This is a genomic window from Mycobacteriales bacterium (assembly GCA_035533475.1).
GTDB lineage: Bacteria > Actinomycetota > Actinomycetes > DATLTS01 > DATLTS01 > DATLTS01.
Genome location: DATLTS010000059.1, coordinates 1 through 57,671, shown reverse-complemented (window position 1 = coordinate 57,671; position 57,671 = coordinate 1). Strand labels below are relative to the sequence as shown.

General features: G+C 69.4%; 45 protein-coding genes (1 of these 45 running past the window's edge). 8 read left to right on the top strand and 37 right to left on the bottom strand.

Annotated features, from left to right (window positions below):
* Positions 1–1,133, top strand: the 3' end of a protein-coding gene (locus VNG13_14795) for a penicillin acylase family protein (GenBank protein ID HVA61784.1). It extends 1,786 nt beyond the left edge of the window; 1,133 of the gene's 2,919 nt are visible here — the last part of the coding sequence; its start codon lies off the left edge, out of view; its stop codon occupies positions 1,131–1,133.
* On the opposite strand, the gene cimA is transcribed toward VNG13_14795, so the two are convergent.
* The 3 genes from cimA to ilvE form a co-directional block, all read right to left on the bottom strand.
* Positions 1,130–2,707, bottom strand: a complete 1,578-nt coding sequence (gene cimA / locus VNG13_14790; GenBank protein HVA61783.1) for a citramalate synthase — start codon at positions 2,705–2,707, stop codon at positions 1,130–1,132. The two genes, VNG13_14795 and cimA, sit on opposite strands and share 4 nt — an antisense overlap.
* 131 nt (positions 2,708–2,838) lie before the next feature.
* Entirely contained in the window at positions 2,839–3,231 is a 393-nt protein-coding gene (locus tag VNG13_14785) for a CBS domain-containing protein (protein ID HVA61782.1), read from the bottom strand.
* A 75-nt stretch (positions 3,232–3,306) separates the two neighbouring features.
* A complete protein-coding gene (ilvE, locus tag VNG13_14780; GenBank protein ID HVA61781.1) occupies positions 3,307–4,233 on the bottom strand; it encodes a branched-chain-amino-acid transaminase in 927 nt (308 codons plus the stop codon).
* A gap of 57 nt (positions 4,234–4,290) precedes the next feature.
* Here ilvE and VNG13_14775 point away from each other — a divergent pair, with 57 nt between their 5' ends.
* A complete protein-coding gene (locus tag VNG13_14775) occupies positions 4,291–4,788 on the top strand; it encodes a hypothetical protein (protein HVA61780.1) in 498 nt (165 codons plus the stop codon).
* 3 nt (positions 4,789–4,791) lie between these two features.
* Here the strand turns inward: VNG13_14775 and VNG13_14770 are convergent, their stop codons facing one another.
* The 3 genes from VNG13_14770 to serA all read right to left on the bottom strand — a co-directional run bounded on the left by VNG13_14770 (position 4,792) and on the right by serA (position 9,099).
* Positions 4,792–5,835, bottom strand: a complete 1,044-nt coding sequence (locus VNG13_14770) for a 3-isopropylmalate dehydrogenase (GenBank protein ID HVA61779.1) — start codon at positions 5,833–5,835, stop codon at positions 4,792–4,794.
* Positions 5,832–7,379: a 2-isopropylmalate synthase gene (locus VNG13_14765; GenBank protein ID HVA61778.1), complete on the bottom strand. Its 1,548-nt coding sequence runs from the start codon at positions 7,377–7,379 to the stop codon at positions 5,832–5,834. The genes VNG13_14770 and VNG13_14765 overlap by 4 nt, the downstream gene beginning before the upstream one ends.
* 124 nt (positions 7,380–7,503) lie before the next feature.
* Entirely contained in the window at positions 7,504–9,099 is a 1,596-nt protein-coding gene (gene serA / locus VNG13_14760) for a phosphoglycerate dehydrogenase (GenBank protein ID HVA61777.1), read from the bottom strand.
* 207 nt (positions 9,100–9,306) lie between these two features.
* Between serA and VNG13_14755 the strand changes: the two genes are divergently transcribed.
* On the top strand, positions 9,307–10,233 hold the full coding sequence (locus VNG13_14755; GenBank protein HVA61776.1) for a type IV toxin-antitoxin system AbiEi family antitoxin domain-containing protein: 927 nt from the start codon (positions 9,307–9,309) through the stop codon (positions 10,231–10,233).
* Between the two features lie 107 nt (positions 10,234–10,340).
* Here the strand turns inward: VNG13_14755 and ilvC are convergent, their stop codons facing one another.
* The 5 genes from ilvC to VNG13_14730 all read right to left on the bottom strand — a co-directional run bounded on the left by ilvC (position 10,341) and on the right by VNG13_14730 (position 16,914).
* Complete coding sequence (gene ilvC, locus VNG13_14750; GenBank protein HVA61775.1) at positions 10,341–11,333, bottom strand: ketol-acid reductoisomerase; 993 nt, start codon at positions 11,331–11,333, stop codon at positions 10,341–10,343.
* A 36-nt stretch (positions 11,334–11,369) separates the two neighbouring features.
* Positions 11,370–11,900 carry an acetolactate synthase small subunit gene (gene ilvN, locus VNG13_14745; protein HVA61774.1) on the bottom strand — a complete coding sequence of 177 codons (531 nt, stop codon included), beginning with the start codon at positions 11,898–11,900 and terminating at the stop codon, positions 11,370–11,372.
* On the bottom strand, positions 11,897–13,642 hold the full coding sequence (locus VNG13_14740; GenBank protein ID HVA61773.1) for an acetolactate synthase large subunit: 1,746 nt from the start codon (positions 13,640–13,642) through the stop codon (positions 11,897–11,899). The genes ilvN and VNG13_14740 overlap by 4 nt, the downstream gene beginning before the upstream one ends.
* A gap of 195 nt (positions 13,643–13,837) precedes the next feature.
* Complete coding sequence (locus tag VNG13_14735) at positions 13,838–14,713, bottom strand: 2-hydroxyacid dehydrogenase (GenBank protein HVA61772.1); 876 nt, start codon at positions 14,711–14,713, stop codon at positions 13,838–13,840.
* A 44-nt stretch (positions 14,714–14,757) separates the two neighbouring features.
* Positions 14,758–16,914: a galactose oxidase-like domain-containing protein gene (locus VNG13_14730; protein ID HVA61771.1), complete on the bottom strand. Its 2,157-nt coding sequence runs from the start codon at positions 16,912–16,914 to the stop codon at positions 14,758–14,760.
* 194 nt (positions 16,915–17,108) lie between these two features.
* Here VNG13_14730 and VNG13_14725 point away from each other — a divergent pair, with 194 nt between their 5' ends.
* On the top strand, positions 17,109–18,323 hold the full coding sequence (locus VNG13_14725) for a helix-turn-helix domain-containing protein (protein HVA61770.1): 1,215 nt from the start codon (positions 17,109–17,111) through the stop codon (positions 18,321–18,323).
* A 10-nt stretch (positions 18,324–18,333) separates the two neighbouring features.
* On the opposite strand, the gene VNG13_14720 is transcribed toward VNG13_14725, so the two are convergent.
* The 15 genes from VNG13_14720 to VNG13_14650 form a co-directional block, all read right to left on the bottom strand.
* Positions 18,334–19,413, bottom strand: a complete 1,080-nt coding sequence (locus VNG13_14720) for a hypothetical protein (protein ID HVA61769.1) — start codon at positions 19,411–19,413, stop codon at positions 18,334–18,336.
* Positions 19,410–20,915, bottom strand: coding sequence for an Asp-tRNA(Asn)/Glu-tRNA(Gln) amidotransferase subunit GatB (gene gatB, locus VNG13_14715; protein ID HVA61768.1), 1,506 nt, complete (start codon positions 20,913–20,915; stop codon positions 19,410–19,412). Before gatB ends, VNG13_14720 begins: the two co-directional genes overlap by 4 nt.
* Entirely contained in the window at positions 20,912–22,405 is a 1,494-nt protein-coding gene (gatA, locus tag VNG13_14710) for an Asp-tRNA(Asn)/Glu-tRNA(Gln) amidotransferase subunit GatA (GenBank protein ID HVA61767.1), read from the bottom strand. The genes gatB and gatA overlap by 4 nt, the downstream gene beginning before the upstream one ends.
* Positions 22,402–22,698, bottom strand: a complete 297-nt coding sequence (gene gatC / locus VNG13_14705) for an Asp-tRNA(Asn)/Glu-tRNA(Gln) amidotransferase subunit GatC (protein HVA61766.1) — start codon at positions 22,696–22,698, stop codon at positions 22,402–22,404. Before gatC ends, gatA begins: the two co-directional genes overlap by 4 nt.
* 37 nt (positions 22,699–22,735) lie before the next feature.
* Complete coding sequence (locus VNG13_14700) at positions 22,736–24,802, bottom strand: EAL domain-containing protein (protein HVA61765.1); 2,067 nt, start codon at positions 24,800–24,802, stop codon at positions 22,736–22,738.
* Positions 24,803–24,871: 69 nt separating this feature from the next.
* Complete coding sequence (ligA, locus tag VNG13_14695) at positions 24,872–26,935, bottom strand: NAD-dependent DNA ligase LigA (protein ID HVA61764.1); 2,064 nt, start codon at positions 26,933–26,935, stop codon at positions 24,872–24,874.
* Positions 26,932–27,945 (bottom strand): methionine synthase, encoded by a 1,014-nt coding sequence (locus tag VNG13_14690; GenBank protein HVA61763.1) that lies wholly within the window; start codon positions 27,943–27,945, stop codon positions 26,932–26,934. The genes ligA and VNG13_14690 overlap by 4 nt, the downstream gene beginning before the upstream one ends.
* A complete protein-coding gene (locus VNG13_14685) occupies positions 27,942–28,235 on the bottom strand; it encodes a hypothetical protein (protein HVA61762.1) in 294 nt (97 codons plus the stop codon). Before VNG13_14685 ends, VNG13_14690 begins: the two co-directional genes overlap by 4 nt.
* Positions 28,236–28,244: 9 nt before the next feature.
* The gene (locus VNG13_14680) at positions 28,245–29,252 is read right to left on the bottom strand and encodes an NAD-dependent epimerase/dehydratase family protein (protein ID HVA61761.1); all 1,008 of its coding nucleotides are present in this window, start codon (positions 29,250–29,252) and stop codon (positions 28,245–28,247) included.
* 1 nt (position 29,253) lies between these two features.
* A complete protein-coding gene (gene mnmA / locus VNG13_14675) occupies positions 29,254–30,315 on the bottom strand; it encodes a tRNA 2-thiouridine(34) synthase MnmA (GenBank protein ID HVA61760.1) in 1,062 nt (353 codons plus the stop codon).
* A 2-nt stretch (positions 30,316–30,317) separates the two neighbouring features.
* A complete protein-coding gene (locus VNG13_14670) occupies positions 30,318–31,508 on the bottom strand; it encodes a cysteine desulfurase family protein (protein HVA61759.1) in 1,191 nt (396 codons plus the stop codon).
* Positions 31,509–31,816: 308 nt separating this feature from the next.
* A complete protein-coding gene (locus VNG13_14665) occupies positions 31,817–33,232 on the bottom strand; it encodes a hypothetical protein (protein HVA61758.1) in 1,416 nt (471 codons plus the stop codon).
* Positions 33,233–33,258: 26 nt separating this feature from the next.
* The gene (locus VNG13_14660; GenBank protein HVA61757.1) at positions 33,259–34,212 is read right to left on the bottom strand and encodes an electron transfer flavoprotein subunit alpha/FixB family protein; all 954 of its coding nucleotides are present in this window, start codon (positions 34,210–34,212) and stop codon (positions 33,259–33,261) included.
* A 30-nt stretch (positions 34,213–34,242) separates the two neighbouring features.
* Complete coding sequence (locus tag VNG13_14655; GenBank protein ID HVA61756.1) at positions 34,243–35,022, bottom strand: electron transfer flavoprotein subunit beta/FixA family protein; 780 nt, start codon at positions 35,020–35,022, stop codon at positions 34,243–34,245.
* Positions 35,023–35,181: 159 nt separating this feature from the next.
* Positions 35,182–35,961, bottom strand: coding sequence for an enoyl-CoA hydratase-related protein (locus VNG13_14650; GenBank protein ID HVA61755.1), 780 nt, complete (start codon positions 35,959–35,961; stop codon positions 35,182–35,184).
* 64 nt (positions 35,962–36,025) lie between these two features.
* Here VNG13_14650 and VNG13_14645 point away from each other — a divergent pair, with 64 nt between their 5' ends.
* Together VNG13_14645 and glgX are read left to right on the top strand one after the other, a co-directional pair.
* Positions 36,026–36,946 (top strand): alpha/beta fold hydrolase, encoded by a 921-nt coding sequence (locus tag VNG13_14645; GenBank protein ID HVA61754.1) that lies wholly within the window; start codon positions 36,026–36,028, stop codon positions 36,944–36,946.
* Entirely contained in the window at positions 36,943–39,066 is a 2,124-nt protein-coding gene (gene glgX, locus VNG13_14640; protein ID HVA61753.1) for a glycogen debranching protein GlgX, read from the top strand. The genes VNG13_14645 and glgX overlap by 4 nt, the downstream gene beginning before the upstream one ends.
* Here glgX and glgP read toward each other — a convergent pair.
* The 4 genes from glgP to VNG13_14620 all read right to left on the bottom strand — a co-directional run bounded on the left by glgP (position 39,051) and on the right by VNG13_14620 (position 44,579).
* Positions 39,051–41,636 (bottom strand): alpha-glucan family phosphorylase, encoded by a 2,586-nt coding sequence (gene glgP, locus VNG13_14635; protein ID HVA61752.1) that lies wholly within the window; start codon positions 41,634–41,636, stop codon positions 39,051–39,053. The genes glgX and glgP overlap by 16 nt on opposite strands.
* Before the next feature lie 71 nt (positions 41,637–41,707).
* Positions 41,708–43,468 carry a hypothetical protein gene (locus VNG13_14630; protein ID HVA61751.1) on the bottom strand — a complete coding sequence of 587 codons (1,761 nt, stop codon included), beginning with the start codon at positions 43,466–43,468 and terminating at the stop codon, positions 41,708–41,710.
* Between the two features lie 203 nt (positions 43,469–43,671).
* On the bottom strand, positions 43,672–44,028 hold the full coding sequence (locus tag VNG13_14625) for a hypothetical protein (GenBank protein HVA61750.1): 357 nt from the start codon (positions 44,026–44,028) through the stop codon (positions 43,672–43,674).
* Positions 44,029–44,105: 77 nt separating this feature from the next.
* Positions 44,106–44,579 carry a helix-turn-helix domain-containing protein gene (locus VNG13_14620; protein ID HVA61749.1) on the bottom strand — a complete coding sequence of 158 codons (474 nt, stop codon included), beginning with the start codon at positions 44,577–44,579 and terminating at the stop codon, positions 44,106–44,108.
* 123 nt (positions 44,580–44,702) lie between these two features.
* On the opposite strand from VNG13_14620, the gene VNG13_14615 reads away from it, so the two are divergent.
* A complete protein-coding gene (locus VNG13_14615; GenBank protein ID HVA61748.1) occupies positions 44,703–46,460 on the top strand; it encodes a trypsin-like peptidase domain-containing protein in 1,758 nt (585 codons plus the stop codon).
* 33 nt (positions 46,461–46,493) lie between these two features.
* Here the strand turns inward: VNG13_14615 and VNG13_14610 are convergent, their stop codons facing one another.
* The 7 genes from VNG13_14610 to VNG13_14580 form a co-directional block, all read right to left on the bottom strand.
* Positions 46,494–46,736, bottom strand: coding sequence for a hypothetical protein (locus VNG13_14610; GenBank protein HVA61747.1), 243 nt, complete (start codon positions 46,734–46,736; stop codon positions 46,494–46,496).
* Between the two features lie 161 nt (positions 46,737–46,897).
* The gene (locus VNG13_14605) at positions 46,898–50,590 is read right to left on the bottom strand and encodes a fibronectin type III domain-containing protein (GenBank protein HVA61746.1); all 3,693 of its coding nucleotides are present in this window, start codon (positions 50,588–50,590) and stop codon (positions 46,898–46,900) included.
* Positions 50,591–51,081: 491 nt separating this feature from the next.
* Complete coding sequence (locus VNG13_14600) at positions 51,082–53,148, bottom strand: bacterial transcriptional activator domain-containing protein (GenBank protein HVA61745.1); 2,067 nt, start codon at positions 53,146–53,148, stop codon at positions 51,082–51,084.
* A gap of 134 nt (positions 53,149–53,282) precedes the next feature.
* Positions 53,283–54,308, bottom strand: a complete 1,026-nt coding sequence (locus VNG13_14595) for a glycine cleavage T C-terminal barrel domain-containing protein (GenBank protein ID HVA61744.1) — start codon at positions 54,306–54,308, stop codon at positions 53,283–53,285.
* Between the two features lie 4 nt (positions 54,309–54,312).
* Positions 54,313–54,741, bottom strand: a complete 429-nt coding sequence (locus VNG13_14590) for a transcriptional repressor (protein ID HVA61743.1) — start codon at positions 54,739–54,741, stop codon at positions 54,313–54,315.
* 37 nt (positions 54,742–54,778) lie between these two features.
* The gene (locus VNG13_14585) at positions 54,779–55,753 is read right to left on the bottom strand and encodes an SDR family NAD(P)-dependent oxidoreductase (protein HVA61742.1); all 975 of its coding nucleotides are present in this window, start codon (positions 55,751–55,753) and stop codon (positions 54,779–54,781) included.
* Positions 55,741–56,430: a sugar phosphate nucleotidyltransferase gene (locus VNG13_14580; GenBank protein ID HVA61741.1), complete on the bottom strand. Its 690-nt coding sequence runs from the start codon at positions 56,428–56,430 to the stop codon at positions 55,741–55,743. The genes VNG13_14585 and VNG13_14580 overlap by 13 nt, the downstream gene beginning before the upstream one ends.
* A 259-nt stretch (positions 56,431–56,689) precedes the next feature.
* On the opposite strand from VNG13_14580, the gene VNG13_14575 reads away from it, so the two are divergent.
* A complete protein-coding gene (locus VNG13_14575; protein HVA61740.1) occupies positions 56,690–57,232 on the top strand; it encodes a hypothetical protein in 543 nt (180 codons plus the stop codon).
* Positions 57,233–57,671 lie beyond the last annotated feature (439 nt).

Genomic DNA, 57,671 nt, shown 5'->3' with positions numbered 1-57,671 from the left:
GGCCAGCCGGAGTGGATCCGAGCCTCCCGACGTGGGGCACCGGCGGCGCGGATTGGAAAGGTTTCCTGTCCGACGCCGGCCACCCGCACGAGATCGATCCCCCGCAGGGTTTCTTCACCAGCTGGAACAACAAGCCGGCGCCGGAATTCTCCGCCGCTGACGACCAGTTCGGCTATGGGCCGATCTACCGAGTCATGTCCCTGACCACTGCCATCAAGCAGCAGTTCGCGCTCCACAACAACAAGATCACCCGAGCCAACCTCGTACAGGCGATGGAGGATGCCGCAACGGTCGACCTGTCCGGACGCCGGGTGCTACCCGAACTTCTCGGCTACCTCGCCTCGCCGGGAGCCGGAACCCAAACCCAGGAGCTGTCGGAACTGTCCGCGTGGCTCGCGGCGGGAGCGCACCGGCGGAGAGCCGCCCACGGCGACGCGCAGTATGTCGACGCGTCGGCCGTCGCGCTCATGGACGAGCTGTACCCCACGCTGATCGAGGCGATCTTCGACCCGATCCTCAAGGCCGGGGGCGTCGAGGACGTCAACGGGCTGCCCTACCGATACAGCGTGCTGCCCTTGGACTTTGCAAACACACCGGGCGGGTCCAACGTCGGTAGCGCCTACGACGGGGGCTGGGAAGGCTACCTCGTCAAGGTGCTCCGCCAACTTCGAGGCGAGCCAGTCGCCCAGCCGTTCGGCCCCGAAATCATGACCAGGATCTGCGGCGGGGGTGCGGCAAGCTGCCGGGCCGCTATCGATGGCGCCCTGTCGGCAACGTACTCCGCGATGGTCAGCGCGAACGGCTCGCCGACGGTCGCCTCCTGGACCAGGTCCACCGCAAGTGAGCAGGCCGGGGTCAGCCAGCCGGTCTACGACTCGATCCACTACACCGCGGTGGGCATCGTGGGCCAGCCCGCCCAGGATTGGCAGAACCGGCCCACCTTTCAGCAGGTGATCGAGTTCCCAGGCAGCGGGCCGTCGGGTGCCGCGAGGGCGCGGATCGGAGCGGTGAGTTCGTCTTCGGCATCGCTGCCGGCCACCGGGGAAGGTCTCGGGCTGCCGCTCGCGGCCGCCGGTGCGTTGGCCCTGGCCGGGCTCGCGGCCACCACCCGTCGACGGCAGCGGGCCGGCTAGGCCCGCGCGGCGAGGGACAAGCCGTAGTTGTACGCGTCCTCCAGAGCCTGCCAGGAGGCGGCGATCACGTTCTCGTCGACACCGACCGTCCCCCACTCCCGAACACCGTTCCCGGTCTCGACGAGGACCCGGGTCACGGCGCCCGTGTCGTGACGGCCCTCGACGATACGGACCTTGAAGTCGACCAGGTGGAACTCCGCCAACACCGGGTACAGCTGCCCCAGGGCCAGCCGCAGGGCGTTATCCAGGGCGTTCACCGGGCCGTTGCCCTCGCCGGTGGCGACGATCCGTTCCCCGTTCGCCCGAAGCTTGACGGTGGCCTCGCTCGCCACCGCTCCATCGGCGCGGCGCTCGACGATGACCCGCCATGACTCGAGATCGAAGTAGCTCGGCCGCTGGCCGGTCAGCTCCTCGTGGAGCATGAGCTCGAATGAGGCCTCGGCTGCTTCGAACGTGAACCCCACCGATTCGAGATCCTTGACCCGCTCGATGATCCGGATCACCGTGTCCCGATCCAGGTCGAGTCCGAGCTCCCGGCCTTTGAGCTCGACCGTGGCCCGACCGGCGAGTTCGGAGACGAGAAGGCGCAACTCGTTGCCGACACTCGATGGATCGACGTGCTGATAGAGGTCCGGCGCCACCTTCACCGCGGAGACGTGCAGGCCGGCCTTGTGAGCAAATGCGCTGGCCCCTACGTAGGGTTGGTGCGGATCCGGCGCGATGTTCGCAACCTCGGCGATCGCATGACTGACCCGCCCAAGTTCGGCGAGCCGACCCGAGGGCAGCACCCGGCGTCCGGTTTTCAGTTCCAGTCCGGCGACCACGGCGAACAGGTCCGCGTTGCCGCACCGCTCTCCGTATCCGTTGGCGGTGCCCTGCACGTGAGTGGCTCCGGCCTCGACGGCAGCCAACGAATTCGCCACCGCACAGGCGGCGTCGTTGTGAGCATGGATCCCCACCCGGAGACCGTCGTCCGCGACCTTCTGGACGACCTCGGCGAGCCGCTGCGGGAGATTCCCGCCGTTGGTGTCGCAGAGCACGACCACGTCGGCGCCCGCCTCGGCCGCGACCCGGCACACCTGCAGCGCGTAGCCGGGATTGTCGGTATACCCGTCGAAGAAGTGCTCGGCGTCGACGAACACCCGTCGACCCTCCGCCCTGAGGTGACTCACTGTGTCCCGCACCATCTCCAGGTTCTCTTCAAGCGTGGTCCGCAGGGCCTTCTCGACATGTCGGTCATGCGCCTTGGCCACAAGGGTCACGACCTGGGTCCCCGAGTCCCGCAACGCGGCCACCTGCGGGTCGTCGGCGGCCCGAACACCGGGGCGCCGGGTGGCTCCGAACGCGGCGAGAACGGCGGTTGACAGGTCGAGCTCCTTGGGGGCCCGGCGGAAGAATTCCGCGTCCTTCGGATTGGAGCCGGGCCAGCCCCCCTCGATGAACCCGACCCCGAGTTCGTCGAGGTACCGGGCGATGGCCAGCTTGTCGTGGACCGAAAGCGATAACCCCTCCCGTTGGGCGCCGTCGCGCAGGGTCGTGTCATAGACGTGGAACTCGTCAGGCTGGACCGGCATGGTCAGTTCCCTCCAACAAAAAAACCCCGCGTGCCAGAGACACGGGGGTCGCGCGCAGGCCGATGCTCAGCCAGCGCGCCTACCGATAATCGAGATCGAGCTCACACCACGACGTTAGCACGAGGCGGCCATCACGCGGGCGTAGTTTGCGCCCCGGTCACCAGCAGACGCACCACGTCACGGACAGAAAGCATGCCGACGATATCGGGGCCCTCGCAGACGACGAGGTGACGGAATCCGCCACTGAGCATGCTCTGTGCCGCGCGGTCGAGCGGCCAGTCCGGAGACGCGACGACGATGTCGCTCGTCAGATGGTCCCCGACCCGCTCGATGTCCGGATCCTGCCCCTGCGCGAGCGCATCGAGGATGTCCCGCTCGGTGAGGATCCCCGGCTCTCCCTTGTCGGGATCGGTGACGACCGCGGCGCCGACCCGGCGGGCGGACATCAGCCGGGCGGCTTCGCGCAGCGTATGCGTCGGACCCACGGTCAACACCACCGTGCTCATCCCGTCCCGCACCTGCATGTGCCACCTCCAGGCCATGATCTCCGGACCTCGAGACTAGGCAGCGGATCCGGTCTTGGAAAGAGGACTGCCCCGCTACTCTCGGACGTACTCGTTCCAGGTCTTGTACCGGTCAAGCTCGGCGCGGGTTGCTTGACCGAACAAATCGAGCAGATGCCTGGTCACCGTGCCCGGCTTCCCATCCCCCACGGGACGGTCGTCGACCTCGATGAGCGGCACCATCTCGGCGGCCGTTCCGGTGAAAAATGCCTCGTCGGCAAGGTAGAGATCGCTACGGACCAGCGTGGCCTCCACGACCTCCAGACCCTCGTCTCGGGCTATCGTCATGACCGAATCGCGAGTGATCCCCGCGAGGGCCCCGTCGACCAGCGGTGGGGTGACGAGCCGGCGGCCATAAACGCAGAAAATGTTCTCGCCGGAGCCCTCGGCGATCGCCCCGGTGGGCGTGAGCATGATGCACTCGTCATAACCGGCCTTGATCGCGGCCACCTTCGCGAGGCTCGAATTGATGTACTGCCCGGTGGCCTTGCCGGCAGGGGGAATGGTGTTGGCCCCGATCCGCTCCCAGCTAGACACGACGGCCCGGCAACCCCGCTCCGCCGCCTCTGCGCCGAGGTAGGCACCCCAGGGCCAGCACGCGATGGCGACCGCCGGCTTGCTCGGCAGCGGGTTGAGCCCCATCTCGCCGTAGCCCAGGTAGATCAGCGGACGGATATAGCAGGCATCGATCGCATTGCGCCGGACCAGGTCCTTCGTGACCGCGGTCAACTGCTCGGGCGTGAAGTCCACGTCCATCATGTAGATCCGCGCCGAACGGAACAACCGCTCGATGTGCTCGGTCAGCCGGAACACCGCCGGCCCCCGCGGCGTGGCATACGCGCGAATCCCTTCGAAGACCCCCCAGCCGTAATGCAGCGTGGGATTCAGCACGTGAATCTTCGCCTCGTCCCACGGGACGAATTCCCCGTCCATCCAGATCCACTCGGTGGGAGTGATGGGCATCGCCGGCTCCTCGGGGGGTCGCAGGGTATTCAGTATCGCAAACGGGCATGATCGGCGGTGAGCGGACTTCGGCGCCGGACCTGGGAGGTCATGGGGATGGATCACGGAATGACGGCGGGTCATCGGCTCGGACGCCGGCTCGGAGTAGTGGGCTTGGTCCTGGTGCTCGCCGGCTGCGGAGGTAGCGGAAAATCGGGCCCGAGTGCGCAGCAGCAGGTCACAACGGCCTGGGAGACGTTCTTCTCGGCCGCCAGCACCGTCGCGCAGAAAGTCGCTCTGCTCCAAGACGGGACCGCGTTTACCGCATTCATCACCGCCCAGGAGCGAAACCCGTCGTTGAGCCATGTCACGTCGAAGGTCACCGCGGTTACGATCACCGGAAGCTCGGCCAACGTGACCTACACGGTTCAGCTCAGCGCCAAAGCGTCGTTCGGGCCGCTCACCGGCACGGCCGTAGAAGTCGGCAGCACCTGGCTGGTCAGCAAGGCCACCTTCTGCGGCCTGGTCCAGCTAGAGGTCAGCCGGGCTCAGGTTCCGATCGCCTGCTCGGCTTGACGGTCATCCGGCCAGAGCGAGCTCGACCAGCGCATCGCCGATTTCCACCGTGCTGCGGGGCGCGAATTCGCCGCGCCGGGCCAGGTCTGTGGCTACCGCGGCCTCCACCGTGTTCGCCGCCTCGGTGTGCCCTAGATGGCCGAGCAGCAGTGCCACGCTCAGTACGGCCGCGGTGGGGTCCGCGACCCCGAGGCCGGCGATGTCCGGCGCGCTGCCATGCACCGGCTCGAACATGCTCGGCGCGCTCCGCTCGAGGTTGAGGTTGCCGCTCGCCGCCAGCCCCATCCCACCGGCGATCGCGGCCCCCAGATCGGTAAGGATGTCGCCGAACAGGTTGTCCGTGACCAGTACGTCGAACCGCTCCGGTTGCGTGACCAGGTACAGGCAGGCCGCGTCGACATGGCAGTAGTCAACCTCGACACCGGGAAATTCGGGCATCAGGTCCTCGACGGTGCGAGTCCACAACGCGCCGGCATGAGTCAGGACGTTCGTCTTGTGCACGAGGGTCAGTCGCCGCCGGGGCCGCTCGGCGGCTCGGCGGAACGCATCCCGGACCACGCGCTCGACGCCGAAGCGCGTATTGACGCTCTCCTCGGCAGCCACCTCCTGTGGCGTGCCCGGGCGAAGCACCCCGCCCACCCCGGCGTACGGGCCTTCCGTTCCCTCCCTGACCACCACAAGATCGACCTGCTCGGTCCGGATCCCGGCCAGCGGGGTGCGCACCCCTGGGTAGAGCTTGACCGGACGAAGGTTTACCGCGTGATCCAGCGCGAACCGCAGCCGGAGCAAGAGGCCACGCTCGAGCACCCCGCTGGGCACCGACGGATCGCCGACCGCGCCGAGCAGGATCGCGTCGTGCCCACGTAGCTCGGCCAGCACCGAGTCGGGCAGCGTCTCGCCAGTGGCATGCCACCGGCGAGCGCCCAGCTCGTAGCTCGTCGTCGCGAGGGGCAGAGCCAGGGCGGCGGCCACGGCGGAGAGCACCTTGACGCCCTCCGCCACGACTTCCGGCCCGATCCCGTCGCCGGGAACCAGTGCGATCTTCATGGTTTGTCCGTGCGATGGCGGACGGCGGTCCCGGACACCACCTTGTTGATCGCATGCAGGAAGGCGCGGGCGCTGGCTTCGACGACATCGGTGGACACGCCGCGTGCGCTCACTTGCTGGCCGGCGACCTCCACCTGAACCGCGACGTCCCCCACCGCATCGGTACCGGGCGTCACGGCCGCGACCTGGAACGCGAGCAGACGCGCGTCGACACCGACCGCCTTGGAGACCGCGTTGCAGGCGGCATCGATCATGCCGTCGCCGGTGGCATCCGCCTCGGACGTCTCCTCCGACCGGGTCAGGCGCACGGTGGCCCGCGGGGCGGTGTCCGTGCCGCCGGCCACGGCCAACCACTCGAAGGTCCAGACCCCGCCTGCGACCTCCTCCGCGGACTCCTCGGTGGCGAGGGCCACGAGATCCGCGTCGGTCAACGAGACCTTGCGGTCCGCGAGCTCCTTGAATCGGCCGAACGCCCGATCGAGCCCGACCGAGTCGAGTCGGATGCCGAGCGACGCCAGGGCGTCCACAAACGCGTGCCGGCCGGAATGCTTGCCGAGCACGATGCGGTTGCCGGCCAGCCCGATGTCCTCCGGATTCATGATCTCGTAGGTGGTCCGCTCCATGAGGACCCCGTGCTGATGGATGCCGCTCTCATGGCTGAAGGCGTTGCCGCCGACGACCGCTTTGTTCGGCTGCACCGGATAGCCGGAGAGCATGGATACCAAGCGCGAGGTCCGGGCGATCTCCCGGCTGTCGACACCGGTGGTCAGCGCCAGACTGGGCTGATGCGTCCGAAGCGCCATCACGACCTCCTCGAGCGCCGCGTTGCCGGCCCGTTCCCCGATCCCGTTCACGCAGACCTCGACCTGCCGGGCGCCGGCCCGCAGCGCGGCCAAGGAATTCGCGGTGGCCAGACCCAGGTCGTTGTGGCAGTGCACGCTCCAGGTCACCCGATCCGCCCCGGGGACCTGCCCGCGGAGCTGGTCGAGGATCTCGACGAACTCCTGGGGCAGGACGAATCCGACGGTGTCCGGGACGTTGATCGTCGTGGCACCGTTGGCGATCACGGTCGTGAAGATCTCGACAAGGAAGTCGAGCTCGGTCCGGGTTGCATCCTCGGCCGAGAACTCCACGTCCGGGCAGAGCGCGGCGGCCTGAGCGACGGCCCGGGCGGCCTCGGCCAGAACCTGGTCGCGCGTCATCCGCAGCTTCTTGTCGCGGTGCACCGGTGAGGTGGAGATGAAGGTGTGGATCCGTGGGCGCTCGGCACCACGGATCGCCTGCCAGGCGCGGTCGACATCCTCGGGCCTGGTCCGGCAAAGCGCCGCGACCCCGCTCCCCTTGACCGTCTCCGAGATGGCCTGAACGCCGTCGAAGTCGCCTTCGCTGGCTGCCGGGAACCCGGCCTCGATGACGTCCACGCCGAGTCGGGCCAACTGCTCGGCTATTTCAACCTTCTCGCTGACGCTGTACGCGATCCCTGGTGACTGCTCGCCGTCCCGGAGGGTGGTGTCGAAGACGACGACGCGTTCGGTGGTGTCCATGTGAGCTTTGCTCCTCTGTCGAGACGGGGGCCAGCGCCTCACCCGCGACAGGGAGCCGGCCGATCAGGCCCTGTCGCGGCGACGAAGGAGCAGCAATCCGTCCATGACCCGAGCAGCATAACCGTCAGCGTTCGCCGAGGTCGACCGCGTATGTCGCTGTCGACCCGATCGAGACGCCGATCTCAGCGAGCGTCGCCTGTGGGACGGCGGAGTCCACGGTTAGGGCCATCAGCGCGTCGCCGCCCGCCGAACGGCGACTCACCTGCATGCTCGCGATGTTCACACCGGCCGACCCGAGCACGTTGCCGACCGTTCCCACCACGCCCGGACGGTCGGAGTACACGAAGAACGCCAGGTGCGCCACCGGCACGAGGTCCAGGTCGAATCCGTTGACCTCGGTGAGCTTCTCGATGTGCCGCGGCCCCGACAGGGTCCCCGAGACGGAAACCTCGCCGCGGTCAGGCATCGTCCCTCGGATGGTCAGCAGGTTGCGGTAATCGGGACTCTCCGCAGCCGTCAGGAGACCCACGGCAAGCCCGCGTTCGTCGGCGAGAAGCGGTGCGTTGACGTAGGTGACGGCCTCCTCGACGACATCGGCGAAGATCCCTTTTAGCGCCGCGAGTTGGAGGACGCTGACGTCGAATGAGGCAATCTCGCCGCGAACTTCGACCGTGACACTGCTGGCGACCCCGCCCGCCACCGCGGTAAAGACCCTGCCCAAGGTCTCCATCAGGCCAAGGCCGGGTCGCACCTCCTCGGGCACGATCCCCCCGGCCTGGACGTTGACCGCGTCCGGGACGAACTCACCCTCGAGGGCGAGCTTCACCGACCTCGCCACGGCGAGGCCGGCCTTGTCCTGAGCCTCGGTGGTCGATGCGCCCAGGTGTGGAGTGACGACAACGCTCTCCGAGGCGAACAGCGGCGAGTCCGTGCACGGCTCGGTGGCGAAGACGTCGAACCCGGCCCCCGCCACTCGGCCGTCCTTGATCGCCACCGCGAGGGCATGCTCGTCGATCAGGCCCCCCCGGGCCGCATTCACGATGATGACGCCGGGGCGGCACAGTGCGAGCTCGCGCTCCCCGATCAGACCTAGCGTCTCCGGTGTCTTCGGCAGGTGGATCGAAATGAAGTCGCTCTCGCGGAGAAGCTCGTCGAGCTCCACGAGCCGCACGCCGATCTGAGCCGCGCGGGCGGCCGGAACGTAAGGGTCGTAGGCGATCAGCCGAGTGCCGAAGGCGGAAATGCGCTGGGCGAAGAGGACTCCGATGCGGCCGAGGCCGACGACCCCTACCGTCTTGTCGGTGACTTCGGTCCCGGTGAAGCGGGACCGTTTCCACTCACCCGACTTCAGGCTCGCATTGGCGACGGGGATATGCCGGGCCGCGGCCAGCAGTAGAGCTACGGCGTGTTCGGCAGCCGAGACGATGTTCGACGTCGGCGCGTTGACGACCAGGACACCGCGGGCGGTGGCCGTCGTGACGTCGACGTTGTCGAGCCCGATACCGGCCCGGGCGACCACCTTGAGCCGTTGCGCAGCGGCCAGGGCTTCGGCGTCGATCTGGGTCGCGCTACGGACGATTACCGCGTCGACGTCGGCGATGGCCGGCAGCAGCGCGGCGCGCTCACTGCCGTCGACATGGCGCAGCTCGAAATCCGCTTCGAGCACGGCGAGGGCTGCCGGTGCGAGTTCTTCGGCGATCAGGACGATGGGCTGGCTCAACAGACACCTTCAAGGACGATGCGGAACGCTCGGCAGCGCCACAGGTCCGCTGCGACCGGCTCCGTCGCCGGTGGCCTCGACTCCGGTGGCTTCGAGCTCGAGAGCTGAGTCTACCGGGCACCTGCACGGCCCCCGATCTCCCTGGCCCTGTCCACAATCCGGCGACGGCCACTCGTCGGCGACGGCGCAACGCGGCACGCTCGGCAGATGAATTCCCCGTTGCTCACCGTGGCGCGCCAGCAAGGCGGGCTGGTGACGTACCGGCAGGCGCGCGGACTGGGTTGGTCCCGTTCCTCACTGGACCGGTTCCTGGCTGGGATGGGCTGGACCCGGGTCATCGACGGGGTCTACCTGGAACCGGGCCGGACCGTGGACTTCCCGCTCGAGATTCGGGCGCGACAGCTCGCGAATCCCGACCTGGTCGCGGCTCGCTCGGCCGCCGCCGTGGTCCTTGGCGTTGCCGGGTTACGGCCCCGACTGGAGTTCATCTCAGGTGACGCCGGGCACCGCTCGGCCCGCGGGATGGTTCATCGGGAAGCCCTGCGGCCGGACGAAGTCACCGTCGTCGACGGCATCCGGGCGACGACACCGCTGCGGACCGTGCTCGACGTGCTCCGCCACTGCTTGTCCGGTGACGGCGCGGTTGCCGTACTCGACTCGGCGCTGCGCTCCGGCAGTGTCCAACTGGACGCGATCGCCGCTGGGCTCATCGACGCACGCGCACGCCGTGGCGTGGTTACCGCCTGGCGACGTTTCGCGGCGGCCGACCCGAAGGCCGAGTCGGTGCTCGAGACGCTGGCCAGGCTGCGGATGAGAGAAGCTGGAATGCGGCCACTCTCCCAAGTCCTGGTCCCCACCGCGAACGGCCGCCAGGTTCGACTGGACTTCCTCGTGGACGGCGTGGGCGTCGAACTGGAGGGTGCACGCTACCACGGTGGGATCGTCGAGCATCAGCAGGACGTCCGCCGTTTCAACCTGATCGCCGGCGCCGGCCAGGGCATCCCGATCCTGCGCTTCACCTGGGACGACGTCGTCCGCCATCCGGTCGCCATGGTGGCGACGATCAGGGCGACCATCGCCGGGTTGCCGTCCGCGAGACAGCCCATCGCCAACCCGAGTGGGCGGTTGTGTTGATCGCCCATGCGTCGAGTGGGCGGTTGTGTTGATCGCCCATGCGTCGAGTGGGCGGTCTGCACCGCGCAAGCCGCCCACTCGCGGCGAGCCACCGGGATGGGCGGCGGCTACTGCTCGATCCAGGACATCAGCGGGCGCAGCCGGCCGCCGACCTGCTCGACTGGATGGGCCGCGCCCTCGGCGCGGTACTTCGTGAACTGCGGCCGTCCCGCGTCGTCCTCCGCCACCCACTCGCGCGCGAACGCGCCGTCCTGGATCTCGCCGAGGATGTGCTTCATCTCCGCCTTCGTCGCGTCCGTGACGATCCGCGGTCCGCGGGTGTAGTCCCCGTACTCCGCCGTGTCCGAGACCGACCAGCGCATCTTGGCGAGCCCACCCTCGTACATGAGGTCCACGATGAGCTTGAGTTCGTGCAGGCACTCGAAGTACGCCACCTCAGGCTGATACCCAGCTTCAACGAGGGTCTCGAAGCCGGCCTGGACGAGTGCGGAAGCGCCGCCACAGAGCACCGCCTGCTCGCCGAACAGGTCTGTCTCGGTCTCCTCGGCGAAGGTGGTCCGCAGCGCACCGGCCCGGGTGCCTCCGATCGCCTTGGCGTAGGACAACGTGAGCGCAAGCGCGGACCCGCTGGCGTCTTGGTCGACCGCAACGAGCACCGGCACGCCCCGGCCTTCGACGAACTGGCGGCGGACCAGGTGGCCCGGCCCCTTCGGCGCGACCATGCAGACGTCGACGCCCGCGGGGGGCGTGATGTAGCCGAATCGGATGTTGAAGCCGTGCCCGAAGAACAGAGCGGAGCCCGGCCGCAGGGCCGGCTCGATCGCAGCCTTGTAGAGATGGCGCTGCACGGTGTCCGGCGCAAGCACCATGATCAGATCGGCCTCGGCGCAGGCCTGCTCGGGGGTGAGCACGCGCAGCCCCTCCGCCTCCGCCGCGGCCCGGCTGCCCGAACCTTCGGGCAGGCCGATCCGGACGTCCGCCCCGGAGTCACGCAGCGACAGGGCGTGGGCGTGCCCCTGGCTGCCGTAGCCCAGGACGGCGATCTTCCGGGCATTGACCAGGTCGAGCGAGGCGTCCGCGTCGTAGTAGATCTCGGTCATCGTGTGCAGGTCCTTTCCTGGGATCGGGGTTGGCGCTCAGGCGGTGCGTTCGGCGCTTCGCAGGTTCCGGTCGGTGATCGAGCGCGACCCGCGGCTCAAGGCCACCATCCCGGACTGCACGAGCTCACAGATGCCGAAGGGCTCGAGAACGCGAATCAAGGCGTCGAGCTTGTCGCTCGTGCCGGTCGCTTCGACCGCGACCGCGTCGGCGGACACGTCGACCACCTTGGCCCGGAACAGCTGCACGGTCTCGAGCACGTGGGATCGGGTCTCCAGGTCGGCCCGCACCTTGACGAGGAGCAGCTCGCGCTGCACTGCGGCGTCCGGCGCCAGCTCAACGATCTTGATCACGTTCACCAGTTTGTTCAGCTGCTTGGTCACCTGCTCGAGCGGCAGGTCATCGACGCGCACGACGATGGTCATCCGTGACACGTCAGAATGCTCGGTCGGCCCGACCGCAAGGGAGTCGATGTTGAATCCCCGGCGGGAGAAGAGCCCCGCGACCCGGGCCAGGACACCCGGGCGGTTCTCGACGAGGACGGAAAGGGTGTGTCGCGCTTCGGTCATAGGTCGTCCTTCTCCCAGTCCGGAGCAAGATCGCGGGCGACCTTGATCTCGTCGTTTCCGGTTCCCGCGGCGACCATCGGCCAGACCATGGCGTCGGGCTGCACGACGAAGTCGATGACGACCGGGGCGTCGTCGATGGCCATTGCCTTCTCGATCGTCGCGTCCACGGAGTCCGGGGTTTCGCAGCGCAGACCGACACATCCCATCGCCTCGGCCAGCCGCACGAAGTCGGGCAGGCGGCGCCGCCCGAGGTCGGTGTTGGAGTAGCGCCCGTCGTAGAAGAGGGTCTGCCACTGGCGGACCATGCCGAGGCTGCCGTTGTTGATGACCGCAACCTTGATCGGGATCCCTTCCACCGCGCAGGTAACCAGCTCCTGATTGGTCATCTGGAAACACCCGTCACCGTCGATGGCCCAGACCAGGGCGTCCGGTCGACCCGCCTTGGCGCCCATGGCCGCCGGGACCGCGTACCCCATCGTCCCCAGGCCGCCGGAGTTGAGCCAGGTGTAGGGATTCTCGTAACGGACGAACTGGCTCGCCCACATCTGGTGCTGCCCGACACCCGCGACGTAGAGCGCCTCCGGCCCCGCGATCTCACCGATCCGCTCGATGACGTACTGCGGGGCCAGCGAGCCGTCCGTAGGTGACTCGTACCCCAGCGGGTAGGTGCCGCGCCAACTCTCCAACGTCCGCCACCAGCCCGTGAGATCGGCCTGGCGACCCTCGGAGTGTTCAGTCCGGATCGCCACCACCAGCTCGGCGATGACCTCGCGCGCGTCGCCGACGATCGGAACGTCGGCGACTCGGTTCTTCGAGATCTCCGCAGGGTCGATGTCGGCGTGGATGACCGTCGCGTGCGGGGCGAAGGTCGACAACTTGCCGGTGACCCGGTCGTCGAAGCGAGCGCCGAGGGCCACGATCACATCGGCCCGCTGAAGCGCGCCTACCGCCCCGACCGCTCCGTGCATACCGGGCATGCCCAGGTGCTGCGGATGGGAGTCGGGGAAGGCGCCTCTGGCCATCAACGTGGTGACGACGGGAGCCCCGGTCAGCTCGGCGAGTAGGCGTAGTTCGGCTGCCGCCCGCGCCTTCAGCACTCCCCCGCCCACGTAGAGCACCGGCCGCAGGGCGCCGGAGATGATCCGGGCCGCTTCTCGAACCTGGCGGGCATGCGGCCTCGTGGTGGGCCGGTAGCCGGGCAGCTCCATTGTGGGCGGCCAGACGAAGCTGGTCGCTGCCTGGAGGATGTCCTTGGGCAGGTCGACGAGGACCGGGCCGGGGCGGCCCGTGGACGCGATGTGGAAGGCCTCGGCGATGACCCTCGGGATGTCGTCCGCCGACTGCACCAGATAGTTGTGCTTGGTGATCGGCATGGTGATGCCGCAGATGTCGGCTTCCTGAAAAGCGTCGGTGCCGATCGCGGACGAGGGAACCTGACCGGTGATCGCGACGATCGGCACGGAGTCCATGTACGCGTCGGCGATCGGGGTGACGAGGTTCGTGGCCCCGGGTCCGCTGGTGGCCATGCAAACCCCGACCCGGCCGGTCGCCTGGGCATAGCCCTCGGCCGCGTGCCCGGCGCCCTGCTCGTGGCGGACCAGGATGTGCCGGACCGTCGTCGAGTCGAAGAGCGGGTCATATGCGGGCAGGATGGCGCCCCCCGGGATGCCGAAGACGATGTCGGCTCCAACCGCTTCGAGAGCTCGGACGAGCGACTGCGCCCCGGTGATCTGCTCGGACATCGTGACGGCCCTTCAGGTGGCAACAAAAAACCCCTCGTGCGCCGATGGCACGGGGGGTAGCGCGTCAGCTGAGACAGGTCAGCTGGCGCGCCGGATAACTACGATGAATCGTGAGTGCACGAAGCAAGAGTGCCGCAGCCGGAGCAGCACGTCAACCCGTAGACCGAATGTCTCGAATAGCGAGACGCGCTGGATTCAGTACCCGCCGGCGTGCACCACGTTCTCCAGCGGCTGCCCGGACAGGTACCGGTCCAGCTGCCGGCGGGCGAGCGCATACGCCCGGGGTCGAGCCAGCGGCGTAGAGCCCGCGACGTGCGGGGTGAGCAGAAGGCCGGGCGCCGTCCACAACGGATGGCCGGCCGGGAGCGGCTCCGGGTCGGTGACGTCGATGGCGGCACGCAACCGCCCCGCACGCAGCTCAGCCAGGAGCGCATCCGTGTCGACCACCGGGCCGCGGGCGGCGTTGACCAGAAGGGCGCCGTCGCGCATGCGACGGAGGAAGCTCGCGTCCACCAGCCCGCGGGTTTGCGCGGTCAGGGGGACCAGCAGCACGACGACGTCCGCGCCGGGCAACCGATCGGCCAGCTCGTCGAGTCCGCCGACCCCCGGTCTGGAGTGGCGTGCGATGCGGTCGATCGTGACCTCGAAACCGCCCAGCCGGGCCTCGACGCCGGCTCCGATCGACCCGTATCCGACGATCAGCACGGTCGAGCCGGCGAGGGTCGGGGTTCCACGGCGCTCCCACCGGCCGGCATGTTGGGCGAGGACGAAGCGCGGAAGCTCACGAAGTTGAGCGAGGATGACGGCGACCACCCACTCCGCGGTGCTCGCGGTGTGCGCGCCGCGGGCGGTGCACACGGTGACCCCCGCCGGGACGTACGGCAGCACCGCTTCCGCCCCGGCAGTCAGCAACTGGACCAGGCGCAGCCGGGGCAACTCGCGCAGGTCGGCGAGCCGGTCGCCCGCGGCGAGGAACGGCAGGACGACGACCTCTACCTCCGACGCCGAGGCCGGCAGCGCGCCGGTGCCCGGCCAGACATCGGCCGCGACGCCCGCGGGTAGACCGCCCATCGCCGCCACCGAGCCGGGCTCGGGAAGCCAAACCCTGAGCGCGGCTACCTCTGCGCCCGGCGACGACGGAAGCCGAAACCGCCGAGGGCCGCCGCGCCGCTGACGAGGGCTGCCGCCCCGAGCCAGGTAAGCCCGCGCCGGTCGGTCAGCGGGCCGCGACTCGTCGCGTTCCGCGCGGCGAGACCAGACGTCGCCGGGACACTGTGGACCGTCGCCGGCAGCGCCGCCTCGGCCAGGGTTCTGGCCGGCACCCGCCGGGCGGGTGCGCTCGTCCGGTGGGCCGCAGCCAGCTCATGTGCCCGGACCGCGTAAGCCGGGACCGGCATACCGGCGAAGACCTGGGTGGAAACCGACGGCACCTGCCCCTTCGCCGACCGGGCGTTCACGAACAGCATGTAGGGGCCGGGCGGCACGACATCCGGGCCCGGGATCGCGACCCGGAGAGCCTCGGCCGAGCGTCCCACGATCCGCAGGTCGACCGTGCGCTGGTCGCCGTCGACGAGATGGGTGAGCGAAGGGTTGCGGACCAGTGCCACCGTGCTGATCCGGGCTGCGTCCGGGGTCGAGATGGTGGCCACCTGGTCATAGCTCAGCCGCTCCGGCGCCTGCTCGATCGTGGGCCTCGGCACGCGGTAGGAGAAGTACGGCGGGTAGTAGATCTGGAAGGTCGGGTCGCTCTCGGCTTTCGACAGCCCGATCGCGGTTCCCTGGTCGGTCTGGAACGCGTACCCGGTGGCGATCGGCGCGTGACCGCCGACCAGCACGCTCCCGTCCGGCAGCAGCACGGCCGTATTGTGGTAGGTCCGGCCATGCGTCTCGGTCGCGGCAACCTGCCAGGTCCGCGTGTTCGGGTTGTACAGCTCCGCCTGGGTCACCGGCGTCCCGGAGCCCGGCGCGACGACTTCGTCGCGGTTGGCGCCATTGACCGCGAAGACCTCACCGTCGGGCAGCACGACTCCGGTGCTGTACCAGCGCGCGTTGTTGAGGGCGCCGGTCGCGGTGCTCGTGAAAGCGTCGCCGTGCGCGGTGTCGATCGTGTCCAGCGTCGAGGTGTTGGTTGCCAGATAGGTGCCGGGGGTGACCCCGATCACCCCACCCGCGGCGAGGAAGGAGGCCGTCGGGTACTTCCCCGCGGCATTCGGCGCCAGCGGGAGCATGACGTCGAACCCGGAGCCTCGGAACCCCAGTGGCAGGCCGCCGATCGTGGGAACGCCGACGTCGGTCCACGTCTTCGCGCTCGGGTCGTAGACGCTCGCCATATTCCATAGCGCCTCGTCGTAGGACTGTCCGTCCGGGTTGAACGTCTGACCGGCCGCGTCATAGAACACCTTGCCGTCCGGGAGCAGGTGCAGCCGCGGGAACAGCGGCAGCGACTTGTCCGCGGTCGTCCCGTTGTAGGACCAGGTACCAGTCGCGGTGTCGTAGGTCTCGGTCTGCTTGACGTTTGTTCCGGAGTTCGTCGGGCTGTTCGGGTAGATGGGCTTGATCAGCTTGGTAACCCCGCTCGCGACGAAGACATTGCCGCTCGGCAGCGTGACCAGCGACGGGTACCACCGGCCGTAGCCCATGTTCCCGGAAAACGTCCAGTTGTTCGTCGCCGGGTCGTACAGGCGGGTGACCCGCAGACCCTCGAGCTCGCTGACACCGTAGGGCACCCCCGAGACCCCGGGCTCCAGGTAGTAGGCGGTACCGCCGGCGGACATCAGGTCGCCGTTGGCGAGCTGGACCAGAGACGAGCAGAACAGGTCGCTGTCGTTGTTCGTCGCGTCGTTGTTGTGCGGCACGACCGGCAGGTAGTCCCCGGCACCGCTGTTCGGATTGGTGCCTCCGTCGACGGGCTTGGGCAAAGCCCAGTGCGGCCCGCCTGGACCGAGCGTGAGCAACCGACTCTGGTCGTTTTGGGCCACGTTGCCGAACTCCGCGACGACGTTGTACTGGACCCGGTTCATGCCCTCCAGGCCGTCCCAGTAGAGCTCCGAACCGTTCGGCAGCACCGCGACCGCCATCGCGGCCGGTTTGCAGTTCGGCGCGCCGTCCCGAGCGGTGCAGTCGATGTCACCGGCGAGGCTCGACGGCTCCTCGAACAACGGACCGAAGGAACCGGTAGACGCTGCCTCGGGGGCGGCCGCCACAGCCGGCACCGCCGCCCCGGACAGCCCTGCCACCGCGAGCACCAGCGCGAAGAGACCGGATTTGCGCATGACCGCCTCCCAAGTCCGTCATCGGCAATGAGCCCCACTCAAGGGCCCAGCCCCCGACGTAGCTTCTGGGTAACAGATTCGACATCGAAGGCTGCCCGGCTATGTGCTGAGAGCACAGTTCTCCCGGTCGGAATCTGTGCGTTCCCACCGTGACGTACCGACAGCAGTTGTGCCTGGGGTCTAGTCTGGGCGGCATGGACGCTCGCGGCTGGCCCAGCTCGGGGGTGGGGACGCTGGGCCTGGAGTTGCTTGGCGATCTTTCCCGGCTGACCGACCGCCTGGTTCAGGAAATCCAGCGGGATGACGGTCGGTACGAGGCGGAGCGGGTTGCCGACACCGACCTGTGGGGCTCCTGCCACGACAATCTGGCCCGGGTGCTTCAGACGCTGACCGGCACCGTTCCCGCCGGGGCGGACCCGTGGGATGCCCCACGGGCGACCGGTCGGCGGCGGGCCCAGCAAGGGATGCCGCTCGAATCCGTCCTGCATGCCTACCGGCTCGGCGGCCGGATCATCTGGGAGAGCCTGGTCGAGGCGGGACGACGCAACCCGAAGGTCGACGTGCTGACCCTGCTCGACGGGGCGACCGGCGTTTGGGAGGTGGTCGACCGGTTCTCCTCGGCCGTGAGCGACGCGTACCGGGCCACCGAAACCGAGCTCGCCCAGCGGCTCGGACATCGCCAGCAGGCCCTGCTCGACGCCCTCGTCGAAGGACACGGCCGCGACGTGGCGGTCAGCGCGGAGGCGGCCCGGGCCCTCGAGCTGCCCGAGAGCGGCGGGTACCTCGTCGTCACCGCGGCCTACGACCCGGCGACGGCCGACCTGCCCCGCTCACCGCGGGACGCGCTTGCCGTCCGCGGTCTCCGCTCGGCCTGGCGGATCCGGGCCGACCGGGAGGTCGGGATAGTGGCCGTCGGCCCGGCCGGGGCGGCGGCCACGGTCGATCTGCTCCGCCGGCTCGTGCCGGGTCGGGCCGGGATTTCCTCCGAGGTCGCCGGCCTGGCCGAGATCGGGCAGGGCTACCGGCTCGCCGAGACCGCGCTGCGAACGTTGGCACCCGGCGAGCGCGGGGTGGCCTGGCTGGACGACCGGCTGCCCGAGGCGCTCGTCGTCGGCTCGCCCGAGCTCTCCGGCCGGCTGGCCCGACAGACCTTCGGCGACCTGCTCGACCTGCCACGACCCGAGCGCGAGGTGCTGCTCGGCACCTTGGATGCCTGGTTCGCCGCCGGCGGGTCGCCGACTCGAGCGGCCGAGCGGCTGTACTGCCATCGCAACACAGTGCTGAATCGGCTCCGCCGGGTCGAGTCGCTCATCGGCCGCCCGCTCGCCACCACCCGCTCCAACGTCGGCTACGCCCTGGCCCTGATGGCACTGCGCCTGCTCGACCCACCGCAACCGGCGGCCGGCTGAGCCTGCGCCTTCAGCGGGTGGTTCGACGGCGCCGGATCGCCGTGACGGCGGCCGTGACCGCGGCCGCGGCCCCGACCGCAGGCCAGAGCAGCGGAACGCCGCCGCCCGCGGAGCCGGACCCGGGCGCCGCGGCGACCGCCGGCCGCCACTGGATCGCCCCGATCAGCGCGGTCCGAGCTCCGTCGACGATGAGCGGGATACGCCAGGTCCGGACCGTGGCTGCCCGATTGGGGTCCGGCGGGGCCTCCGCGGGGTAGCTCAGCCGGGGGTCGAGCCAATCGACCGTACGGGCGACAGACAGCCGTCGCCATTGCTGGCCGGGTGTGGTCCTGGGCGGCGAGTTCCCCCGTGCCTGCTGGTCGATCGCCCAGCTCCGGCTTGCGGTGTTGACCTCGACACCGGTCGGACCGAGGCGCAGGAACGGGGCGCCGTCGATACCGATGACGATTACCGGCGTTCCGGCCGGGTCGCCGAGAAAGACCCCGGGCAGTCGGCCCTGGAGGATGCTCGCGGTCAACCCGGCGGGTACGTGGCTGGCGGTGACAAGGAAGCCACCGAGGTCCGGGTAGAACTCGAAGTGCCCGGACAGCGTGACGGGCTGGCTTCCGTAGCGCAGCGGTACCGTCCAGGACTGGAAGCCGAGCGGGGCGGTAGCCGATGCGGCCCTGGATGGCAACGCCAGCCCGCTCGTACCCACCCGGGCGTCGTACCAGCCCCAGGCATCATCTGCGCTCACCCGGGCCCAATGCGGTGCGGCGCCCGCGTGCACACCGGCCGGCAGGGAGCCACCTCCGCCCGGGACGTTCGACTCGTACCAGTCCGGGTCGGCGACGTTCGCGAGTACGCCCGCCCGGCTGATCCGCAGGAATGGCACCCCGTCGGTCGCAATGACCTCGAGGACGGTGCTGGTCGGGTTCGCCGCGACCAGCTGGTCGTCGAGGCTCACCTGCGCCTGGACGACGACACCGGCTGGCAACGCCGGGCTCACCCGGTCGAGGACGGCGACGATCTGCGGGTTGGGACCGTCGGCGAACGACGCGGGCCAAGGGCCGAACCCGAGCAGGGCGACGGCGGCGAGAAGCCGGATCATGACCCGTCGGCGTCGAGCCGCTCGAGAACCAACCGGCGGACCCGGGCCGCGTCGGCCTGCCCCCGGGTGGCTTTCATGACCACGCCCACGAGGGCCTGGGCGGCCGCCACCTTGCCGGCCCGGATCTTCTCCGCGATCTCCGGGTTCTCCGAGATCGCCTGGTCGACGATCCCGCCGAGCTCACCCTCGTCGGTCACGACGGCGAGCCCGCGGGCCGCGATGACCTCGTCGGGGGAGCCCTCACCGGCGAGCACGCCGTCCACGACCTGGCGGGCCAACGGGTTGGTCAACCGGCCGCTAGTCACCGCCGCGATGACAGCGGCCAGCTGAGCGGGATCGATCCCGAGCTCGGCCGGCTCGACCCCCTGGGTGTTGGCCCGCTCGGCGAGATAGGCGAGCCACCACTTGCGTGACTCGTCGGCGGACGCCCCGGCACCGATCGTCGCATCGACCAACTCGAGCACGCCCGCGTTCACCATCTGTTCGACGTCGATGGCGCTGAAGCCGTGCTCGGCGGCGAGCCGGGCCCGCCTCGCTGCCGGAAGTTCCGGAAGCGCCGCCGCGATGTCGGCCAGCCACTCCCGCGTCGGTGCGATCGGGACGAGGTCCGGTTCCGGGAAATAGCGGTAGTCCTCGGCCTGCTCCTTACTCCGGCCCGGCGTCGTGGTACCGGTGTCCTCGTGGAAGTGCCGGGTCTCCTGCCTGACCCGTCCCGCCGAATCCAGCACGGCGGCCTGGCGCTCGATCTCGTACCGGACCGCGCGTTCCACCGAGCGCAGCGAGTTGACGTTCTTGGACTCGGTGCGCGTCCCGAGCGCGGCATTCGGATCTTCCCGAAGCGACACGTTGACATCGCAGCGCAGCGAGCCTTGCTCCATCCGCACGTCGGACACCCCGAGTGCGCGGACGAGGTCGCGGATCGCGGTTACGTAGGCCCGGGCGACCACCGGCGCATCGGCACCGGTGCCCGCGATCGGACGGGTGACGATCTCGACCAGCGGGATCCCGGCCCGGTTGTAGTCCACGAGCGAATGCGTAGCACCTTGAATCCGTCCCGTGCTCCCCCCGACGTGGAGGGACTTTCCGGTGTCCTCCTCGAGGTGGACCCGTTCGATCTCCACCCGGTGCGTGCGACCTTCGGTCTCCACCTCGAGCCACCCGCCGGTGCACAGCGGTTCGTCGTACTGCGAGATCTGGAAGTTCTTCGGCATGTCCGGGTAGAAGTAGTTTTTCCTGGCCAACCGGCACCAGGAGGCGATCTCGCAGTGCAGCGCCAGGCCGATGAGAACGGTGGCCCGGATCGCCTCGCGGTTGGCCACCGGCAGCGACCCGGGGAGCCCGAGACAGGTGGGGCAGACCTGGGTGTTCGGTTCAGCGCCGAAAGCGGTTGGGCAGCCGCAGAACATCTTCGAGGTGGTCCCCAATTCGACATGCGTCTCGAGCCCGAGTACCGGGTCGTAGCGACGCACGGCGTCGGCGTAATCCACCAGTGCGATGGTCACAGGACCGGCGCCTCCTCGACCAGGAGGTGTCCCCAGCGCTCGGTCAGCGCACCCTCGAGGGCAGCTCCGACCCGGTAGACCCGGTCGTCGGCCAGCGCGGGCGCCATCACCTGCAACCCCACGGGCAGCCCGTCGTCGGCCGAACGGCCGACCGGAACGGAGATCGCCGCGTTGCCGGCGAGATTCGACGGGATCGTCGCCAGGTCGGCCAGGTACATAGCCATCGGGTCGTCGACGCGCTCGCCGAGCGGGAACGCCGTCGTGGGGGTGGTCGGTGACACCAGCACGTCCACCTGTTCGAAAGCCGCCGCGAAGTCTCGGCCGATCAGCGTCCGGACCTTCTGCGCCTGCCCGTAATAGGCGTCGTAGTAGCCGCTGGACAGCGCATACGTGCCGAGGATGATCCGACGCTTGACCTCGGGACCGAAACCAGCGGCCCGGGTCGCGGCCATCACCTGCTCGGCACTGGCGACGCCGTCGTCTCCCACCCGCAGCCCGTAGCGCATCGCGTCGAAGCGGGCCAGGTTGCTAGAGCATTCGCTCGGCGCGATCAGGTAGTAAGCGGGCAGCGCGAAGGCGAAGTGCGGGCACGAGACCTCGTGGATCTCGGCACCCAGCTTGTCGAGCAGGGCCACCGCGTCGCCGAAAGCAGCCTGGACACCGGGCTGGTAGCCCTCGCCGGACAGCTCGCGGACGATACCCACCCGGAGGCCCTTGATGTCGCCGGAACGCGCGGCCACGACGACCGGGGAGACCGGTGCGTCGATCGAGGTCGAGTCCATCGGGTCGTGGCCCGCGATCGCCTCGTGCAACATGGCCGCATCGAGCACGGTTCGCGCCAGCGGGCCGACCTGGTCGAGGGAGGAGGAGAACGCGATCAGCCCGTAGCGGCTCACGGCCCCGTAAGTGGGCTTGCCGCCCACGATGCCGCAGACGGCGGCTGGCTGCCGGATCGAGCCCCCGGTGTCGGTCCCGAGCGCCAGCGGAGCGAGAAACCCCGACACCGCGGCCGCCGACCCGCCGGATGAGCCACCGGGCACCCGGGATAGATCCCATGGGTTGTGAGTTGGGCCGAAAGCCGAGTTCTCCGTCGACGAGCCCATCGCGAACTCGTCCATGTTCGTCTTGCCGACGATCACGACCCCGGCGGCGCGCAGCCGGCGCACGACCGTCGCATCGTAGGGCGGCCGCCAACCCTCGAGGATCTTGGAGCCCGCCGTGGTCGGCACACCGCGCTGTACGAGGACGTCCTTGAGCGCGAGTGGCACCCCCGCCAGTGGGCCGAGGAGCTCGCCCCTACCGCGCGCATCGTCGACGGCGCGGGCGGCGGCGAGGGCTCCTTCCACATCGAGGTACAGGAACGCGTTCAGTTTCGGGCCCACCACCGAGATTCGGTCGAGGTGGGCCTGGGTCACTTCCACCGAGGACACCTCGCCGGACGCCATCCGGGCCGCGAGCTCGGTCGCCGTCGACCGGGTGAGCTCGGTCACTCCCCGTCCAGGATTCTCGGGACACGGAACCGGCCACCCTCGGCCGCGGGAGCGGCCGCAAGGAGCTCGGCACGGTCGAGCGACCCGGTCACGACGTCCGGCCGGAAGACATTCGTCAGCGGCACCGCGTGCGAGGTCGGCGGGATATCGGCGGCTGCCACCTCGGCAACCCGGGCGACGGAAGTCAGAATGACCTCCAGCTGGCTCGACACGGCATCCAGCTCCGCACTGCTCAGGTCGATCCGCGCGAGACGGGCGAGGTGTTCGACCTCGGCCCGGGTGATGGCCGCCATACCACCGATCCTACGGGCCAGCGCCAGTCGAAAACCGCTAGCGGAACGCGGCCCCGGCGTCGTCCGGCAGGCTGATGACGCTCGGAGACTCTCCGCGCAGCCAGCCGGTTGCGTCATCCGCAGGTAGCGCCTTGGAGAAGAACCAGCCCTGCGCGGCCGGACAGCCGAACTCGGCGAGCCGCCGCCAGGCCGCCGCGGTTTCAACCCCCTCGGCGACGACACGCACGCCGAGCGCCGCGCCGAGATCGATCATCGATCGGACGATGACCGCGTCGTCCTCGTCCCCGGTCATCCGGCCGACGAACGAACGATCGATCTTGATCTCGCTGACCGGCAGCCGGCGCAAGTGGACGAGGGAGGAGTAGCCGGTCCCGAAATCGTCGAGCGAGATGCTGACGCCGAGCTCGTGCAGGGCGTCGAGCGTCACCGCGGCCCGGCCGGGATCGGCCATCAACATGCTCTCGGTGACCTCGAGCTGCACCGTCGTCGGGGCAAGACCGCGTCCGGCCAGCTGGCCGCGCAGGTAATCGACGAACAGCCCGTCATAGAGGTCCCGCGCGCAGACGTTGACGGCCACGGGCACGGCGAGTCCCATCTCCTCCCAACGCGCCGCCTGGTCGAGTGCCGATTCGACCGCGAAGTGCGTGATCCGGCGCATCAGTCCGCTGCTCTCGGCCAGCGGGAGGAAGTCGTCCGGCTGGAGCAGCCCGCGTTCCGGGTGGCACCAGCGAAGCAACGCCTCGACGCCCGTCACGGCCCCGGTAACCATGTCGACCTTGGGCTGGTAGTGCATCGCAAGCTCGCCACTGGACAGCGCCCGGCGCAGATCCCCGGACAGGCCGAGCCGGCTCGGCGAGTGCCGGTCCCGATCCGCCGAGTAGATCTCGATCCCGGTACCCGATTCCTTCGCCAGATACATGGCGACGTCCGCCCGCTGCATGAGGGTCGCGACGTCCGGGGCGTGCGCCGGGTAGAGCGCGATGCCGAGAGAACCCTCGATGTCGAAGGACATCCCCTGGTGTCCGAACGGCTCGACGAGTGCCCGGTGCACCCGGTCCGCGATGGCCTGCGCCGCAGGCAGCCCGCGGACAACCGGGAGCAGAACCGCGAATTCGTCCCCACCCAGGCGGGCAACCGTGTCACCGGGGCGCAGCGCCGCCGACAGCCGGGTGGCGACCAGCTGGAGGAGGGCGTCCCCCGTGGCGTGACCCAGGGTGTCGTTGACCTCCTTGAACCGATCGAGGTCGAGCAGGAACAGGGCCACCGGTTCGCCGGTCCGCTCGGACCGCTCGATCGCGTCCCCGGCACGGCGCAGCAGCAACTTGCGATTCGGCAGACCGGTCAGCGCATCGTGGTGGGCCTGGTGCTCTTTCTGCAAGGACACCGAGGCGGTCGCGTACACCGCGGCGATGGGCAGGATCAGGAGGGGAACCAGTGCGGGGTCGCGTTCCATGACAACGACGACGATCGGCGACAGGGCGAGCAGGGCGCCCTCGGTGAGAGCGCGGTAGCCCAGATGGTGTGCGTAGATCTCCCGCAGCGGTAGGCGCTGATGCTGGGCGACCGCCTTGGTAACGAGCAGGTCGTTGCAGAGGAAATACATCAGCGCCGCGACGGTGATGATCGGCAAGTCACGGCCGGCGAGCAGTAGCGGGTGTCCGATGGAGGCGCCGACGCCGCCTATAGCCAGCACAGCCGCGGCGGCGCTCCAGGACAGCGCGTACTGCGCGACGTTGAACGTCGTGCGCCAGGGAGCCCGGCGTCGGACCGTGTCCGCCACGACAGTCGCGACCGTCTGCATGAGCAGAGCGACCGGCAGGCCCCAGTGCAGGAGCAACGCGAACACAAAGGCGGTCGAGATCGTGACGCCGTTCTCGTCGGGGCTACCTGCGGTGACCAGCGGGCGGAGCTCCGCCAGGGCGAGCAGCACGGCCACCGTGAAGAAGGCCGCACCCAGACCCGGAATGGCCGACCAGGGCAGCCGGGCGAGCGACCAGCCGGTGACCGCGAGCCCGAGCAGGCCGACGCTTCCCAGGTACCACCAGAAGCCGGCACCCGCCGAGCGCGGGGCGGCCACGGCCTCGGCCCCCGCGGCTCGTGACACGCATCCCCCTTGGTGACCGGAAAAGGCAGGCGACTGGTCAGCCGATCATGCCGGGGGCGGGGCCGATCGTCAGTGAGCCACGCCGGCCGCAGCCTGCGGACCCCGCTCGAGCAGAACCTCGAAACCCTGCTCGTCGAGGATGGGGACGCCCAAGGCCACCGCCTTGTCGTACTTCGACCCCGGCGAATCGCCAGCGACGACAAACGACGTCTTGCGGCTCACCGAGCCAGCGACCTTGCCGCCACGGGACTGCACCGACTCGGTCGCCTGGTCCCGGGAGAAGTTGGGTAGGGAACCGGTGACGACGACGGTGATCCCCTCGAGTGGGCGGGGCCCTGCCGCCGTCGACCGCTCCGTGAAATCGACCCCAGCCAGGCGCCATCGCTCGACGATCTCCCGATGCCAGTCGACCGTGAACCAGTCGAGAACCGACCGGGCGATCGTCGGCCCGACGCCATCGACCACCGCTAGCTCCGCCTCCGAGGCCGCAGCGATCGAGTCCAGCGAGCCGAACTCGCGAGCCAACGGCCGGGCGGCCTCCGGGCCGACGTGGCGGATCGAGAGCGCCACCAGGTACCGCCAAAGGGGCCGGGACTTCGCGCGCTGGAGGGCGTCGAGGAACTTGGCGGCATTCGTCGACAGGCTGCCGTCTTTGCGGGTGAAGAACGGGCAGCGTGCCAGCATCTCGGCGGTGAGCCCGAAAAGATCGCCCTCGTCGCGCACCAACCCGCAGTCGAGCAAAGCCGACGCGGCCTCGTAGCCGAGTACGTCGATGTCGAGGGTGCCCCGGTGCCCGATGTGAAAGAGCCGCTCCCGAAGCTGCGCCGGACAAGTCCGGGCATTCGGGCACCTGACGTCGACCTCGCCCTCGGGACGGGCCAGCGTGGTGCCACACGCCGGGCAGGCCGTGGGCATGACGAATTCCCGCTCGCCGCCGTCGCGACGGGCCACGACCGGGCCGACGATCTCTGGGATGACATCGCCAGCCTTGCGCAGCACGATGAAGTCACCGATGAGCACACCCTTGCGTCGGACCTCATCCTGGTTGTGCAGCGTCGCCCGGGCCACCGTCGATCCGGCGACCCGCACCGGGTCGAGCACACCGAACGGCGTGACCCGCCCCGTTCGGCCGACGTTGACCTCGATGTCGAGAAGTCGGGTGACGACCTCCTCGGGCGGGTACTTGACGGCAATCGCCCAGCGCGGGGCCTTCGATGTGGAACCGAGCCGACGCTGTAGCGCGAGGTCATCCACCTTGACTACGACCCCGTCGATCTGATGTTCCACATCGTGGCGGTGGGCGCCGTAGAAGCCGGCGTAGTCCTTGACCTGCGCCAGCGTTTCGACGACTCGATACCGGTCGCTGACCGGTAGGCCGAATTCCGACAGCGCAGCGTAAGCCTCGGACTGGGACGCCGGCGCGAAGCCGCGTCGGGCGCCCAGGCCGTGCAGCAGCATCCGCAGTGGGCGGCTCGCGGTGACCCGAGGGTCCTTCTGTCGCAGCGAGCCGGCTGCGGCGTTGCGCGGATTGGAAAAGGGGGCCTTCCCCGACTCGACCAGGGTGGCGTTCAGAGCGTCGAATTCGGAGACCGGGAAGAACACCTCCCCCCGGACCTCGAGCAGCTCGGGCACCCGGTCGCCCCGAAGCCGGGCCGGGACGTCGCCGAGGGTACGGATGTTGGAGGTGATGTCCTCGCCGGTGCGCCCGTCGCCCCTGGTCGCGCCGCGGACGAGGCGACCCGACTCGTAGACCAGGTCGACCGCGAGCCCGTCGATCTTCAGCTCGCACAGGTATCCCTGCGGGGTCGCCCCAGCCTCGCGTTCGAGCCGACTGTTCCACGCGTCCACGTCTGCGTCGGTGAAGGCATTGTCGAGGCTGAGCATCCGTTCCAGGTGCTCCACCGGGGTGAACAGCGTCGAATAGGAACCGGCCACCTTCTGGCTCGGTGAGTTCGGCGTGCGCAGCTGCGGGTAGCGCTCCTCGATCCCGGACAGCTCGCGCATCAGCGCGTCGTACTCCGCGTCGCTGACCGTCGGCGCATCGGAAACGTAGTAGCGGAAGGCATGCTCTTCGAGCTCCCGGGACAGCTCGGAGTGTCGATCGACCTCCGCCGCCGGGATCTCGACGGTCACCGGGCCGACTCCGGTGCCTCCGCGAGCAGTTGAGCGCTCCGCCGGCACAGGTCGAGGGCCGTGCGGACCCAGCCGGGCGAGGCGCCGGCGAGACCACAGGTCGGGGAGACCGCTACTCGCTCGGCCAGCGTCTCGGGCGCGAAACCTAGCCGGCGCCAGAGCCGGCGCAAGGGGTCGGCCAGCTCGCGGACGGCGGGTGCGACACCGGGGCCGAGCGCCGGGACCGTCCCGGCGATCAGCCAACCGCCCCCGTCGACGAACTCGCCGAGCGCGTCCTCGTCGGTGAAGCGGGTGAGGTCAAGGCTGACGGCGGTCGCGCCCGCGGAGCGGAACAAACGCAAGGGTGCGTCATCGGCGCAACAATGCACCGCCGGCACCGCCGGCACGACCGAGCAGGCGGCCAGCACCCGGGCCAGGCCGGCTTCAGCATCAGGCTCGGCCACCACGCGCACGCGACCCCAGCCGCTCGGCGTGGGGATCCGGCCGGCGAGCACTCCCGGAAGTCCCGGTTCGTCGACCTGACAGATCAGCCGTGCCGCCGGGAGTCGGCGGGAGACCGCGGTCAACAGGCGAACGGTTCCCTCCGCGAGGGCGTCGGTGAGGTCGCGGACCGCACCGGCATCGCTGAGCACGCGGTGTCCGCGCGGCAACTCGAGCGCGGCCGCCAGCGTCCAGGGGCCGGCGACCTGAACCTTGAACGGACCGTTCCAGTCGGCCCCCGCCACGGCCAGCACGTCAAGGTCCGCTTCGAGCAGGTCGCGGGCCCGGGCCTCGTCCCGACCCGGCCGGTCGACCAACCGCCAACCACTCGGCTGGACATCTGCATGCAACTCGGCGAGATGGGCGACCCCGCGGCCGACCAGATCCGCCCCGAGTCCGCGCGCGGGCAGCTCGGGAAGATACGGAACGGACAGCTCGCCAAGAACCAGGCGAACCGCCGCGTCCATGTCCTCGCCCGGCATCGACCCAACCCCGGTCGCGGCACCCGGCGCCCAGGGCGCAGCGGTCACGCCCGCCGACCACCCCGGCGGGGAGCGGCGCTGGCCTTCCGGGCCGGGGTCCTCGCGCGGGTAGCCGCCGCCTTCCGGGCCGGGGTCGTCGCGCGGGTAGCCGCAGGCGCCCGCTCCGGGCGGCTCGGCAGGCGCGGCTGTGCCTGCGTCCGGCCGCCCCGGCCACGCAGCCACCCGAGGTCGGCCTCCAGCGCCGCGATCAGCTCGGCCCGGTCGGCGGTCGCCGTCCGAACCGCCAGGCTGTAACGCGAAATGACGTCGAGATCGGTCAGCTGTACCCGGTCGCCCATAGACCGAGCCTAGCCGTGGTCGCCGCGCGAAGGAGCGGTCCATGCCCGGAGAAACGCCGCCTCCGTCTCGGCGGTCATCCGCTCCTCGATGTCACGCAGGCGCGGCGGCGCGCCGCTCCGCAGCCAGGCCCACGTGTCGGCCACCGTCTCCTCGACCGGTCGGCATCGAAGGCCGGCCGCCTGCGCACGGTTCGGATCCGCGTCCTGCAGCGCGGCCGCTCCACCTGCGAACGGAAGCCAGATGGGCACGCCGATCCACGGCTCGATGCCCGCATCCAGAATGGCCTGCTCGTCCACCCAGACCAGCTCAGCCACCCCCCCGGTCACCTGCCGGCAAATCTCCAGCAGAGCGCCGAGCGTCGTGTGCCCGGGGCGGCTGACCGTGATGTATACCCCGGAGAGCCCGCGGTCCGGAGCGTCGAGCAGCCACCCCACCAGGTCGCGCGCGTCGATGTACTGAAGCGGGCGCGTGGGAGGAGCTGGCGCCAGGACAGGTCCCCCGCGCAGCATCCGATTGAGCCACCACGGCAAGCGGCCGATGTCCTCGTACGGGCCGAGGATGAGGCCCGGCCGAGCGATCAGCGCCCGGGCCCCGAATACGTCGCGAACCGCGAGTTCCGCCCCGCGCTTGCAAGAGGCGTAGTCGCCTTCTTCGGCATCCGGTCGAGCGTCGACGGTCGGGGCATCCTCCGTGGCCCCCGGCAGCGGGGGCCAGCGGTGCGCGGACAGGCTGGATACGTAGGCGTAGCGGCCCACCGAATCGGCGAGCCGGCGAGCGGCGTCGAGGACAACCCGCGGCGGCCCGGCCCAGGTATCGAGGACGAAGTCCCACTCCCGGCCGCCCAGCGCGTCCAGACCACCCGGAAGGGTCCGGTCGCCCAGGATCGCCTCGACCCCGGGCGGGCTGTTCCCGGTCAGGCCGCGGTGAACGATGGTGACCTCGTGACCGCGGGAAACGGCCAGCTCCAGGGCCGTTCGCCCGACGAATCGGGTGCCCCCTAGGACCAGCACCCGCACGTCAGGCCGTGCCGCTTATAGTCGCCGCTCCCAGTACCGCATCGTCGTCGTAGATCACGATGGCCTGTCCCCGGGCAACGCCGAAGGCCGGCGCCTCCAGTGCCACCTCCAGGTGACTGCCGGCCAGCTGAGCTCGGCAACGCAGCGGTTCGCCGTGCGCGCGCATCTGAGCAAGGTATCCACGATCGGGCACCGGTCCGCCGCGGGGAAACACCGGACGGCTGCCGGCGATAGCCCGGACGGCCAGCGCCTCCCGTGGCCCGACCGTGACCCGCCGATCGACCGGCGACACGTCCAGCACGTACCGCGGGCGGCCGTCGGGCGCGGGCCGGGCGAGGCGCAGGCCCCGGCGCTGCCCGACCGTGTACCCGTAGGCACCCGAGTGGGAGCCGACAACCGCGCCGGACGCCGCGTCGACGATGTCGCCCGGCGCATTGCCGAGCCGGGTCTGCAGGTACCCGGCGGTGTCACCGTCCGCGATGAAGCACACGTCGTAGCTGTCCGGCTTCTCCGCGACGGCTAATCCCCGCCGGGCCGCTTCCGCGCGGACATCGGTCTTGCGGGATCCCCCCAGCGGGAACATGGCACCGGAAAGCTGATCGCCGGTCAGGCTGCCGAGCACATAAGACTGGTCCTTGTCGGGATCAGCAGAACGATGCAGGACCCCATCGACCATGCGGGCGTAGTGCCCGGTGCAGAGCGCCTCGAAGCCGAGGGCACGGCTCCGGGCCAGGACGGCCGAGAACTTGATTCGCTCGTTACAGCGCAGACAAGGGTTGGGGGTATCACCTGCAGCGTATGTCGCGACGAAGTCCTCGACCACGTCGGCTTGGAACCGCTCGGCGAGATCCCAGACATAGAACGGAATACCCAGAAGGTCCGCTGCGCGGCGGGCGTCATGGACGTCCTCAAGGGTGCAGCACCCACGAGAACCGGTCCGGGCTGCCGCCGGTGCGAACGACAGTGCGAGATGCACCCCGGTGACCTCGTGACCCGCATCGACGGCGCGGGCAGCCGCGACGGCCGAGTCGACACCGCCCGACATCGCCGCGAGGACCTGCACCCTCAGCTCCGGCGGGCGGTAGCCAGGGCGGCCCGGCGGGCCCGCTCCACAACCGGGCCGATCGCCTCGATGAGGGCATCGACGCACGCGGAAGTCGAGGTGTGGCCGAGGCTAAACCGGAGCGATCCCCGAGCCCGCTCCTCGGACTGCCCCATCGCAAGGAGCACGTGACTGGGCCGGGCCACTCCCGCCGAACACGCCGACCCCGTCGAGCACTCGATGCCACGGGCGTCGAGCAGCAGGAGCAGGGCATCCCCCTCGCATCCGGGGAAGGAAAAGTGAGCGTTCCCGGGCAACCTACGCGCCGAATCCAGGCTGGCTTCCCCGTTGAGGACGGCATCGGGCAGCGTCTCGAGGGTGCGCCTGACGAGATCGTCGCGGAGGTCGGCGATCCGGCGGGACCGCTCGGCCAGGTGCGTGGTCGCGATCTCGGCGGCAATCGCAAGCCCCGCCACCGCCGGCACGTCGACCGTGCCGGAGCGCACGTCCCGCTCCTGCCCACCGCCGTGGAGCAGCGGCGCGCAGGCGACGTCCCGGCCGAGGAGCAGCGCGCCGGCACCCACCGGGCCGCCGAACTTGTGTCCGGTCACCGTCATCGCGTCGACCCCACTCGCTGCGAAGTCGACGGGGACCTGACCGATCGCCTGAACCGCATCACTGTGCACCGGAATGCCGTACTCATGGGCGAGGCCGGCAATCTCCGTGACCGGCTGGAGAGTTCCCACCTCGTTGTTCGCCCACATCACGCTGACCAGGGCAACGTCGTCCGGATTGTCCGCGAGCGCGGCGGCGACCGCGTCAAGGCGGAGGCGGCCGTTGGGGTCGACGGGGAGCCAATCGACGACTGCCTGCTCGTGCTCGACCAGCCACTGCACGGAGTCGAGCACCGCGTGATGCTCCACCGCTCCGGCCAGTATCCGCCGGCGACGAGGGTCCGCCGCCCGGCGCGCCCAGTAGATGCCCTTGACCGCCAGGTTGTCGCTCTCCGTGCCGCCGGCGGTGAATACGACCTCGCTGGGCCGCGCGCTGAGTGCAGCGGCGAGCTGCTCCCGCGACTCCTCGACCACCCGACGGGCCCGGCGACCGGCCGCGTGCAGCGAAGAGGGGTTGCCGGTCCGGCCGAACTCGGCAGCCATCGCGGCAACCGCCTCGGGCAGCATCGGCGTTGTCGCCGCATGATCGAGATACACCATCGATCCCAGCCTAATCCGGCGCGCGCCACGTGGGTTCCCGGGCGGGCGCCGAGCAGCCGCCCGCGTGGGCTCCCGAGCAGCCGCCCGCGTGGACTCCCGGGCAGCCGCCCGCGTGGCTCCCGGGCACGCGCCGAGTGGGCTCCCGGGCAGGCGCCGAGTGGGCTCCCGGGCACGCGCCGAGTGGGCTCCCCGGCACGCGCCGAGTGGGCGGTCCTGCTCCTCCGCCACGCTCCGAGTGGGCGATCCGCCCCGGCACAACCGCCCACTCGCGGCTCCCGGCCAGCCCCGGTAAGCCCGGTCAGCCCCGGTCAGCCCCGGAGCACGATCCGCCGGGTCAGCGGGCTTCCCTCCGGTGGGATGAACTGGCCGGGCAAGGATCCAACGATCTGGCTGGGCAGCTGACCCGAGGCGGCGCGGATATCGGCGGCGGCGCCGACCGCCGCCTCCGCCGGGTCACCGGGCGCGGCCAGGTGCACAAGCAGCTGCGCGGTCCCGTCCCGACCACGGCGACTCAACTCGAGCCGCCAGTCGGACAGGTCCGTGCGTCCGGCCAGCGCACCGGCTACGGCTCGCAGGTCGACCGCACGATCCGATCCGGTGACTCGGACGACCATCGCACCGCGGCGCAGGTCCAGGCTGGGCACTCGGGGCACGGTGCGACCGCACGCCGGACACGGCGCGGTCTCGATCGGACCGCCGACCACGTCCCCGGTTCGCCAGCGCAACAGCGCGCTGCCACGGAAGCCCAGCTGCGTGAGGACGATCTCCCCGGCTCCGCCGCCGGGGTACCCGTCGGCCGTGTCCGGGTCGACGAGCTCCACCAGGTCGAGGTCCGGATACGTGTGCAGGCCGGTCGACCCGCCCGCGCCGCGTCGGCACTCGCCCCAGAGCACCCGGGATCCGCTGGGCGCATGGACGGCGAGCGTGACCCCGTCGGCGGCTCCGCGCCCGGCCGCGAGCGCCACCTCCGCCGCCCGGCGTTCCGCGGCGGTCGGCACCCCAACGAGTAACAGCGTGTGCAGCGCGCTCAGATCGGAACCGGCCCCGACCAGTCCCTCGACCAGGTCCGCGGCGGTATCGGCGGGAACGGCGAGCGCCGTCGCCGGCAGGTAGCGCAAGGCGGTCGAAATCTCGGCAACGTCCGCCGACAGGAGCATCGCCGGGCTACCGGCACCCAGAGCAGCGAGGCGGAGCGCGACTCGCTCGCTGCCCCTGTTGTTCGGCAGCGCAGCGAGCAAGACGTCGCTGGAGCGTAGGCCGAGGACCTGCCAGAGCCGGGCTCCGGCCCGGGTCACGAGATCGAGGTCCCCCCGCGTCGACGCCAACGGGTAGCGAAAACCCAGCCCGGCATAGACGAACGACGTCGGTCGGCTGTCCGCCTCGACCACCTGGCGGTAAGCGTCGGCGGACGCCAGTCGGCGCAACATCGCCCGGCGCAGGGTCAGCCCGTTCGCATGCACGGGCCAGCCGCGTTCGCTGACCTGGAGCACGAGGGCCGCCATCCCGGCCGGGTCGCCGTCCGGGCACACATCCCGCTCACCGACCGCCGGAATCCCGGACAGCCCCGGCACGCCCCGAATCGAGCCCGCACCGATCCCTAGAACGCGGAGCCGGTCCCGCCAGAACGGCGAGAACGGCACGAGCGCATCCGCAAGCTGAGCCCGCAGCGCGGCGTCCTGCGCCTTCGCGAGATCGGTCGAGCTCTTCCGGTCCCAGGTGGTCACGGTCAGCAACCCTAACGGCCGCCCGGTCAGGCCCTGCGCTTCTCGATCTCCGCGACCACCTGTGGAACGACCTGGAACAGGTCGCCGACAACACCGAAGTCGACCAGTTCGAAGATCGGGGCCTCCGGGTCCTTGTTGATGGCCACGATGGTCTTCGACGTCTGCATCCCAGCCCGGTGCTGGATCGCACCGGAGATGCCAACCGCAACGTAGAGCTGGGGCGAAACCGTCTTCCCGGTCTGCCCGACCTGGTTCTGGTGCGGGTACCAGCCTGCGTCGGTCGCCGCCCGGGAGGCACCGACGGCCGCTCCCAGCGCGTCGGCCAGCGACTCGACGACCGCGAAGTTCTCCGCGCCCCCCAGGCCACGACCACCGGAGACGACGATCGCCGCCTCGGTCAGCTCGGGGCGGCCCCCCTTCTTCTCCATGACCCGTTCGAGCACCCGGGCGCCCTTCGCGGCGTCGCCGACGGTCACCGTGACCTGCTCCTCAGTCGCCGTTGCGGGCGCGGCCTCCGGTGCGGTCGAGTTCGGCCGGACCGTGATGATCGCGGTTCCGACGGTCACCGAGGCCTGAACCCGAACCGCGCCACCGAAAATCGACTGCTCGGCCACGAGGTTCGCACCCACGTCAACCGCATCGGTGATCACACCTGAGTCGGTCCGCACCGCGAGCCGGCCGGCAATCTCTTTGCCCTCTGCGCTCGACGGGATGAGGACGGCGGATGGCGACGCGGAACCGATGATCTGTGCCAGGACGTCGACCTTCGGAGCGACCAGGTAGCTGTCGTACTCCTCGCCGGAGGCAACGTAGATTTTCGTCGCACCGTATTCGGCCAGCTTGTCTTTGGCGTTCTCGTATCCGGTGCCGATGAATACCGCGGCCGGCTCACCGAGCCGGCGGGCCAGGGTGAGCAACTCGTAGCTGACCTTCTTGGGTGTCCCGTCGACGTGCTCGACGAGGACGAGGACCTCGGCCATCGGGTCGTTCCTTCCTCGGGCGGGGACGGGTCAGATGAATTTCTGGGCGGCGAGGAACTCGGCGAGCTTCGCTCCGCCGTCGCCTTCGTCTTTGACGACCTGACCAGCCTGCTTCGGCGGCCTGGCGGCAAACGAGTCGACCTTGCTGCGTGCCGCGCCGAGGCCAACCTTGTCCGTATCGATTCCGGCATCGGCACAGGACAGCGTCGTCATCGGCTTCTTCTTCGCCGCCATGATTCCTTTGAAAGACGGGTAGCGAGGTTCGTTGATCTTCTCCACGACGCTGACGACCGCCGGGGTCGAGCCCTCCACGACGTCGTAACCGCTGTCGGTCTGCCGCTCGATCTTGATCGTGGAACCGTCGACGGTGACGCTGCGGGCGAACGTGAGCTGACTGGCCCCGAGCCGCTCGGCGAGCATCGCGGGCAAGACGCTCATCCGAGCATCGGTGGACTCCGAGCCGAGCAGGACCAGATCCCACGACACCGTGCCCAGAGCCTGGGCCATCGCATAGGAGGTGGCGAGCGCATCCGATCCGTGCAACGCGTCGTCAACGAGGTGGATAGCGGCGTCGGCACCCATCGACAGAGCCTTGCGAATCGTCTCGGCGGCTTTCTCGGGACCCATCGTCAAGACGGTCACCTCGCCGCCGTGCGCCTCCTTGATCCGCAGCGCCTCCTCGACCGCGTACTCGTCGAGCTCGTTCATGACACCGTCGACGGACGCGCGATCGACCGTCGAATCGGACGGATCGAGCTTCTTCTCCGCCCAGGTATCGGGGACCTGCTTGACGCAGACGACGATGTTCATGGTCGGGGGCCGACCTCCCGTGCGAGCCGCGGCGCGCGGGTCGCGCCGGCGGGCATTGCGGGCACAGCGTACGAAGGGCTCCAGGAGCCCGAGCAGCCGGCCACTTCGCTGGAGGTTACCGTAGGCGAGCCTGGTGCAAACTCGAGCAAGTAGCAGTTTTCAGCGCCCGGCGAACCGCGCCTTCCCCGGGCCTTCCTCGATGAAGCTCCGCATCCCGGCAGCCCTGTCCTCGGTTGCAAAAAGTGCTGCAAACGCCGCCCGTTCGATCGTGAGACCCGTGTCCAGGTCGACCTCCAGCCCGGCGTCGATGACCTCCTTCGCCGCCCGCAGCGCGAAGGCCGGACCGGCCGCAAACTGCGCGGCCCATGCGCGGGCCGACGGGTAGACCTGTTCAGCGGGGACGATCGTATTCACCAGTCCAATCGCCAAAGCTTCTTCCGCTTTAACGAACCTCCCAGTGAAAATCAGCTCTTTCGCCCGAGACGTTCCAACCAGCCGGGGTAGACGTTGCGTACCGCCGGCGCCCGGGATGATTCCGAGCAGGATCTCCGGCTGGCCGAGCCGGGCGGTTTCTGAGCAGATCCGGTAATCAGCCGCCAGGGCGATCTCGCATCCGCCACCCAACGCGTACCCGGTGATCGCAGCGACGACCGGCTTTGGGATTTTTGCTACGGCCGTCACCGCCCCCATGAGGCCGCCGGCCCGTTCCACCATGTCGGTGTAGGACATGTCCGCCATGTGCTTGATGTCCGCACCGGCCGCAAATACCTTCGGGCCGCCGTACAGCACGACCGCCCGAACGTCACCGCGGTCGGAGGCCTCCTCCGCGGCCGCGCGCAGCTCCCGATGCACCGTGTCGTCGATCGCGTTCATCGGCGGCCGATCGAGGCGGATCGTGCCGACCGAGTCCTCGACCTCGAGCCTGACGAACTCGGGCATCCGCTCTCCTCACGCCGGCCTGCGATCCGGGGAGTTTACCGGGCCGGCGGTCTACGCTCCGCTCGTGACCCAGCGGACCCCGACGCCCACCTGGCGATCCGTACCGGTGCGCGTCGACGGCCGGCGAATGCGCGTCGAACTCATGGAGGCCGGCCTCGGCGACCCGCTGGTATTCCTTCACGGGTGGGGGCTCACCCCGCGGGCCTATGCCGCGTCGATCGTCCGGCTGTGCCCAGCCGGGATCCGAATCATCGCGCCGAGCCTGCCCGGTTTCGGCGGCAGCGACCCCCTGCCCCTTCGCCGGCTCGGCCTGTCCGGTTACGCCAGGCACGTAGCGGCGACCCTGGAAGCGGCCGGCCTCGACAAGCCGGCCTTCCTCGTGGGTCACTCCTTCGGCGGCGGGGTGGCGCTGGCGCTAGCCACCGAGCGGCCGGACCTGGTCCGCTCGCTCACCCTGCTCAACAGCATCGGGGGTTCGCCAGGTCGGCGCGGCCTCAAAGCGGGGTCGTGGCTGGGCTGGGCCCTCGGCGCCCTGACCGAGCTGAACCCGCGCGATGCGCTGTCCCTGGCCCCGCTGGTGCTGCGCGACTTCCTGCCGAACGCGCTTCGTCGCCCGGTCAGCGTCGGGTTGACCGGCTTGGTCGCCATGACGAGCGGCCTGGCCGCAGAGGCGACGGCACTCGTCGACTCCGGACTCCCGATCCTGTTCATCTGGAGCGATCGCGACCGCCTGGTCGCACCCGGCGCGCTTGCCTCCGTCATAGGTTCGCTGCCCACCGAGATCGTCCAGGGCCGACACGGTTGGCTGATGGCCTCACCGGAGCAGTTCGCCGAACTGCTCCGCAACGCGCTGACCGTGCACGCAATGCTCGAACGCCGCAATCGGGGCCAGGCCCTGGTCCTCCCGCGCGGCGCGGCCCTGGCCGACCTGTTTCCGGCGGAGCGACGGCGCCGGGCGCGGCCGCGCCGCGCGCCACGCCAATGACGTCGGCCACCCCGGTGTGGCCCGGCCACGGCCATCCGCTGGGCGCGACCTGGGACGGCGAGGGGACGAATTTCGCGCTTTACGCCCAATCCGCAGAGGGGGTGGACCTCTGCCTGTTCGCCCCCGACGGGCGGGAGACCAGGTTCGCCCTGGATGAGGTGACAAACCACATCTGGCACGGGTACCTGCCCGGGGCCGGGCCAGGTCAGCGCTACGGATACCGGGTCGACGGACCCTTCGATCCGGGCCGGGGCGCGCGCTGGAATCCGAGCAAGCTGCTGCTCGACCCGTACGCCCGAGCCATCACCGGCGACCTCGTGCTCGACGACGCGATCTTCGGGTATCCACCGAACGGCGACGACCGCGTTCAGGATCATCGCGACTCGGCCCCGTTCGTCCCGCGCTGCGTCGTCCATGCCGCCGACTTCCCCTGGGGTGAGGACCGGCGGCCCCGGACCGCGTGGTCGGACACCGTGATCTACGAGCTGCACGTTCGCGGCTTCACGATGCGCCACTCGGATGTCCCCGCGCATCTGCGGGGAACCTACGCCGGCCTTGGCGAACCAGCGGCGATCGAGCATCTGCGCCGTCTCGGGGTGACCGCTGTAGAGCTCATGCCGGTCCACCACTTCGTCACCGAACCGGGAGTAACCCGCCGCGGACGGGTCAATTATTGGGGTTACAACTCGATCGGCTACTTCGCGCCGCACGCCGGCTACGCGGCAGGTGGATCGCTCGGCGAACAGGTTCGCGAGTTCAAGGTCATGGTTCGCAGCCTCCACGCCGCGGGCATCGAGGTCATCCTCGACGTTGTCTACAACCACACCGCCGAGGGCGACCAGCTTGGACCCACCCTTGCCTTCCGCGGCATCGACAACGCCGCCTACTACCGGCTCCGTGACGACGACCCCAGCCGCTACGCCGACTACACGGGCTGCGGAAACACCCTCGACGTCAGGCATCCACACGTCTTGCAGCTGATCATGGACTCGCTGCGCTACTGGGTGACCGAGATGCACGTGGACGGGTTCCGATTCGACCTCGCCGCGGCCCTGGCCCGGTCGATGCACGACGTCGACAAACTGTCGGCGTTCTTCGACGTCATCCAGCAGGACCCCGTAATCAGCAGGGTCAAGTTGATCGCCGAGACGTGGGATCTCGGTGAGGGCGGCTACCAGGTGGGAGAGTTCCCGCCGCTGTGGACAGAGTGGAACGGCAAGTTTCGGGACACCGTTCGTGATTTCTGGCGCGGGGCCGAGCCCGGCATCTCCGAGTTGGGATTCCGGCTTTCCGGGTCGAGCGATCTCTACCAAGACGACGGCCGCCTGCCCTATGCATCGGTCAACTTCGTCACCTGCCACGACGGGTTCAGCCTGCGCGACCTGGTCTCCTACGACGCCAAGCACAACGAGTCCAACGGCGAAGACAACGCGGATGGCACGGACGACAACCGATCCTGGAATTGCGGTGCCGAAGGTGCCAGTGCCGATCCGGAAGTCCTCGCCCTGCGCGCCCGGCAGAGTCGCAACTTCCTGGCCACCTTGCTTCTGTCGACCGGTGTACCCATGCTCCGGTCCGGCGACGAGATGGGCCACACCGCGGACGGCAACAACAACACCTACTGCCAGGACAACGAGCTGTCCTGGCTGGCCTGGGACCTCGACGCAGACAGCAGCGCACTGCTCGATGTCGTCTGCAAGCTCCTGACCATGCGACGCGCGCATCCGGTCTTCCGGCAACGCGCCTTCTTCCGCGGGCGACCGGTGGCCGAAGGCGAGGTCAAAGACCTCGCCTGGTTCACCCCCGCCGGGCTGGAGATGACCGACGCGGACTGGGCCTCCCCAGCGGTACGCACGATCGGCTTGTACCTGTCCGGGGAGGGGATCCGCACCCGTGGTCCGCGCGGAGAGCGGATCCGGGACGACTCCTTCCTCCTCGTGCTCCATGCGGACGCCCCGCCGGTGAGCTTCGCGCTTCCTGGACCGCCTTGGGCGGTGCGCTACCAGGTGGAGTTCGACTCCGCCGCACCGGAGGACGCCGCCAGGTCGCTGGTCGGAGGCGATCGCCTTCCTGCGTCCGGGCGGTCCTTCCTCGTCCTCCGCGCCTACAACTCCGTGTAGACAGCAGCCTGCGTTGGCAACGCCAGCAACCCCAGTTCGGCTCCGGTTGCGAGCAGGGCGTTGCGGGGGGCAATCCGCACGGTGTAGCCGAATGAGCCTTTCTGCTCGAGCGTCACCTCGCCCTCGAAGCGGTACTGCCCGTCGATCGAGCCGACCGGCTTCAATCCGACGACGCTGGGCGCTCGGAGCTCGTCGGTGTCGTCGACCCGGCCATGCGCCACCTGAACGTCGACGTCGTCGGGGTTAAGACCACCCAGCTCGACGATGGCCCGCACGGTCAGGGTCTGTCCGACCTCCGGCGCGGTGGTAACCCCCTCGCTCTCGACGTGAACGACCCGCACGCCCGGCCACGCCGTCACGACCTGGGCCTTCCATCCGGCCAGGGTGCGCGCACCCGCGTAGTCGTCTGCGGACAGCCGGCGAGCGGACCGTGCCGCGGGTAGGTAGAGCTGGACGACGTAGTCGCGCACCATCCGGGAGGCGAGCACCTGCGGGCCCAGCGACTGCAAGGTATGGCGAACCATCTCGATCCACCGTCTGGGCAGGAGGTCGCCGTCCACAGCGTAGAACCGAGCCCGGACCTGATTCTCCAGGATGTCGTAGAGCGCGTTCGCCTCCAGATCGTCGCGCCGCTCCGGATCCTCGACCCCTGAGCTCGGAATGGCCCAGCCGTTGGCTCCGTCGAACATCTCGTCCCACCAGCCGTCGCGGATCGAGAGGTTCAGGCCGCCGTTGAGTGCCGATTTCATGCCCGAAGTCCCGCAGGCCTCAAGTGGGCGCAGCGGGTTGTTCAGCCACACGTCGCAGCCTCCGTAGAGGTAGCGCGCCATGCCGATGTCGTAGTCCGGGAGAAATGCGATCCGGTGGCGGACCTCGGGATCGTCGGCGAAGCGGACGATCTGCTGAACCAGCTCCTTGCCTCCGTCGTCCGCCGGGTGGGCCTTGCCAGCGATGATCAGCTGGATCGGTCGGTCCGGGTCGAGCAACAACGAGCGCAACCGATCCGGGTCGCGGAGCATGAGGGTGAGTCGCTTGTAGGACGGAACCCGGCGGGCGAACCCGATCGTGCACACCGCAGGGTCGAAGATCGAGGAGACCCAGCCCAACTCGGCAGCGCTGGCGCCACGCTGTAGCCACGAATCATGGACCCGGCGGCGCACCTCGTCGACCAGCTGCGACCGCAACTGCGCTCTGGTCTCCCAGATCGACTCGTCGCTGACCTTGGCGATGCCGTCCCAACCGGCGGCCTCCTCGACGATCGTCGGCCCGATCTCCCGGGCCGCGAGCTCGAACACCTCGCGCGCAACCCACGTTGGGGCGTGCACCCCGTTGGTGATCGAGGTGATTGGAACCTCGTCGACGTCGAAGCCCGGCCAGAGCCCGGCGAACATCGTCCGGCTCACCGCCCCATGCAGGCGGCTGACCCCGTTGGCGCGCTGGGCGAGCCGCAGACACATTACCGCCATGTTGAACACCGCGGGATCACCGTCGGGCTCGGCACCGAGCGCGAGGATCTCCGGGAGGGGCACCCCCGCGCAGCCGTTGTCCCCACCGAACGCCGACTCGATCAGATCGACGGGAAACCGGTCGATTCCCGCGGGCACCGGCGTGTGGGTGGTGAATATGGTCCCGGCTCGAACTACCTCAAGCGCTTCCCGGAAGCTGAGCCCGGCCCCTTCGGTGAGCTCCCGGATCCGCTCGATCCCCAGGTAACCGGCATGTCCCTCGTTGGTATGGAAGACCTCCGGTGTGTCGGCGCCGGTGAGCCGGCAGTAGGCACGAACCGCGCGTACCCCACCGATGCCGAGCAGCATTTCCTGGTGCAACCGGTGTTCGGTGCCCCCGCCATAGAGCCGGTCGTTGACCTCGCGCTCCGCGGGGGCGTTGTCTTCGATGTCGGAGTCGAGAAGAAGCAGGGCTACCCGGCCCACCTGCGCCTTCCAGACCTGCGCCCCGAGGATCCTCTCTCCGGGCAGGCCGACCTGGATTCGGACCGGGGCACCCTCGCCGTCGACCTCCCGGAGCAAGGTGAGCGGCAGGCCCTGCGGATCCAGCGGCGGGTAGCGCTCCTGCTGCCACCCGTCGGGGGACAACGACTGCTTGAAGTAGCCGCGCCGGTAGAGCAGGCCCACCCCGATGATCGGCACCCCGAGGTCGGAAGCGGCCTTGAGATGATCGCCGGCGAGGATGCCGAGGCCTCCGGAATATTGCGGGAGCACCTCGGTGATCCCGAATTCCGGCGAGAAGTAAGCCACCGCCCGGGGCGCCCCGTCGAGGTGCTGGTACCACCTAGGCCCGGTGAGATAGTCCTCCAGATCGTCCCGGGCGTCGGAGAGCCGACGAAGGAAGCGGCGATCCCCGGCCAGGTCGGCCGTCCGCGCGGTCGAGACCGCCCCGAGCAGCCGTACCGGGTCGTAGCTCACCTCCGCCCACAGCTCCGGGTCCACAGCTGCGAACAGGTCCATGGACTCCGGGTGCCAGGACCAGCGAAGGTTCATGACCAGCTCGCCGAGCGGGGCGAGCGCCGCCGGCAGGGCGGCCCGCACGGTGAAACGACGCAGGGCTCTCACGCGCAGAAACCCTAGCCTGCCCTTCCACGTTAGCCGTGAGAGTTAACACCACGGGGGTGGGAGCGGGTGGGTTAGCCGAAGGTGAGTTTGAGTTGGCGGCCGCCCCACCAGGGGATGGGGGTGGTGGTGTCGGGGAACCCGGCGGCGAGTAGGTAGGGGTTGTGGGCGCGTTTGCCGTAGGTGACGTGCACGGTGTGGGGGGTGATTTCGACGCGGGCTGAGGTGTTGATGAAGTCGCGGTGGATGTGCCGGGATTCGGCGGTGGGGTAGGGGCCGCCGAGGCGGGTGCCGAGCATCCGGTAGAGGCTGGCGGCCATCAGGGTGAGTTGCAGGTCGCAGTTGATTTTCATGGGGACGGTGGAGGACAGCGCGTCGATGTGGAAGAAGTCGATAGTGTCGGAGATGGTGTTTTCGATGAGCATCCGGTGGGCGTAGTCCTCGATCAGCCCGACCGCGCCGCGGCGGAGTTGGTTGGTCAGCGCGAGGGTGGGTTGTTCGTGGCCGAGGTCTTTGATCGCGATCTGGCGGATCGGGCCGGTGTAGTCGGCGAGGGTGATGCGCTGGTCGAGGATCCGGGGGGTGCGGTAGGCGCGGCTGACGCTTTTCAGTTCGATCCTTCGCCAGGCTGAGGCGGGGGCGGCGTCGATCTGGTCGAGGATTTTCGGGCCGCGGCGGCGCAGGGTGATGAACCGGATGCCCAGCTCGTTGAGCTGGTTGAGGTTGGCGTAGGTGGTGAGTTTCGAGTCGAAGATCAGCTCGTCGGGGTAGTCGCCGGTGCGGGTTTTCCAGAATTCGACGAACCGTAGGATCTCGTCGTTCTGGTCGGCTTTGGCGATCTCGGCGTTGGCGTAGCAGAACACCCGCCGGCCGACGTCTTGGGCGAGGAACGCCAGGACGCCTTTTTGCCGGCGGCTGCGTTTGGACACGTAGTGCTTTTCGATCAGGGCGTTCTGGCCGTGGAACGGGATGGTGTGAAAGTCCAGGTGGAAGCTGCTGCCGCGGTCCAGGCCGGCTCGGCTGGCCGCGTCGAACCAGCCGCGGGCCAGTTTCGGGTAGGCCTCGGGGGGGATCCGGCAGGAGTACTCGGTGAGAAACGACCGTTTCGGGATGGTGTTGAGCCCGGCGAACAGGGCGAGGCCCTGATCGAACACCGACGCCATCACGTGGCTGGTTCGGGCCGCGCCGAACAGTTTCAGGGCGAGCAGCGAACGGATGGCGGTGGCGGCTGGGATCATCGCCGTGCCGGGTAGCCCGACTTGGGCCACGACAGCGTCCAGGTCCACCGCAGCGAGCATGGGCAGGAACAGGAACAGCCCGCCGACGTCGGTCCGGAACGTCCGCGGGGTCAGGTCCAGCTCGCGGACGTCAGCGGTCGCAGCCTGGCTGACCGCGACCCGGGACGGCCGTTCGTCATCGGCCCGGCGGGGCAGTTTGGCGAACCCTTCCTCGGACAGGATCGTCGCGATCGCCGAGCTGGACAGCGGGCTGCCTTGCTCGGCGAGCACGGCGGCGATGTCGTAGACCGACAGGTTCTGCTTGCGTAACGCGATGATCCGCTCGCGCAGCCGGCTGGACTTGCGTTCCGGGCGGACGGCCCGTTTGGTGTGGGACCGGTCGGGCAGGAAGAACACCCGCTGCGGGTCGGAGCGGAACTCATGACAGAGCACCCGGAAGCTGCCGGGGGTGTAGCCGAACCGGGCGGCAGCCTCGGCTGAGGGCAGCCGGTCGATGAAGTAGGCGCGCAGCGCCTCGTACTGCCGGTGCGCGGTGTTGGCCGGTTCCAGGAACGCCCGCTGCACCTCTGTCAGCGTCCGGTCTGGACTGTTGGACATGTTCCCACTATGTCAGTTATGGCCCCTGTGGGTGTGTGACACGCCGACAGCCCTGTTGTTACTTACATCAGTGTGATTCGCTACCCACGACCGCCGGCAGTTTGACAGGGTGGGAAGAAGCCATAAATCCCGGCTGCCCGCTGACGGGACCGCTGGACACACCTCGCGGTGACAAGCGATCCTGAAACACGCCCGTTAGGCGATCACCCGTGCGTGGAAGGGCAGGCTAGTGTCGACGGCGTCGGCCGCAGCGTGAGCGCCTCCAGTGCGTCGGCCAGAACGTCGGCAACAGCGTGATCGCGCGGAGGCTCGCCGAGCTCGTCGCAGCACGGCGGCTTGGTTCGCTCGTCGATCGGCACGTCGATTGCGAGGGCCGCGAGTAGTAGGTCGTAGACGTCCGCGACCGAGCGATCGTGCGGACCGATGGCCAGAATGACGGCGTGGTCCGATGCCGGCCATGCGGTCAGCATCCGGTCGCTTCCGTACAAGTGGCGACAGCAGACGTGCTCGAGCTCTGCGCCCGTGAGCCGGTAGCCCGCGGCGCGACAGCCCTGGCGCATCAGCTCTTCGATGGTGGCGCGGGTGGCGCTGGCCCGTCGACCCCGCAGCGCCTTGATCTGTCGCTCGGCCGTCCGCGTTAGGTCGAGGTCGATCGCTTCGGCCTCTTCGCCGGCAGGAGCTCGTCGAGACCGGCGCGGTCGAGCCGACGCACCCGGCCGGCCGCAGCGTCCTCGACCGCGGCGTGCGCATCGTCACCGGAGAAGGCGGCACGGTCGCGCAGCAGACGCAGCACCTCCGTGAGCAGGTGCCGGTCCTCCCGATGACGGCGCAGCTCATCGACGACCTGTTTGGTGGCTGCCAGCGACGCGACGTCGACCCGGGCCGGGCCGGTCGCGGCGAGCGGCCGCAACACGCCGGCATCGATCCAGGCCCGGACCGTGGGTGCCGAGACCCCAAGCACCTGCGCCGCCTCGGCAACCTTGGCGCCCCGGTCTCGCTCGGCGACGTGCTGGCGGACCGCTTCGAGCGCGCGTCGGCGAGCCGCATCACGCTCTTGGTCGGCCAGCCGCTGCAAGGCGATGAGGTCGTCCACGACGCCGGCCAGCGACATAGCTCGATGGTATGCCACCGACTTTCGGAAATCCAGCTAAGTCCGAAAGTTTAGCGGAGGTAGTGAGCTCGATCTTGCAACCCCTCGCCAGCGTTCATTGGGCACGAGCCGCGTCCGGGTTCGTTGAGCAGTGGGACAGCGTTCTTCTACGACGCCGCACGGGTGGTCACAGACGGGGCGCGGCTTCCGGTGTTAGTAACAAACCGGCATGTGATCGAGGGCGCCACGAACGGGTTCGTAAGGTTCATTCGTGCCGAGGGAGACGCTCCGCTTTGGGGCGAGCCCGTCACGGCGAGCTTCACGGTAGCTGACTGGGTGACCCATCCAGATCCCGCCGTCGACGTTGCGGTGACTTTCATCGGCCCCACTCTGCAAGGACTCGCTGATCAAGGTCTGCCGGTTTTCTACCGCCTATTGGGCCACGACCTTGTGCCGACGAACGATGTAGTCGACGACCTCGATGTCGTAGAGCCGGTCACGTTCGTTGGGTACCCGAGAGGACTCTTCGACACGGTCAACCTCACCCCGATCATCCGTCGCGGTACTACAGCGACCCCGGTCCAACTCGACTACTGCGGCATGCCGGCGTTCCTCGTAGACGCATCAATCTTTCCTGGCAGCAGCGGGAGCCCCGTCTTCATCGTGAACGAGAATGGCTACCGGCAAGGCAACACGATAGCGAGCTCGGGCGCAGCGATTATGGCGCTCAACACCACCACCGCGGCCAGCGCGGCTGAACGGAAACGCCCAGTGCGCATCACAACATACTCTCGACAGCGCCGGGCATCGGACAAGCGAGCGCCCGCCGGGGCTGGCCCCGGTATGGCCGCTCGCTCCCGCTTCGGACTGCCGTTGGCGGACACGTGCGATTATGTCCCGCCGAGCCCGACTCCGAGCGGCTTCCATGTCCCCTTCGACGAGCTCACCGACACGCAGAGCACCGAGCAGGAACTCATCCGTGCGATCCGGGCCATCGAACGTGTCGCGGTCGCTGGCCGAAGCGGTGTCGGCAAGACCAGCCTCATCCAGTACGTCATGGACTCGCTTACGGACACTACGGCAGCCATTCGGATTCCGGTGGAGGCGGAGAGCTCCGACACGGTGAGCGAACCCAAGGCCTTCGCTGGACACCTGTTGCGCACGCTCGCTCGGTACCTTCACGAGGCCAAGCGCATCGACCCCGCAGCCAGGCGCAACCTCGTCGCCGGTAGCGCGCGCACACTCAGCGTCGCGGACCGGCGGAGCACCCACGGCGGCTTCGGGCTGCCACAGTGGCTGCTGCGCGCGGACGTTGCCAGCGACGTGGAGTCCGTGGTCACGGCCGACGTGCTCACCAGTGCCGGGGACGTGATCGCCCAAGCGCGTGACGTGGTCGACGCGATCGCTGCGCGCGGCCTGACATCGGTGCTGGTGATCGATGACTCCGACGCCTGGCTGGCCACGCCTGCCGGCGACCGCACGGGCAACGTCGGACCGTTCTTCACCCGCATAGTTCGGATGCTCGCCGAGGAGTTCAACGCGGCGCTCGTCGTCGCCGTACACGACCACTATCGTGAGCTACCCCAGTTCCCGGTCGGCATCGGCTTTCTCGAGACCACCGTGCACCTTCCGCCGTTGCCCTCGCCCGAAGCACTCGCGCGCATCCTCGACGCCCGCATCACCACGTTCGACTTCGACGGCGTCCAACTCGGACAAGTCGTCGAGGAACCTGCCGTGGCGGCACTGTTCGAGCGGTACACGGCAACCGACGGCAACATCAGGGCGACTCTGCTTACTGCGCACACAGCCCTACAGGCGGCCTGCGACGATCATGCCGACGGAATCGCCGCTACCCATATTCAGATCGCGCTCACGCGGTACGACGACACCTATTCCGATTGATGCCCAGCGTCTCGCCATCGCCCACCTCCCCCGTTACCGTCGAGCCGGCCCGTCGCCGAAGTCTTCGCCGAGTTCTCCGCAGCGCTCGCGTCGATCACCGAGCCGGAGGTAACAACCCTGGTCGCCGACCCGGAACCGGAGCCGGAGCCCGAACCGGAGCGCGGCCCGGTCCGGGCCGATCTCGCCGACACGGCCGCCCTGCTGCGCGAGCTCTCCTCGCTGGGCCTCGAGGACGCCCCGCCACCGCCGCCGGTCCGGCCCTCCTCCCCCGGGCATCCGCGACCGTCCGCCCACCCGTCAACCGCGGACAAGAAGACCAAGAAACGCGGCTACTTCAGCCATTAGGGCGCGGCCTACAGCGGGTCGGTCATGCTGACTCTGGGCGGAGCTGACCGCAGGCACGCTCTCACCCGGCTGACAACCCTTCCGAGACGTCGTCAGCCGGTTGTCCAACCCGTGACATCCAGCGCAACATCGACGGGAGATCCGCTGCTGAGCAAGCCGATGGTTCCAGCCGAGCTGAGCTTGACGATCGCCGCGTTCGCGACGTCGGAAACGCCTTGGTAGTTCAAGGTGGAGGCGGTCGGTGCGATGCCCCCGCCCGGGTACACACTCAGGTTGCCGGCGCCGCTGCTCGGGTCGATCGCGGTGACGCTAAGCGTCACCGAAGTCGCGTTCGCGGGCACCCCACCCAGGCCCGCGACCTTGACCGTGTATGGAGTGCCAGCGGCCAGCCGCGTCAGCGGGCCGATGTGACCCGCCCCCGACCGAGTGTCCAGGATCCGCACCGGGGATTGGACGCTGATCGAGGTGGTCGAGTCCAGATACCCGAGCACGTCGACCACCACATTGACGGAAGATCCAGCGGAGTACACATCGACCTTGCCATCGGGAGGCAAATTGACGATTGCGAAGACCGCGTGCGCCCGACCGGCCACGTAGTTGATGTTCGAGGTGTTCGGGAGGGCACTGCCATCCGGATAAATCCGGAGGTTCCCAGCACCAGTGGGGTCTACCGCCGTGAGGTTCAGCAACACAGCGGAGGCGCCGCTCGGCACTCCCGCGGAACCGGCAAGCGTCAGCGCGTCTGGCGTGTTCGCCGCCAACGTTGCCTTCGTAGTGCCGGTGCCAATGCGGGTGTCGATCGCTCGAGCGGGGGTCTGCGCGTGCAAGCCGGCTGTCGCGGTAAAGTAACCAACCACGTCGATGACCACGTTGCTCGCCGATCCGGCCGAGTACAGATCGATCTTGCGGCTTGCAGGCAGTTCCACCGTCGTGAGGTTCGCTACGTCACCGCCCACCAGGTAGTTGACAGTTGATGCGCCGGGTCGGCTCGCCCCGTCGGGGTAGACGACCAGGTTCCCTGGACCCGCGGGGTGCACCACGGTGACGTTCAACACCACGACCGTCGCTGTCGCTGGCACGGTGCCAAGCGTTAGCGCGTAGGTCTGCCCCGCCGCCAGGGGACCGGTCTTGCCTCCGGTGCCGGTGCGGGTATCGAGAACGCGGGTGGGCGTCTGGGCGACGTACCCAGGTTCGGTGATGGCAAATATCGTCCCGGTCAGGTCGCTGACCGAGGGAGTGCTCGTCGAGTCGACCGTGATCTTCAGACAGCCATTCGAGAAGGTCTCGCCGCTCACCGCCCGCCATGCGTTCCGAACCGGGTCGTACCAGGAGACCCCTGTCGCCGGATCGGCCGGGCAGAGCGTGGCCTGGATCGTGGAAAGTTGACTACCGGGTGCCACCCACAGGTCGAAATAGCCCGCCCCGTCGCTGAGCGGCGGTGTCCCCGAGGGCTGACTCGCATACCAGCCTTCGGTCAACGAGCCGCTGCCCGAGAAGCTCGAGGTCAGCGAATCGCTGCCCTGGATGCTCGTCACCGGCGTGTTCGCGTTGCTGATCGTTTGCTGGTCCTGGGTGGGTGGTGGCGACGGTTGCGACTGGGACGGCGCCTGGGGTGTCACCGACATCGCAGCGGAGGCAGCGCCGGTACCCCGGGCGTTGGTCTCGGCGACGGTGACGTCGTAGCTCGTGCCATTGGTCAAACCGGTCAAGGTGTAAGGCGACCCCGCGGTCGGTTTGGCGACCACGTCCCCGGTGGCGCCCGTGGTGCCTTGCGCATGCGCGGTAACGACATACCCGATCACCGTTGACCCGCCGTCATTCGTGGCGTTGGTCCAGCTGACCTGGGCCTGGCCGTCGCCGGGGCTTACCGAGGTCAGCGTGGGCGCCCCGGGCACCGTCGCCGGGGTCACCGTGGTCGTCCCCGCCGGACCGGCACCGACCCCATTAGTGGCCACCACACTCACGTCATAAAGCGTGCCGTTCGTCAACCCGGTCACCACGATCGGACTCGCCGACCCGGACACGGACTTGTCCTGCGCCGTCCCGGAAACCCCATCCGGGTGCGCGGTCACCGCATACCCGCTGATCGGCGAACCGCCATCAGCCGGTGCCATGAAACTCACCGACGACTGGGCATTATCCACCGAAGCCATCACATTCGACGGGGTGCCCGGCACCGTCGCCGGGGTAACAGTGGTCGTCCCCGCCGCTCCGGAACCAACCCCATTAGTGGCCACCACACTGATGTCATAAAGCGTGCCGTTCGTCAACCCAGTCACCACGATCGGACTCGCCGACCCGGACACGGACCTATCCTGCGCCGTCCCGGAAACCCCATCCGGGTGCGCTGTCACCGCATACCCGCTGATCGGCGAACCACCATCAGCCGGTGCCATGAAACTCACCGACGACTGGGCATTATCCACCGACGCCGCCACATTCGACGGGGTGCCCGGCACCGTCGCCGGGGTCACCGTGGTCGTCCCCGCCGGACCGGAACCAACCCCATTAGTGGCCACCACACTGATGTCATAAAGCGTGCCGTTCGTCAACCCGGTCACCACGATCGGACTCGCCGACCCGGACGCCGACCTATCCTGCGCCGTCCCGGAAACCCCATCCGGGTGCGCAGTCACCGTGTACCCGGAGATCAGCGACCCGCCATCACTCGCCGGCGCGGTGAAACTCACCGACGACTGCGCGTTATCCACCGACGCCGCCACACCGGTCGGGGCACCCGGCACCGTCGCCGGGGTAACCGACACCGGACCCGCGGGCGAAGATTCGCCGGCGAAATTGATGTCCGTGACGGCGTAGTAGTAGGTCGTGCCCAGGGTTGCGCTGCTGTCAACGTAGGTAAGTGCGCTGCCCGTGTTGACTGTCGCCAAGGGCGTCGCGTGGTTGGCGTCCCAAGGGCCCGCGGCGGTCGTTGCCCGGTACAGGTTGTAAGCAATGACGGGTGCGCTGACATTCCGCGACGGCGGTGCCCAGGTGATCGTGACATTCCCGGCCTGGTCCGACGATGCCATCAGATTGCTCGGCGGGTTGGCTGGACCAGCCGCGATGACGTGATTCGCGATTTGGGTGCCCGTCAACGCCGTCGGATAGATCGCGAACTCATCGAGTGAACCGCTGAAGGAGGACCAGCTGTCGTAGGCATGCCCGAGATAGAGGCCATATTGCGTGCCGGTGTTCAACGTGTGGTGCACGGTGCCCAGGCTCTTTCCGTCCTCATAGGCTTGCAGGAAGCCCGGCGTGGTGACCGAGCCTACGGTCACGGATGGCGTATACACGACAGCGATGTCGTGCCAGTTCCCGTCGTTCAGCGGAGTCGGGACAGCGAAATTGGCATTACCACTACCGTAGCCTTCGAAGTGCAACGACCCGTCGCTGTTTATGGTGACGCCGAAACGCGCCGAGTCTGCGTCCCCTCCCCAGAGGAACAGCGACCGGGCGACGGCTTCGCCAGCGGTCGCGTACTTCTCCCACAATTCCACGGTGCGTGCCTTATCGCCGGTCGGGAGGCTCGCCGGGGCGGGCCCGAGCACCATGTCCCCTGCTCCGTTTCCGCTCACGGCGGTGTCGGTGTCGTTCACAATCGCACCGGCCACTCCGAGCGTGGTGGCGGTCTGGTACGTACCGTTCAGCGCGTTCCCGGAACTGTCGGTGGCAGTCGTGCCGCTGGTATCCCCGAGCCGGTAGTACAGCAACGGCGTGTCCGACGACACGCTTCCGGCGTAGGTGAACGTTGGGGATGCTCCGGCAGTGTCGACGAAGCCCGGCACCGTTCCTAGGGCGGCAGCCAGCAGGGTCGCGACGACACCGATCGCCGCCGGACTGCGGCCTCTCGCTCCGTAGGTTGCGCCGGGCGCCAGGGCAGATTCCAGTCGATGACCCCGGTTCCCGGTCGACGCGAAGAGTCGAATCCACCGAACTCGTAGGGACAAGAGGCGACTCATTTCAGACCTCACGGGTAGGCGAAGGTGGCGAGAAGCGACGCTCGTGCGGGGCGGCGCCACGTGGCGCCGGGAGCTGATCGATTAGCGCAGGGAGGCTGTGCTGGCAGAAGGCAACAAGGCTGTCGCATCCGTGGAACGGGTGGCGTTCGCCACTGCCGACGGCTTCCACTTCACCGACCAGTCGCCCTTCGGTCAGCTGTGCGACGTTGAGCCGGACGACGAAGGATTCGAGCACGAGCAGGACGTTATGGGCCGGCCGTCCCGGCGCCGTCCCGGACGTGTACCGCAGCGGGGGGTTTTCGACTGGGCGGTTTTGACTAGTCCGGCAGCCGACGTCGCAGGCGGCATTCCATCTCGAGAAGGCGTGGCGACGGCGATACGTCCAGTTCAACGGCGACCTGGCGGGCCCGATTGAGCATCTCCACGGCGGCGGGGTGGTGCCCGGACGCCAGCAACAGATCGGCGGCGCGAAGATGGCGCGTGTCGTCGTACCGTTCGGCCGCGATCCCGCGCTCCAGCCAGCGCACCGCCTCGACGGGGTCTCCCCGGTGGGCGGATTCGTCGGCGAGCCGATCCAGCAGGGCGAGGAAAATCCGGTGCAGCCGTTCGCGAGTGGCGACCATCGCCGGGTTGTAACGGTCGGCGGGCAGGAACTCGCCGCAGTAAAGCCGTAACGCCTCGACCGCGCGCTCGGTAGCCGAGGGGTCGCCACGAGCAGCGGTCAAGGCCATCTGGGCGAGCCGCTCGAACTCCCGAACGTCGGTGTCCGCATCAAGGACAAGAACGTCGGCGTCGCGTCGCAGTACCGGGCCGAGTTGGCTGCGGATCCGTGCGACGACATTGCGAAGGCGGGCTCGTCCTTCGTCGGCCGGTACCCCGGGCCAGAGCGCTTCGGCGAGCTGTTCGAGATGGATCTGGCCACCGAAGGCGACGAAGAGCTTGAGCGCCTGTGCCGGCACCCCATGTTTGATCGGAAGGGGCCGGCCGTGCTGCTCGAGGGCAAAGTCCCCGAGGGTGCGAACTCGCAGTGCAACCCCGGATTGTGGTGTCAGTCCGGCCGCGCGCCCGTCGCAGATCTGCCGAGCTCGACGGCTCCAGATGACCGCCCCGCAGTCGTCGAAGCATTTACCTGCCTCGGCGGCCCGCGTTGCAGCCTCGCCCGCGCGGCCTTGGGCGTTTAGCCGTTCCGCCCACAACAAGTAGGCGCGGCCACGCTCGAATGCTGGCAGGACCGGTGGGTGCGCCGCGACCGCCGCCTCGAACTGCGCGGTCCAGCCCTCGGCGTCAAGCAGCCCGTGACATTTGGCAGCGAGGCGCGAAGACCACGGCAGCGGGCTCTGCCGCAGCTGCTCATCGAAGGCGGCGAGTCGGACGCCGGCCTCGTGGCGGCGGTCGGCCCGCCATAGCGCTTCGATCTGATCGGCCCGCCACTGAAGGACGCTCGATCGATTGCCGATCCGCGCGAGGCGCTCCTCGACTCGTTGATAGGCCGCGACTGAACCTTCGACGTCCTCGGTCGACAGGCCGAGGAGCCCTTCGGCGACGTCACTCATGGTGACGAGCACTTCCATCCCGGTGTCCGGGATCCCGGCACGGGCCCGGGCCAAGTGGCGCTTAACGCTGGCGTCATGCCCGCGAACCGCTTCCACCAGCGCCGCGCAGCATGACCCGAACGCCACCATGGCGGCCTGCCCGGTGGCCTCAGCCAGATCCTGAGCCTCCAACGCGGCAAGCAGGGCGGTCGCGTGATCTCCGGCAAGGAACGCCGCGTTGGACTGAAGGTTCAACAACAGGGGCAGGAAGCCTGTCGAGCCGACGTCCCGGGCTGCGGTCACGGCTCGCCGGGTCAGCTGCTGGCACAGGTCGTACCGCTCGAGAACGCCCAACGTCAGCGCGGTTGCCCGAACGTGCTGCAACCAGTCGCCTATCGCCTCGGCCCGCTCCACCGGCTCGAGGATCGGCTTCAGCGTTGCGAGCGCCCCATCCGCGTTGCCCAGAAAGGCCTGCACCAGGGCATGGACCAGGCTGACGTAGCGGGTGGCCTCGGGCTCGTCAGCGGCGAGCTCGCCGGCGCGACTCAACAGGGTCAGCGCCAACTGCGGCTCATGCCCGCACAGCGCAAGGCTCGCGGCGTCCGCCAGGCTCAATGCCGCCGGCAGCGGGCATTCGGCGGCCAGCTCCGTCGCCTCCGCCGAAATCGCGCGGCACTGGACGAGGGCGTTCCCCGACCCGGAAAGAGCGAGCTGCGCGCGAACCCGCAGCAACCCCGCCCGGGCAACTGCGTCGGTGCCGCTGGTATCCGTCAACAGGTGATCTGCCCGCGCCAGGTCTCCGGCGGCCAGCGCCTGCCGCGCCAGAGTGGCCGCGCGGTGCGCCTGGGACATCACGCCTCCCCGCGGATCCCCCCCCGCCGGATCCGGGCGCGAAGTTCGCCGGCGCCCGGGGGCCACCGCCAGTGTGCCCGCCGAACCGCCCCAGCGTGCTAAATCAGGAAAATCGGCGCGCCCCGGTGCCCGGCTCAGCCGGCGGTGACGATCCCGGCCGGCTCGACCTTCGCCGCAATCCCCCCGGCGAGCAGCTCCGCGTCCTCCGGGGTGGACCGCTTGACCAGCGCGAGCGCGATCGGGCCCAGCTCGTAGTGCCGGGCGGCGCTGGTCACGAACCCGACCCGCGCCCCGTCGAGCTCCACCGGCTCGCCGTGAGCCGGCAGGGACACGACGCTGCCGTCCAGGTGGAGGAAGACCAGCCGGCGCGGCGGCCGGCCCAGGTTGTGCACCCGGGCCACCGTCTCCTGCCCGCGGTAGCAGCCCTTGTCCAGGTGCACCGCGGTCTCCAGCCACCCGACCTCGTGCGGGATCGTCCGGTGGTCGGTCTCGAACCCGAGCCGCGGCCGGCGTTCGGCAACCCGCAGCGCCTCGAACGCGGCGAACCCGCTGACCGGCGCGACCAGCTCGGCGGCGAGCGCCGGCAGCGACGCCCGCGGCACGACGAGGTCGACGGCGGTGCCGGGCCACTCCCGGCGTCTGAGGAACCCCCCACCGGGCAGCGGGGCGGCGCCCGTCGGCAGCTCGTCAGGCCCGCCGAACCGGCGCAGCACCGACCCGGTGTCCGGGCCGGCGACGGTGAGCACCGCCCATTCGGCGGTCACGTCCGCGACGTCGACCCGGAGCAGGAAACGCATGGAGTCGAGGAAAGCCATCAGCTCGCTGGCGGTGCCGGGCTCCACGTCGAGGAAGGAAGCGGCGCCGTCGTCGACGATAACGAAGTGCTGCTCGACATGACCGTGCGGGCTGAGCACCAGGCCCTCCCGCGGCTGCCACGGCGGGAGTCCGTCGAGATGCTGGCTGGTCAGGCTGTGCAGCCAGGACAGCCGATCGGCCCCGGTGACCCGGAGCACGTCACGGTTGCCGCGGTCGACCAGCCCGACGGCCTCGGCGAGGGCTCGCTGCTCGCGCAGCGGATCGCCGTAGTGGCCGGGCACCGCGGCGTCCGGCGCGTCGGCGGCGACCGCACCGGGCAGGTCGAGGAACGGGCTGCGGGTCATCTGCTCAATCCTGGGTGGGGACGGCGCACCCGGCGCAAGTCCCGAAGATCGCGAAGTGCCGGACGTCGACGTGGAATCGGTGGTCGGCGGCGAGGCGTTCGACGGTGTCCTCGACGGCGCTGGCCGGCACCTCCTGGACGGTGCCGCAGCCCCGGCAGACCAGGTGCACGTGGTCGGCGTCGTCGGCGAGGTGATAGGTCGGGGCCCCGTGGCCCAGATGGGTGTGGGTGACCAGCCCCAGGCTCTCGAGCAGCTCGAGGCTGCGGTAGACGGTGGAAACGTTGACCGCGCTCGCGGTCCGGCGCACGTCGGCGAGGATTTCCTCGGGGGTGCCGTGACCGAGCGCGGTGACCGCCTCGAGGACGAGTTGGCGTTGCGGGGTCAGCCGGTAGCCCTTGGAACGCAACATCGACTGCCACGCCGGTCCGGGCACAGCTTCGAGTGTAGGTCGCGCGGCGTCGAGCGGAGGCTCAGGCGTCGTAGGCGGACGGCCGGGTCGCGAGCTCCTCCCGATACCAGTCCACGGTGCGGGAGAGGCCGTCGTCGAGGAGGACGGTCGGCATCCAGCCGAGCAGTCGGCGAGCCTTGCTCGCATCCGCGGCCATCCGGCGAATCTCGGTCGGCCGGTCCGGGAGGGCGCCGAACTGGGCCTCGACCGGATGTCCGAGCAGGTCGAGCAGGCGGCCGGCCATGTCCCGGATCGCGGTCTCCACCCCGCAACCGAGGTTGATGATCTCCCCGTCGACGTCGGGCGCGATCGCCGCCCGAACGAACCCGTCGGCCAGGTCCTCGACAAAGTTGAACTCGCGGGTCTGCTGGCCACTAGTCATCTTCAACGACTGACCCCGCAGCCCCCTGGTGATGATCTCGGGCACAACCCGGTCCGGGCTCTGGGCGGGACCGTAGGCGTTGAACGGGCGCAGCATGACGATCGGCCACCCGCGACCCTGGTGGAACATCCGGCAGTACATCTCCCCGGCGTACTTGCTCACCGAGTACGGCGAGATCGGGTTGACCGGGGCGTCCTCCCGGAACGGCACCGGCACATCCCCGTAGATCTCGCTGGTGCCGACGTAGACGAATCGTTCGTAGCCGGTCCCGGCGAGCGCCTGGAGCAGATTCACCGTGCCCTGAACGTTGGTCTGCACGCACTCGTCGACGCGCTGCCAGGACTTGCCGACGTGGGTGTAGGCGGCGAGGTGCAGCACCCGGGACGGCCGGGCGGCGGCGACGACGGCGTCCATCGCGCTGCGGTCGCACACGTTTCCTTCGTGCAGCCGGATGTCCCGCCGCAGGTCGAGCAGCCGGCTGGGATAGACCGCGGAAACCGTGCTGGTCAGCGCGTGCACCTCCGCGCCCTCGGCGAGCAGCCGGCGCACCACGTGGGACCCGATGAACCCGGTGGCGCCGGTGACGAGGACCGCGGTGCCGCTCAACCCTGCCACGGTGGGTCCCCCGATGTCGCGAGCGCGTCGAGATCCATCTGGTCCTTGTAGGTGTCGAGGGATGCCCAGAAACCCTCGTGACGGTAGACGAACAACTCCCCGGACCCGGCCAGCGCCGGCAGCACGTCCCGTTCGAGGTCGTCCCCGGGGTGGGCGAGCGCCGACCGGTCGAAGACGAAGAAGCCGGCGTTTATCCAGTGCTCGGGCAGCCGGGGTTTTTCCCGGAAGCCGCACACCGCGTCCCCCGGACCGAGGTCGAGCGTCCCGTACGGCGAGGGCAGCGGGACGGCGGTGACCGTCCCGGTGCCCGGATGCTCCCGGTGGCGGGCGGCGAGCCGGTCGAGGTCGACGTTGCCCACCCCGTCGCCGTAGGTGGCGTGGAAGGCCTCGCCGAGATGGTCCAGGCAGGCCCGCACCCGTTCGGCGGTGCCGGCCTCGACCCCGGTGTCGACCACGTCGACGCGCCAGTGCGACGGCAGGCTTTCCGCGAACGCGGTGATGGCGTCGGCGTGGAAACCGGCGGCTAGCACGAACTCGGTGACCCGCTGGCGCGCGTAGATGTCGAGGACATGGCGAAGGATCGGCCGCCCGCCGATCTCGAGCAACGGCTTCGGCAGCTCCGCGGTCAACGGGTACGCCCGGGTGCCGCGCCCGCCGCACAGCACGAGAGCCCGCATCCGCCACCTCCACCCGGCCAGCCACCGCCCCGGAAGTTGATCAGCGTAACGACGGCGCCCCCGCCGCCACCCGGCCCGGTCGGGCCGCGCCGCAACCGGCGGGGCCACCAGAGCCCCGGCCCCGCCGCGCCCACCGGGACCTGTCCGGTTTGACGTGAATATCCGGAATTTTTCCCCGATCCTGGGGCCGGAGCCCGCCCGGCGGCGGCGAACCCCCACTTTGCCCGTTCTGCCCCTGAGCACAGAGGAGCCCACCCGGATGCGTACCCGCCTCGCCGTCGCCCTCGCCGCCAGCAGCCTGGCCGCGCTGGCGATCCCAGCCCTGGCCAGCCCCGGCTCCCCCGCCGGCGGCACCAGCAGGCCCGGCAGCACCACCTGCGCCGACGGCAAGGTGACCTGGTCGCCGACCACCATCTGGCCGCCGAACCACAAGATGCAGACCGTCACGATCAACTACACCGCGCCGCCTGACGCCACGCCCGTCACGAGCGACACCACCACGATCACGGTCGGGGCGATCACCGACAACAAGATGGTCAACGGCAGCGAGCTCAACGGCTCCGGCCAGCCGAACCCGCAGCAGGGCCCCGACTTCACCGGCACCTTCAATACCGCCAGCTCGCCCGAGGGCACCACGGCCACGACCACCGCGCAGGTGCGCGCGGAACGCTCCGGCACCGGCACCGGCCGCGTCTACACCATCCAGCTCACCTGCTCGGAGACCGCCGCCGGCACCGCCCCCGACCTGATCGACAGCAGCAGCACCACGATCACCGTCGACGTCCCGCACGACCAGCGGTAGAGCCGACCGGGCGGTCCCCGCGCACGCACCGATCCGTGCGCGGGGACCACGGCCGCCCCTCCTCCTGACCGTTCGCTGCCAGCCGCCAGCTCGGGTTCAAACCAGGCCGAGGATCCGCGGATCTTGCCGACTCTTCCCGTGCCGTTCGATAAGCCCAGCTTTTCGAAGAGCGTTTAGCGTTAAACCCTTGCCGCTGTCTACTCGCGGCATCGAACCGTTGGCGCAAGTCAAGTCCCGATGCCTCGCCATGGGTATGGCGTGAACGCCCAGCTCAGCGGCCCGAATCGGAGTTTTGGTCTCCCGGGAAAGCAGGGCGCGGTGGCGGTGGGGATTCCACGGTTGGTTGCGACTGAAGCCGTCCCGGATGGCCCGTCGCGTTGGGGGTGTTGACCCGGCCGTAGCGCCTGCGATCGGCACCAGGGAGGTCCGCGACACCGGA

Excerpts from the sequence above, each read along its gene's own strand:
- glgX (HVA61753.1), top strand. The coding sequence starts at position 36,943 with ATGACGTCGGCCACCCCGGTGTGGCCCGGCCACGGCCATCCGCTGGGC.
- VNG13_14770 (HVA61779.1), bottom strand. The coding sequence starts at position 5,835 with ATGAAGATCGCACTGGTTCCCGGCGACGGGATCGGGCCGGAAGTCGTG.
- VNG13_14600 (HVA61745.1), bottom strand. The coding sequence starts at position 53,148 with ATGTCCCAGGCGCACCGCGCGGCCACTCTGGCGCGGCAGGCGCTGGCC.
- VNG13_14765 (HVA61778.1), bottom strand. The coding sequence starts at position 7,379 with ATGGACACCACCGAACGCGTCGTCGTCTTCGACACCACCCTCCGGGAC.
- VNG13_14610 (HVA61747.1), bottom strand. The coding sequence starts at position 46,736 with ATGCCCGGGGGAGGAGGGCCGGACCGGCGGCGGTGGCGGGGCGTCCTC.
- VNG13_14670 (HVA61759.1), bottom strand. The coding sequence starts at position 31,508 with ATGGTGTATCTCGATCATGCGGCGACAACGCCGATGCTGCCCGAGGCG.
- VNG13_14575 (HVA61740.1), top strand. The coding sequence starts at position 56,690 with ATGCGTACCCGCCTCGCCGTCGCCCTCGCCGCCAGCAGCCTGGCCGCG.
- VNG13_14580 (HVA61741.1), bottom strand. The coding sequence starts at position 56,430 with ATGCGGGCTCTCGTGCTGTGCGGCGGGCGCGGCACCCGGGCGTACCCG.
- gatC (HVA61766.1), bottom strand. The coding sequence starts at position 22,698 with ATGGCGGCCATCACCCGGGCCGAGGTCGAACACCTCGCCCGTCTCGCG.
- VNG13_14625 (HVA61750.1), bottom strand. The coding sequence starts at position 44,028 with ATGCGCCAGGGCTGTCGCGCCGCGGGCTACCGGCTCACGGGCGCAGAG.
- ilvE (HVA61781.1), bottom strand. The coding sequence starts at position 4,233 with ATGCCCATCACTCCCACCGAGTGGATCTGGATGGACGGGGAATTCGTC.
- VNG13_14725 (HVA61770.1), top strand. The coding sequence starts at position 17,109 with ATGGACGCTCGCGGCTGGCCCAGCTCGGGGGTGGGGACGCTGGGCCTG.
- VNG13_14735 (HVA61772.1), bottom strand. The coding sequence starts at position 14,713 with ATGGGCGGTCTACCCGCGGGCGTCGCGGCCGATGTCTGGCCGGGCACC.
- VNG13_14730 (HVA61771.1), bottom strand. The coding sequence starts at position 16,914 with ATGCGCAAATCCGGTCTCTTCGCGCTGGTGCTCGCGGTGGCAGGGCTG.
- VNG13_14720 (HVA61769.1), bottom strand. The coding sequence starts at position 19,413 with ATGATCCGGCTTCTCGCCGCCGTCGCCCTGCTCGGGTTCGGCCCTTGG.
- VNG13_14785 (HVA61782.1), bottom strand. The coding sequence starts at position 3,231 with ATGCAGGTGCGGGACGGGATGAGCACGGTGGTGTTGACCGTGGGTCCG.
- VNG13_14685 (HVA61762.1), bottom strand. The coding sequence starts at position 28,235 with ATGGGCGACCGGGTACAGCTGACCGATCTCGACGTCATTTCGCGTTAC.
- VNG13_14595 (HVA61744.1), bottom strand. The coding sequence starts at position 54,308 with ATGACCCGCAGCCCGTTCCTCGACCTGCCCGGTGCGGTCGCCGCCGAC.
- VNG13_14740 (HVA61773.1), bottom strand. The coding sequence starts at position 13,642 with ATGTCCGAGCAGATCACCGGGGCGCAGTCGCTCGTCCGAGCTCTCGAA.
- VNG13_14660 (HVA61757.1), bottom strand. The coding sequence starts at position 34,212 with ATGGCCGAGGTCCTCGTCCTCGTCGAGCACGTCGACGGGACACCCAAG.
- ilvC (HVA61775.1), bottom strand. The coding sequence starts at position 11,333 with ATGACCGAGATCTACTACGACGCGGACGCCTCGCTCGACCTGGTCAAT.
- ilvN (HVA61774.1), bottom strand. The coding sequence starts at position 11,900 with ATGACCGAAGCGCGACACACCCTTTCCGTCCTCGTCGAGAACCGCCCG.
- VNG13_14630 (HVA61751.1), bottom strand. The coding sequence starts at position 43,468 with ATGTCCAACAGTCCAGACCGGACGCTGACAGAGGTGCAGCGGGCGTTC.
- VNG13_14755 (HVA61776.1), top strand. The coding sequence starts at position 9,307 with ATGAATTCCCCGTTGCTCACCGTGGCGCGCCAGCAAGGCGGGCTGGTG.
- VNG13_14655 (HVA61756.1), bottom strand. The coding sequence starts at position 35,022 with ATGAACATCGTCGTCTGCGTCAAGCAGGTCCCCGATACCTGGGCGGAG.
- VNG13_14620 (HVA61749.1), bottom strand. The coding sequence starts at position 44,579 with ATGTCGCTGGCCGGCGTCGTGGACGACCTCATCGCCTTGCAGCGGCTG.
- cimA (HVA61783.1), bottom strand. The coding sequence starts at position 2,707 with ATGCCGGTCCAGCCTGACGAGTTCCACGTCTATGACACGACCCTGCGC.
- VNG13_14650 (HVA61755.1), bottom strand. The coding sequence starts at position 35,961 with ATGCCCGAGTTCGTCAGGCTCGAGGTCGAGGACTCGGTCGGCACGATC.